The following is a 57671-nucleotide window of genomic DNA, read 5'->3' as shown; positions in this document are numbered from 1 at the left end:
TCGAGCATCGGCCACAGGGTGTCGCGAAACAGCAGCAAGCGCGCAGCAAACAGCACACTGAACAGGCCAAACAGCAGTACAGTCAGGCACCACAGGCCTTCGGCCAACAGCATTTGCCCGGGAAATGACAGCGGCATCTTCGCCACCACCTGGGCCAGCACGCCGGTGCCCATGGTCATGGCGAACCAGTTGGGCGTGAACTGGCGGACAAAGGCCAGCGGCTCATGCAAACGGGTAAAGGGACGCAACATCACGGCATTCCTCACAAACGATCGCGATTGGCGATCCATGACTGGGAGGTTAGGCACAGCCGTGCTATAGGTAAAATACATATAAAAGATACAAGGCATACCTTCTATTTATGAATCTGCATCACCTCAAGGTGTTCCTCGCCATCGCTCAGACCGGCAGCATCAGTGCCGGAGCCGCCCGCCTGTTTATCAGCCAACCAGCCGTGACCCGCGAAATCCGCGAGCTGGAAGCACGCCTGCGCCTGCCGCTGTTTGACCGACAAAGCCGGGGCGTGACCCTGACCGCCGCCGGGCAACGCCTGCTGCCCTATGCCGAGCGCATCTTCGCCCTGGAGCAAGCCGCCGAGCGCGACCTGCAGGCGTTTGCCAACCTCGACTGTGGCGAACTGCATTTGGGGGCTAGCGCCACCCTGGGCAGCTACCTGCTGCCGGCGCTGATCGCGGACTTTCATCAGCAGCATCCCGAATTGCACGTGAGCCTGCAGATCGACAACACCGCCGCCTGCCTGCAGCAACTGGAACGCAACACCATCACCCTGGCCTTTATCGAAGGCCCGTTCGACCCGGAACAGGTCAACCACCGCCACCTCGGCACTGACGCTTTGCTGCCCGTGGCCAGCCCCCGCCATCCACTGGCCCGGCAAACCAGTGTCAGCCCTGAAGAACTGGCCAGCGCGGCGCTGCTGATCCGCGAGCACGGCTCCGGCACCCGCGCCAGCCTTGAGCAGGCCTATCAGGCATTGGGGCTCACGCCACGGATCACCATGGCCTTGGGCAATAGCGAAGCCCTGAAACGCAGCCTGCTTGCCGGTCAGGCCGTGGCCTGGATTTCCGAGTTGGCCTTGCAGGATGAATTGCGCAGCGGGCAACTCTGCAGACTGCCCGTCAGCGGCCTGCCGATCAGCCGCGATCTGCATGCCGTCTGGCGGCGCGAACACAGCCTGAGCCCGGCGGCCGCCGCCCTGCTGGAACAAGTGACCAACGCCCTCACAGCCAGCAAGGGCAATATCAAAACTTTTTGATATTGCCCTTGCTGGATAAAAAGTGTCTGACTAGACTGCCCATCCTATGAATATGCGCGCGCCACACTTGGCCTTCGAGCCCGTTGATGCCCTCACCGCCCTGTGCAAGGCCGGCGGCGACGCACTGCGCCTGAACATCCTGCGCGCGCTGGCCAACGACTCGTTCGGCGTACTGGAGTTGGCGCAGATTTTTGCCACCGGCCAATCCGGCATCAGCCATCACCTCAAGGTGCTTGCCCAGGCCGGGTTGGTGGCCACACGCCGTGAAGGCAATGCAATCTTCTACCGCCGCGCCCTGGCCCAGAGCGAACAACTGGGCAGCCGCTTGCACGCCGCCTTGTTAGATGAAGTGGATCAATTGTCGCTGCCTGATGACGCGCAACAACGCATCGCCGCCGTGCACAGCCAACGCGCAGCGACCAGCCAGGCCTTTTTCGCCCGCAGCGCAGCCAGTTTCCAGGCCCAGCAAGACCTGATCGCCGGCCTGCCGCAGTACCGCGACAGCCTGCTGGCCCTGCTCGACTCACTGGGTTTTGCCCGCGACGCCAACGCCGTGGAAATCGGCCCCGGTGACGGCAGTTTTTTGCCCGCCTTGGCGCAGCGCTTCACCCACGTGCTGGCCCTGGACAACAGCACAGCGATGCTGGCGTTGGCGCAACAGCGCTGCCACAGCGACGGCCTGGACAATGTTCACCTGCTGTTGGCCGATGCCCTGCAGGATGACTACCCCGCCGCCGATTGCCTGGTACTGAACATGGTGCTGCACCATTTCGCCGCCCCGGCCGAAGCCCTCAAGCAACTGGCCCTGCGTGTGAAACCGGGCGGCAGCTTGCTGATTACCGAACTGTGCAGCCACAACCAAAGCTGGGCCCGCGAAGCCTGTGGCGATCTGTGGCTGGGCTTTGAGCAGGACGACTTGGCCCGCTGGGCCGCAGCAGCCGGGCTGGACAACGGCGAAAGCCTCTACGTGGGGCTGCGCAACGGCTTTCAAATTCAGGTGCGGCACTTTACCAAACCGTCGATAACTTACGGCCTCCGGGCTGCAACCACCGGTCACCAACAGGAACCTGCACGATGAGCGAATACGCCCTCTTTACCTCCGAGTCCGTCTCCGAAGGCCATCCCGACAAAATCGCCGACCAGATTTCCGACGCGGTGCTGGACGCCATCATCGCCAAGGACAAACACGCCCGCGTGGCCGTGGAAACCCTGGTCAAGACCGGTGTGGCCATCGTCGCCGGTGAAGTCACCACCAGCGCCTGGGTCGACCTCGAGCAGATCGTCCGTGACGTCATCTGTGACATCGGCTACACCAGCAGCGACGTGGGTTTCGACGGTGCCACCTGCGGCGTGCTGAACATCATTGGCAAGCAGTCCCCGGACATCAACCAGGGCGTTGACCGCGCCAAGCCGGAAGATCAGGGTGCAGGCGACCAGGGCCTGATGTTCGGCTACGCCAGCAACGAAACCGACGTGCTGATGCCGGCACCGATCTGCTTCAGCCACCGCCTGGTTGAGCGTCAGGCCGAGGCGCGTAAATCCGGCCTGCTGCCATGGCTGCGTCCGGATGCGAAATCGCAAGTCACCTGCCGCTACGAAAACGGCCAGGTGGTCGGTATCGACGCCGTGGTGCTGTCCACCCAGCACAACCCGGAAGTGAAGTACGAAGACCTGCGCGAAGGCGTGATGGAGCTGATCGTCAAGCACGTGCTGCCGGCTGAACTGCTGCACAAAGACACACAGTTCCACATCAACCCGACCGGCCAGTTCATCATCGGCGGCCCGGTGGGCGACTGCGGCCTGACCGGGCGCAAGATCATCGTCGACAGCTACGGCGGCATGGCCCGTCACGGTGGCGGTGCGTTCTCCGGTAAAGACCCATCCAAGGTTGACCGCTCGGCTGCCTACGCCGGTCGTTACGTGGCCAAGAACATCGTGGCTGCCGGCCTGGCTGAGCGTTGCGAAATCCAGGTGTCCTACGCCATCGGCGTAGCCCAACCGACCTCGATCTCGATCAACACCTTCGGCACCAACACAGTGGCGGACGACGTGATCATCAAGCTGGTGCGCGAAGTCTTCGACCTGCGCCCCTACGCCATCACCAAAATGCTCGACCTGCTGCACCCGATGTACCGGGACACCGCCGCCTACGGCCACTTCGGTCGCACCCCTGCGCAGAAGACGGTCGGCGACGACAGCTTCACCACCTTCACCTGGGAAAAAACCGACAAGGCCGCCGACCTGCGCGCCGCTGCCGGCCTGTAAGCCCAACGCGATACCTGAAGCCCCGCCCTGTGCGGGGCTTTTTCTTGCCAGCGAAACGAGAAAATCCGTCTAGGCTGAATGGGCGATCTGCCGAGCAAGGATGCTCACGATGAACACCCACATTGCCTGTCTACTGCTGCTCAGCACCCCCTTATGGGCCGCCTGCCCCGACTGGCCCGCCAGCCGCGCCGAACGCGAACTCATGGCCCTGAGCCAACAGCTGACCGAGTGGGACGATGCCTACCATCGCCAGGGGCAAAGCCCGGTCGCCGACGAGCTGTATGACCAGGCCAGCAGCACCCTGCAGCACTGGCGCAGCTGCTTCCCCGAGACCCGCAGCGCGACGGTTAACCCACTGGCCAGTAGCGCCGGCCCGCAACCGCACCCCGTGGCCCACACCGGCCTGCGTAAGCTACTGGACAAGCGTGCAGTCGCGCGCTGGATGGCTAACCGGGAAGAGCTGTGGGTTCAACCAAAGGTCGATGGCGTGGCCGTCAGCCTGGTGTATCAGCAGGGGCGCCTGCAGCAGCTAATCAGCCGCGGCGATGGCCGCCAGGGGCAGGACTGGACCCACCTGGCCCACCAGCTACCGGCGATTCCTGCTGAGTTACCCTCGGCGCTGAACCTCACCCTGCAAGGCGAGTTGTACTGGCGCATGCCGGCACATATCCAGCATAAACAGGGCAGCCAGGGCGCGCGCAGCAAGGTGGCAGGCCTAATGAATCGGCAAGCACTGAGCGACGAGGATGCCGCGGGCATCGGCCTGTTTGTCTGGGATTGGCCCGATGGCCCAGCCAGCATGCTAGAGCGCCTGCAACAGCTGAGTGCGCTGGGTTTCACCGACAGCGCCACGTTCAGCAAGCCCCTTCGCAGCGTGGCCGACGCCAGCCACTGGCGCGAGCAGTGGTACCGTAACGCCCTGCCCTTCGCCACCGATGGCGTTGTGCTGCGTCAGGGCCAGCGACCGCCTGCTGCACGCTGGCAAGCGGAGCCGCCACATTGGGCAGTGGCCTGGAAACACCCCGCCAGCCAGGCCCTGGCTGTGGTGCAAGCGGTGGACTTTCGTATCGGCCGCAGCGGTCGCATCACTCCGGTGCTGCGCGTGCAGCCGGTAAAGCTGAATGATCGGCACATCGAATACGTCAGTGCCAACTCCCTGCAACGCTGGCAGGCACTGGACATTCGCCCTGGTGATCAGGTGGTGATTCGCCTCTCCGGGCTGACCATCCCGGTACTCGACAGCGTGCTCTGGCAAACCCAGGAACGCGCCGTCCTGCAGGTGCCGGATGCGCGCGCCTACCACGCCCTGAGCTGCTGGCAGGCCAGCGCCGGCTGCGCCAGCCAGTTCCGTGCACGCCTGGCCTGGCTCAGCGGCAAGCAGGGTTTAGCCCTGCCGGGGGTCGGCCCCGGCACATGGGAAAAGCTGCTGCAGGCGGGAATGATCAACGGCCTGCTCGACTGGCTGGATCTGTCCACCGAGCAGTTGAGTCGCGTACCCGGCCTCGGGGCACGCAGCGCAGCGACCTTGCAGCAGAGTTTTCAATTGGCCCGTCAACGTCCGCAGCAAGCCTGGCTCCGCGCCCTCGGGGTTCCGTCTCAGGTGCCATTAAACGCGGACTGGGACAGTTTGGCGCGGCGTAGCACCGCCGACTGGCAGCGCCAGCCCGGCATCGGCCCGCAACGCGCGGCTCAGCTAGAAGCCTTCTTCCGACACCCTGAGGTTCGGGCGCTGCAGGCACATTTACGAGCCGCGCAGCTTGCCGGACTCTAGAGGCGTCTCAGAACGCGCGAAACTCTTCATGGCAGGCTTTACAGCTGTCTTCAACACGCTGCATCGGCGCGACCAGCGCGTCGGGCTTTAAAGGCTTTGCCGCCGTCGCGGCGACCAGCGCAGCGGTGCTGGTTTCCATGGTGCGAGCCAGTTCCTGAAAACGCGCCTGGCGCTGCCAGACATCATCCTTGGCACGGCTTTCCTCATCGTCATCACGCACCTGCGGAAAGTGCTGCCACGGCGTGCGGGTCAGCTGATCGAGCTTGGCAGCGCCTTCAACAAATGCCTGTTCCTTGAACGCCAATCGCCCGCGCAGCATGCCACCAAGATCTTCGCTGACCTTGAGCATCTGCTTGAAAATGCTCTGACGCTGGCCTTGCGGTGAATTGGGATCGACACCGCCGCAGCCACTCAGGGCCAGCGCCAGTACGACCAGAGACAGGGTTTTACGCTTCATAACACCTTCAATGCCAACAACCGGGTGGATAACGGGCGACAGTATCGCCACCCAGTACCCACCGGCCAAGCGTGGTGTTTTGCCGCACAGCGCAGAGGCTTCAGGCCGAAACGACAAACAGACTGATGATCAAGCCCATGTTGACGAACCACACCAGCGAACGCACCGGTGCCCAGTCCGCCAGGTAACAGATGAAATACAGCACGCGGCTGGCCACGAAGGCCATTGCCAGCTGATCGATCAGGGCTTGTTCGGCGCCACCGGCCAAGTGGGCAATGATCACCGCCGCCGAAAAGGCCGGGGTCACTTCAAAACTGTTGAGCTGCGCATTGTTCGCACGCCGCCCCAGGCCGGTCAGGCTGTTCAACAACGCCCGCGGATCATGGTTGTGTTTGGGGCTGAAACCACCGCTGACGGCTTTGGCAGTGGCAGTCGAGAGGTACGGCAGGAACAGTGCGATCAGGACACACCAGTAAGCAATTGTCATGGAACATCTCCATTGGAATGAGGTTATGAGCATGGTCGCGCTTACCCATCAGTGTCGATGGCATTCACGCAGAAAAAACCTGGCAAAAAAGTCAAGTGCCGCCACATTGACTCCGCGCACAGAGAAACTAATGTCTTTAGGGAACAACCAGGACGTTTGCCACTGGAGCTGCCATGCACGGTTTGTCCTCCGCCACTCCCCCACTTTCTCTGCGACTGCTTAGTCAAGCGTTGCCTTGGCTTCTGGTCGGCCTTCTGCTCTGGCTGTCGGTGCCGCTCTGGCTGTGCCTGTTGGTGGGTGCACTCGGCAGTTTGATCGCCACTGTGGCGTTTGAACGTCGTCAGACGGATGAAACAGATACAGCCGCAGACACCCCCGCACTGCCTCTTGATGAACTCAATGCCTTTGCCCAGTCACTGGACGCCCATGGGCATACGATGGTGAACGAGCTCAGTAAAGTGGACGGCCTGCTGCACAACGCCATCAGCGAAATATCGCAGTCGTTCATGAACTTGTCGCAGAACATCGAAACCCAGCACCAACTGAGCAACTCATTGATCGATCGTTACAGCGGTCAAAGTACAGAATCGGGTGAGGTCAACTTCAAGACCTTTGTCGAGATGACACAGAATACCTTGGGCTTCTTCGTTGAATCGACCATCGAAACCAGCCGCATTTCCATGCAACTGGTCGAGCGCATGGAGCAGATCACGGAAAAAATTGGCCTGATTTTGAAGTCATCCAGCGACATGGACTCCATCGCCAAGCAAACCAACCTGCTGGCGCTTAACGCCGCCATCGAGGCTGCAAGGGCCGGTGAAGCCGGACGCGGTTTTGCCGTGGTGGCCGATGAAGTACGCGCCCTGTCCAACCGTTCTACCGAGTTTTCCGAGGTCATTAACAACCACATCAGCGGTGTCTACGAAGACCTAAAAAAAGCCGAAGAGGCCGTCAGTCGACTTGCCGCCAAAGACATGTCTTTCGCCCTGAGTTCGAAGAAACAGGTCGAGAATATGCTGGGCAATCTGCACAGCCTCAACGGCCACACCCTGACAACTGTCACTGAGCTCGGTGAGCTATCGAAGTCTATCGGTGGCACGGTCAGTCAAGCCCTGACAGCCATGCAGTTTCAGGACATGTGCAGCCAATTGCTTGAGCTGATGCGCAAGTATTGCAACAAATTGGTGGTGTATTCCGCATCGGTAAGTGCTCTCTCTGCGAGCGAACCGGCGCAACAGTTGCCGGCGCTGCGTGCAGCCAACGAAGCGTTCAAAAAGCCTCCCCACAACCCTGTGGCCCAGTCTGATCTGGCTGCCGGCGGTATCGATCTTTTCTGAGACTCCGACATGACCAACGCAAGCACTGTGTCCCTGCATCCCGCCACACGTTTTGATTTCAATAGCTTTCGCGACTTTCGCAGAGACTATGAACTGGCCTTGGCCAGCCCGTCGGTGCGTGTGCTCATTGTTGATATGAAAAACGTGCAGTACATCGACTCCGCCGCACTGGGTATTTTGTTGCTGCTACGAGATCACGCCGTCAGTGCCAACAAAACGGTGGAGATTCACAACCTGCACGGTATCGCCAAAGAAGTACTGGAGATTGCCAACTTCCAAAAAATCTTCACCATACGATAGCCAGCCGTAATGCGCCCTCTGCATATCCTCGCCGTGGATGATGACGCCCTGATTGGCATCATCATCAACACCTTCACGCGCCAACTGGGTCATACCTGCCAGCTCAGCACCAGTGGCGAAGAAGCCCTCGACCTGTATGCCAAGCATGACTTCGACCTGGTGCTGATCGACAGGATGATGCCCGGCATGGATGGACTGCAAACCACCCAGCGCGTGCGGCAATTGCAAGAACACAGCGGCTGGCGCCCGATCATCATGCTGTCGGGTGCCAGCGATGTTGACGAGCAAGTGCTCGCGCTGAACTCCGGCTGTGATGACTTTCTCGCCAAACCGATCAACTTCAGTATTCTCGAAGCCAAGATCAATTCGTTTTGGCGTATCGCCGACATGCAGCAACAGATTGCGCGCAACCATGAGGAGTTGGTGCGCTATGCCAATCTGGAAGCGGAAGAGAAACGCATCAGCAGCTTCCTGATGGAGCGTCTGGTGCGCCGCGACATGCTGGAAAACCCCAACATTGAACACTACTTGCAGCCTGCACGGGTGGTTTCCGGTGACTTGCTTTTGGTATCGGCATCACGCACCAACGACCTCTACGTCATGCTGGCCGACGCCACAGGTCACGGGCTACCGGCGGCACTGAGCCTGATACCGTTGTCGCAAACCTTTTATGCCATGACGGCCAAGGGCTTTCAGCTCAGCTCCATCATGCATGAGCTCAACCAGCAACACCGCGCGCACAGCCCGTCCGATCGTTTCGTCGCTGCGATTGCCGCCTGCTATCGCCCCATGGATAACACCCTGGTGGTCTGGAACGGCGGGATTCCACCGGCCTTCCTGCTCAATGACGACGGGGAAATACTCTGCCGTTTCCGCTCGGCCAACCTGCCGTTAGGCATTGTCGACAACACGCTGTTCGACAGCTCGGTTGAAGTATTCAAACTACCCGACGAGCACACCCAACTGTTCATGTATTCCGACGGCCTGGTTGAAGCAGAAGACGCCACTGGCACTGCGTTCGGCAAAGCGCGACTGGAGCTGCTGCTGCAACAGCCCGCCAGTAGGCGTCTGGCACACTTGCAGGCATGCCTGTCCGCGCACCTGGGCACCCAGTCAGCCCATGATGATGTGTCCTACCTGCAACTGCTGTGTAAAGAACCCAGCAGCAGCCAGTTCGGCCAGAACCCCACTCTGCAAAAGGGTTCCGGCAATACGGATAACTGGAGCCTGCACCTGCAACTCAGCGCCCCGCAACTTAAACATCTGGATCTGGAACCACTGATCACCCACTTCTGCCAAACCCTGGGGCTCGAAGAGTCCCGACAAGGGGTGTTTGGCCTGATTCTACGCGAGTTGCTGTCTAACGCTCTGGATCACGGCCTGCTGGGTTTAACCTCCAGTCTCAAGCATGAAGCCAATGGCTTTGAACGTTACGTCCAACTGCGTAACGAGCGCCTGATGGCGCTGGATGATGGCGAAATTCAACTGGAGATCAATCAATCCAGCGATGCCTATACCAATCACCTGAGCATCAAAGTCAGCGACAGCGGCCCCGGTTTTGACGTTGCAAAACTGGAACAAACCGGCCTGCACAACGACCCGGAACGCTACCACGGACGTGGCCTTTTGCTCCTGCGCAAAATTTGTTCACACCTGGAGTTCAGGGGCAACGGCAACCATGTAATTGCTGAACTACACTGGCCTAACGAGGACGTGGCTGGCGCCACACACAGGACCTAGCCAAGGATTTGAGGGAGCAACTGTGCAATGGGAAAATCCATCCTGATTGTCGATGACTCAGCATCCATCCGCCAGATGCTGGCCTTTACCCTGCGCTCTGCCGGATATGAAGTAGACGAAGCGGTCGATGGTAAAGACGGTCTGGGCAAAGCCCAGCGCAAAGCCTACCAGTTGGTGTTCACCGACCAGAACATGCCCAACATGGACGGCCTGACACTGATCAAAAGTCTGCGCGGCCTGCCTAACTACCGCACCACACCGGTGTTGATGCTCACCACCGAGTCCAGTGACAGCATGAAACAACAGGGGCGCGCCGCCGGGGCGACCGGCTGGCTGGTAAAGCCGTTTGATCCGCCAAAGCTGCTGGAAGTGACCAAGAAGGTACTCCCCTAGGACGCAGTGACGCGCAGGCAGATCAAGATGAATGCTGGCATGGAGCAGTTTCTCGAGGTGTTTTTTGAAGAAGCCGAGGAGCACTTGGCCAATCTTGAACACCTGCTACTCACACTAGACCTCGCCTCGCCTGATCGTGAAGCGCTGGATGGCATCTTCCGCGCGGCGCATTCGATAAAAGGCTCCAGCGGCATGTTCGGTTTTGGCGACCTGACCGCTGTCACCCATGTGCTGGAAACCTTGCTGGACAAAATACGCAGTGGGCAAATCGCCCTACGGGTCGAGATGGTCGATGTATTTCTGCAAGCACGGGATGTATTGGGCCAATTGCTGGCCTGCCATAAGCACCCAGGCACCCACTCCAGCATCCCGACCGAGGACATCGTTGAACGCCTGCAAGCGCTTATCGACAACCCTTCGCCGGGCGCATCAGAGTCCACCGCAGAAAGTGCCTACGGTTTGTTTGAACACGAAACTGAGCAACCCGCCTCCGATGGCCTGTTTGAGGGCGACCCAACTTCCCACACAGGCGAAGACGCTTTCGGCTTCTTTGACGATCAACCCAGCGCCTCTCCAGCCCTTGCGCCCACCGAACCGAATGAAGCTTATGGGCTTTTCAATGAGGCCACGGCAACATCCAGCGAGGAGGCCTTCGGATTAGAAGCGCCCAGTCAAAACCAAACGCCCATCAACAGCCCTGCATCCGCAGACATTGCCCCAGCCGAGCGACGCGCCGGTGACCGCCGAAATACAGCCAATTCTGCTGCCGCGCCCTCACGTCCAGCGGGCGATGCGGAGTCCAGTTCCATTCGTGTCAGTGTTGAGAAGATCGACAGCCTGATCAATCAGGTGGGTGAGCTGGTCATCACCCAAGCCATGCTGGCTCAGTTGACGGCAGGCCTGGACCCGGCTGTTTTCGAGAAAATCAATCAGGCGCTCAGCCAGTTGGAGCACAACACCCGCGAGCTGCAAGAGTCGGTCATGTCGATCCGCATGTTACCGATCAGCTTCATCTTCAATCGCTTCCCACGGGTGGTGAGGGATACAGCCAGCAAACTGGGTAAAAAGGTCGAACTGATTCTGCAGGGCGAGCACACCGAACTGGACAAGGGTGTTATCGAAAAGCTCACCGACCCGCTGACCCATATCATCCGTAACAGTATTGATCACGGCATCGAACTACCGGCTGACCGCCTTGCTGCGGGCAAGCCGGAGCACGGTACGGTAAGGCTCTCCGCGTTCCATCAGGGCGGCCGCATCGTGGTGGAGATCAATGACGACGGCAAAGGCCTGGCGCGCGCGAAGATTTTGGCCAAGGCTCGTGAGAAAGGCATGCCGGTTCACGATGACATGCCCGACAGCGAAGTCTGGCAATTGATTTTTATGCCAGGCTTCTCCACGGCCGACGTCGTAACTGACCTATCGGGGCGCGGTGTCGGCATGGACGTTGTGCGCCGCAATATAAGTGCCATAGGCGGACGCATTGATGTCGAGTCCTATGCCGGTGTCGGAACGCGCATCACCATTCGCCTGCCCCTTACCTTAGCAATTCTCGATGGCATGATCGTCGCCGCCGGCGATGTCCACTACGTGATTCCGCTCACCTACATCATCGAATCACTGCAACCCAAGTACGACGATATTCGCAGCATGCGCGGCAGCGAGCGCACGGTTATTCGCGTACGCGGTGAATACCTGACGCTGCTCAGCTTGCACGCCCTACTCAAGCTGGAAGGTGAGCCGCCGCCACCCTGGCAGGCCATTGTCCTGATCCTCGAAGCCGAAGGGCGCAAGTTTGCCTTGCTGGTCGACGACCTCATCGGGCAACAGCAAGTAGTGATCAAAAGTCTGGAGCAGAACTTCCGCCGCATAGACGGAATTACCGGTGCCACCATCATGGGCGACGGCAGCGTTGCCCTCATCCTCGACGTCGACGCCTTGCCGCGTTTGGCTGGCCATGGAGAGCTAGCGTATGACCCCAACGAGTGAACACAGCACTGAGCGCGTCAACGAATTCCTCACCTTTACCCTGGGAGCCGAGGAATACGCCATAGACATCCTGAGGGTTCAGGAGATCCGCGGCTACGATCAGGTGACGACCATTGCCAACAGCCCAGCGTTTATCAAGGGCGTGATCAACCTGCGCGGCGCCATCGTGCCGATCGCGGATTTAAGAATTAAATTCAACCTGTCGTCGGTGACCTACGACCAGTTCACCGTGGTGATCATTCTCAATGTGTTCAACCGCATTGTCGGCGTCGTCGTCGATTCCGTTTCCGACGTACTGGCTCTGACTGCGGATGAAATCAAGCCGGCCCCTGAATTTGGCGCCGCATTCAACAGCGAGTACTTGCTGGGCTTGGCCACTGTGGCTGAGCGCATGCTGATACTGGTCGACATTGAGAAGCTGATGAGCAGCAGTGAACTGGCTTTGATGGATACCCCATCGTCCGAGTAAAGCGCTGACAACCGCAAGGAGCGTTCCCATGAACCTGAAGCAACTTTCAATGATCCAGCGGCTGTCGTTGTGTTTTGCCGCGTTGTTATCCCTGCTGGCCATTATCCTGGCGATCAGCCTGATCCAAATCAGTAAGCTGCACGGCAAAATCGACGATTTAGTGCACGAGAATTTTCCCAAAACCGTGCTGGCCAATAACGTCATCGACGAAACCAATGCCATTGCGCGGGCCGTCCGAACGATGCTTATCGCAGAGGATGATCAACGCCTGGTTGACTCACAGCGCAAGCAGATTGAAGAGGCCACGCTGGGTATCCAGAACGCCACGGACAAGCTCAATGCGGTGGCCAAAACCGCCGAAGAGCGCGAATACCTGGCCGCTCTTGGTCTGGGCATTAAGAACTTCAACAAACACGTGGAACGCTACCTGGAGTTGTATGACGACGGCAACCTGCAGGCGGCCCGCGAGTACCTTCTGAAAGACTTGCGAGAGGCGCAGCTTGAAACACAGGCGCAGACCAATCAGGTCATCGACATCCAAAACAAAGGTGTCGAAGACCTGGGCAAAATCGCCGAAAACCTGGCCGCCGACACCCGCACACTGCTGCTGAGTATCGGGTTCGCCGCGTTGCTGTTAGCCGTCTTACTCGCCGTCCTGCTGATTCGCAGTGTCAGACGTCAGCTCGGCGCAGACCCGCTGGAACTGGCACAGATCACCAACAGCATTGCGGCAGGACAGTTGCAACTGGAGATACCCGCCGCCTTGCCAGGCAGTGTGATGGATTCGCTCAAAGGCATGCTCGAATCCTTGCAGGCCTCTGCTGCTGCGGCGCAAAGCAACGCCCGCATCAAATCCGCACTGGATAATGTCAGCAGCAACGTGATGATTGCCGACAACGAACGCAACATCATCTACATGAACCGCACCGTGACAGCGATGATGCAGAACGTCGAAAGTGATCTTCGCAAGGTGCTGCCAACCTTTGAGGCCAAACGCCTGCTGGGTGGTTCTATTGATCAGTTTCATAAAAAACCCGAGCATCAAAAACACTTACTGGCGACCTTTACCAGCACGTTTAATACACAAATCGAGGTCGGGGGACGCACCTTCGCCCTGATCGCCAACCCGGTGTTCAGCGACAGCGGCGAACGCCTGGGCGCAGTGGTGGAGTGGAATGACCGCACCTTGGAGGTGGCGGTGGAACGCGAGGTTGCGGATCTGGTAAACGCCGCCGCAGACGGTGACTTTAGCCGCCGCCTGGAGCTGGGCAACAAGGCCGGTTTTCTGCTCAATCTGGCGACAGGCCTCAACCAGTTGGTGGAGACGGCAGACAGAGGGCTGCAGGATGTTGTGCGCATGCTCGGCGCTCTGGCTCAGGGCGATCTGACCCTACGCATTACTGATCAATACCAGGGCACCTTCGGCCAACTCAAAGACTTTTCCAATGAAACCGCTGTCAGCCTGTCACGCATGCTCGGGCAGATTCGCGAGAGCGCCGACACCATCTACACCGCGGCCAATGAAATCTCGGTCGGCAACACCGACCTGTCCTCGCGCACCGAGGAGCAGGCCTCAAGCCTGGAAGAAACAGCATCCAGCATGGAAGAGTTGACCAGCACGGTGAAACTCAATGCTGACAACGCCCGACAGGCCAATTCACTGGCCATGAACGCCTCTGAAGTGGCCAGCGATGGCGGCCAACTGGTTGAGCGCGTGGTGCAAACCATGTCTTCGATCAATGATTCGTCTCGCAAGATCTCCGACATCATTGGCGTGATTGACGGCATTGCCTTCCAGACCAACATCCTGGCCCTCAACGCTGCGGTGGAAGCCGCCCGTGCCGGCGAGCAGGGCCGTGGCTTCGCGGTGGTGGCTGCCGAGGTTCGCAACCTGGCACAACGTTCGGCAGCGGCCGCCAAAGAGATCAAAACGCTGATCTCCGACTCGGTGGACAAAGTGGAAACCGGCAACACGCTGGTGGCTCAAGCCGGCAAGACCATGACCGAGATCGTCACCGCGATCAAACGCGTTACCGACATCATGGCCGAAATTGCCGCAGCTTCCGCCGAGCAAAGCAGCGGCATTGAAGAAGTGAATGGCGCAGTCAGTCAAATGGATGAAATGACCCAGCAAAATGCCGCACTGGTTGAGCAGGCCGCGGCGGCAGCTGAATCATTGCTGGAACAGGCGACCTCCATGACCGAGACCGTGGCTATTTTCAAATTTGAGCACGCCCACCAGCGCCCAGCCCTCAGCGCGCCGCCGGCAGCCCCTAAAGCCTCCGCAAATCCGCCAACCCGCACAGCGCGCGCGCAACGTTCACTGCCACCGCGCGCAAACACCAACAACAGCGATGAGTGGGAGCAGTTTTAAACGACCCAGGCCAGGCATCACGCCAAAGCGATGCCTGCGCAGTCAGGTATGACGCACAGGGAACAGGGACATGAACGAGCCATTGCGCGAGTTTCACTACCGTACTGACGACTTTCAGAAAGTACGCGGCCTGCTTCACAAGCGCAGCGGCATCAGCCTGTCAGACAGTAAAAGCCAGATGGTGTACAGCCGCCTGGCAAGGCGTTTAAGACAGCTCGACCTGAACAGCTTCAGCGAATACTTCGGCTACCTGGAACAGCATGAAGATGAGTGGCAGGAGTTCGTCAATGCCCTGACCACCAACCTCACCTCCTTTTTCCGCGAAAACCATCATTTCGAGGCGCTGGCCAAACACTTGCGGTATTTGCCCAAACGCAGTGAGCCATTTCGCATCTGGTGTTCCGCTGCCAGCACAGGTGAAGAACCCTACTCACTGGCCATTACTGCCATGGAAGCCTTCGACAGCCTGACGCCTCCCGTGCAGATCCTCGCGTCCGACATCGACACCAACGTGCTAGACACGGCCCGGCAGGGGATCTATCCCATCAACCGCATCGACCCGCTGTCGGAGGGGCGGAAAAAGACCTTTTTTATGCGCGGAACCGGCAGCCAAGCCGGGCTGGTGAGGGTGCGCAGTGAACTGCGCGAGCTGATCGAGTTTCAGCAAATCAACTTGCTCGGCCAACAGTGGCCGATCAGACCCGGTCTGGACGTTATCTTCTGTCGCAACGTGATGATCTACTTTGACAAGCCGACGCAGCAGCACCTGCTGGGGCGGATGGTCAAACTGCTTCGCCCAGACGGCTTGTTCTTTGCCGGGCATTCGGAAAGCTTCGTCCATGCCACCCATTTGGTACGCCTGATCGGTCGTACCATCTACCGGCCGGTGACGCATGGAAGTGACCCGGCATGATGTTCGACTTCAACAGTGACTTGGCACCCGGCACTTATTTTGATACGCACTTTCAGATCGATGCGGTCAAAATCCTGCCCGGCGAGTACTACGTCACCCAACGCGACATTGTCATCGTCACGGTACTCGGCTCCTGTGTCTCGGTTTGTTTGCGTGACCGCTGCTCGGGCATAGGAGGCATGAATCACTTTATGTTGCCGGGCACGAGCGAAGAAGGTGGCCACCCTCTCTCGACTTCTGCGCGCTATGGCGTTTATGCCATAGAGATCCTGATTAACCACTTGCTGAAGCTGGGTGCCGAGCGACGACATTTCGAGGCCAAGGTGTTTGGCGGAGCCAGCGTATTACGCGGCTTTGGTAGTAACAATGTCGGTTCACGCAATGTCGAGTTTGTACTGGACTACCTGGCCACCGACGGCATTCCGGTGGTCGCAAAGGATCTGCTCGATAACTACCCGCGCAAGGTGTATTTCTTTCCCAGCACAGGCAAGGTGATGCTTAAAAAACTCAAGTCACTGCACAACACCACACTGCTTGACCGCGAAATGGAATACAGCCTACGCATCAAAAAAACCCCTGTCTGCGGCGAAATTGATCTCTTTTAGGAGTACTCATGCCGATCAAGGTTCTGGTTGTCGACGACTCTGCACTGATTCGCGCTGTGCTCAAGGAAATCATTCAGCAAGACCCCGAATTGCTGATGATTGGTCAGGCACCTGATGCCTTTGTCGCGCGCGACCTGGTCAAACAGTTCAACCCAGATGTGATTACCCTGGACATTGAAATGCCGCGCATGGATGGCTTGAGCTTTCTGGAAAAACTCATGCACGCGCGGCCAACCCCGGTGATCATGATTTCTTCGTTGACCGAAGGCGGCTCAGAGGCCACGTTTCGGGCCATGGAGTTGGGGGCGGTGGACTTTATCGCCAAGCCCAAACTCGGTATCCGCGAAGGCATGGAGGCGTATGCAGACGATATCCGCGACAAGATCAAAGCGGCCAGCCGCGCACGTCTGCACAAGCCTCGCGCGGCCGCAGAACCCGCCAGCAGCCGCGAGAAAGCCCCGTCATCCGCGCGGGCCCCAATCGTCGGCACCGAAAAAATCATTGCCATTGGTGCCTCAACCGGCGGCACAGAAGCGATCAAAGATGTGTTGCTCGACATGCCGGCTGATAGCCCAGGCATCGTGATCACACAGCACATGCCCCCCGGCTTTACCCGCACCTTCGCCGATCGTCTGAACAGACTCAGCCGTTTGCACGTGATTGAAGCCCAAGGCGGCGAACGCATTCTGCCGGGTCACGCCTTTGTGGCGCCGGGCGACCATCATTTGTTGGTTGAGCGCAGCGGTGCCAACTACGTGACGCGCCTGTCACAGGGCCCGCAGGTGCATCGCCATCGCCCTGCGGTGGACCCAATGTTTGAATCGGTGGCGCAATCGGCCGGCCGAAATGCCCTGGCGGTGCTGCTCACCGGCATGGGCAAGGACGGTGCACTGGGGCTCAAATGCATTCGCGAGGCAGGTGGCTACACCGCTGCGCAGGACGAAACCAGCAGTGTGGTCTATGGCATGCCGCGCGAGGCCATGCTGTTGGGCGCGGCCGAGGACATCCTGGCCTTGAGCAAAATGGCCGAGAACCTGATTCAGCAGGTCAAGTTGCGCGGCGGCGGCAACCGCGTATAGACCGCCCAACGGAAAGCCTTTGGCTAATCGCCCAGCATGGCTATAATCACATCCGCTTTACGCAACCGGCACCGCTCCGGTCGCTCCCGCCACCTGTCCGAGGGGCGCTGCAGCAAACTCTGGCTACCGGAGATTTGTCAGGCTCGGATGGGGCGTTAACCATACGCATCAACGGCGCCCATTCGCAGACAACGAATGGAGAGCTTTTTATGAGCGCCGCTTTTACCGATTACAAAATCGCCGACATTTCCCTGGCTGCCTGGGGCCGTCGCGAAACCATCATCGCCGAATCTGAAATGCCAGCCCTGATGGGTCTGCGCCGCAAATATGCGGGCGAACAGCCGCTGAAAGGCGCGAAGATCATCGGCTGCATCCACATGACCATCCAGACCGCCGTGCTGATCGAAACCTTGACTGCACTAGGTGCCGAAGTACGCTGGTCGTCATGCAACATCTTCTCGACTCAGGATCAGGCTGCTGCTGCCATCGCCGCTGCCGGTATCCCAGTATTCGCCTGGAAGGGCGAGACCGAAGAAGAGTACGAGTGGTGCATCGAACAGACCATCCTCAAGGACGGTAAGCCTTGGGATGCCAACATGATCCTCGACGACGGCGGCGACCTGACCGAGATCCTCCACAAGAAATACCCGCAGATGCTTGAGCGCATCCACGGCGTTACCGAAGAGACCACCACCGGCGTTCACCGCCTGCTGGACATGCTGGCCAAGGGCGAGCTGAAAATCCCGGCGATCAACGTCAACGACTCGGTGACCAAGAGCAAGAACGACAACAAGTACGGCTGCCGTCACAGCCTGAGCGACGCGATCAAACGCGGCACCGACCACCTGCTGTCCGGCAAGCAGGCGCTGGTCATCGGCTACGGCGACGTGGGCAAGGGCTCGGCACAGTCGCTGCGTCAGGAAGGCATGATCGTACGCGTGACCGAAGTGGACCCGATCTGCGCCATGCAGGCCTGCATGGACGGCTACGAAGTGGTTTCGCCGTTCAAAGGCGGCATCAACGATGGCACCGAGGCCAGCATCGACACCGCCCTGCTGAGCAAAATTGACCTGCTGGTGACCACCACCGGTAACGTCAATGTCTGCGACGCCAACATGCTCAAGGCCCTGAAAAAGCGCGCTGTGGTGTGCAACATCGGTCACTTCGACAACGAGATCGATACCGCTTTCATGCGCAAGAACTGGGCATGGGAAGAAGTGAAGCCACAAGTGCACAAGATCCACCGCACCGGCAGCGGCAGCTTCGACCCGCACAACGATGACTACCTGATCCTGCTGGCCGAAGGCCGTCTGGTGAACCTGGGCAACGCCACCGGCCACCCGAGCCGAATCATGGATGGCTCTTTCGCCAACCAGGTGCTGGCGCAGATCTTCCTGTTCGGCCAGAAGTACGCTGACCTGTCGCCCGCCCAGAAAGTCGAGCGTCTCACCGTGGAAGTGCTGCCCAAGAAGCTTGACGAAGAAGTGGCCCTGGAAATGGTCAAAGGCTTCGGCGGTGTGGTGACCCAACTGACCAGCAAGCAAGCCGAATACATCGGCGTGCCGCAGGAAGGCCCGTTCAAGCCACACGCTTATCGCTACTAATGCGTAGGGTGGATAAGCCTCTGGCTTATCCACCGTCGACTTCCCGCAAGGTTGATGGAACAACGCCCTCCACCTTACGTATCCAAGGCAAGACACCCTATGAGCCAAGAACGCCGTTACAGCTTCGAGTTCTTCCCCACCAAGACCGAAGCCGGGCACGAAAAACTGATGAACGTGGCACGCCAACTGGCCACCTACAAACCCGATTTCTTCTCCTGCACCTACGGTGCCGGTGGCTCCACCCGCGACCGTACACTCAATACCGTGTTGCAACTCGACGGCGAGATCAAGGTACCGGCTGCGCCGCACCTGTCCTGTGTGGGCGACAGCAAGGCCGAGCTGCGCGAGCTGCTGACCCTGTACAAGAACGCAGGGATCAAGCGCATTGTTGCGCTGCGTGGCGACCTGCCGTCGGGTATGGGCATGGCCAGCGGCGAGTTGCGTTATGCCAACGAGCTGGTCAGCTTTATCCGCGCAGAAACAGGTGATCACTTCCATATCGAAGTGGCCGCCTACCCGGAAATGCACCCGCAGGCACGCAACTTCGAAGATGACATCGCCAACTTCGTGCGCAAGGCCAAAGCCGGCGCGGACAGCGCGATTACCCAGTACTTCTTCAACGCCGACTGCTACTTCTACTTTGTCGACCGTGTGCGCAAGCTGGGCGTGGACATTCCGGTGGTGCCGGGCATCATGCCGATCACCAACTACAGCAAGCTGGCGCGCTTCTCCGACGCCTGCGGTGCGGAAATCCCGCGCTGGGTGCGCAAACAACTGGAAGCCTACGGTGACGACACCGACAGCATCCAGGCGTATGGCGAGCAGGTCATCACTGAAATGTGCGAGCGCCTGCTGCAAGGCGGCGCCCCAGGCCTGCACTTCTACAGCATGAACCAAGCTGAACCGAGCCTGGCGATCTGGAACAACCTCAAGCTGCCACGCTGAGGGGCGATACCGCGTCCATGGCCATTGCACGTGCCATGGACGTTATCCCGCGACACACCACAGTTTGTGACTTCCCCCAAGTCGGCTGCCTCAGACATATCCTGCTGTGACTCATCACCCACACCGACTTGACCTCAAGGTCAACCCTGCATAGCTTGAAGCTCAAGACCTCCATGGAGTTGCTCAATGGTCAGCAGAAAAACCATCAATGCCTCAGTCACCCCCAAAGGCAGCCTGGAAACCCTCTCGCAGCGTGAAGTGCAACAACTGCGCGAAACCGGTTCCGGCAGCGTCTATGCGCTGTTCCGCCAATGCGCCTTGGCCATCCTCAACACCGGATCGCACAGCGATAACGCCAAGACCATTCTGGAAGCCTACCCAGACTTCGAGATCAATATCCTGCAGCAAGACCGCGGCATCCGCCTGGAGCTGTTCAACGCCCCGGCGGATGCCTTTGTCGATGGCGAGATGATCGCCAGCACCCGCGAAATGCTGTTCAGCGCTCTACGCGACATCGTCTACACGCAGAGCGAACTGGAAAATCAGCGCATCGATTTTGGCAGCTCTCAAGGCATCACCGATTACGTCTTCCACCTGCTGCGCAACGCCCATACCCTGCGTGCCGGCGTCGAGCCGAAGATTGTGGTGTGCTGGGGCGGCCATTCGATCAGCACCGAAGAATACAAATACACCAAGAAAGTCGGCCACGAACTGGGCCTGCGCGGCCTGGATATCTGCACCGGCTGCGGCCCCGGCGTAATGAAGGGGCCGATGAAAGGCGCGACCATTTCCCACGCCAAACAGCGCAACGTGCACGGCCGCTACCTGGGCCTGACAGAGCCCGGGATCATCGCCGCCGAAGCGCCCAACCCAATCGTTAACGAGCTGGTGATCCTGCCGGACATCGAGAAACGCCTGGAGGCGTTCGTCCGCGTCGGACACGGCATCATCATCTTCCCCGGCGGCGCGGGCACGGCCGAGGAGCTGCTGTATTTCCTCGGCATCCTCATGCACCCGGATAACCAGAACATCCCCTTCCCGCTGATCATGACCGGGCCACGCAGCGCCGCCGCCTACCTGGAGCAGCTGCATGCCTTTATCGGCGCGACGTTGGGTGAAGCCGCCCAGCAGCGCTACCGCATCATCATCAACGACCCGGAGCAGGTCGCCCGGGAAATGGCCGCGGGGATCAAGGCGGTGAAACAGTTCCGCCGCGAACACAACGACGCCTTTCACTTCAACTGGCTGCTGAAAATCGACGAGAGCTTCCAGCACCCGTTCGAGCCGACCCACACCAACATGGCCAGTCTCAAGCTGACCCGCGCGCAACCGGTGCACGAACTGGCTGCCAACCTGCGGCGGGCGTTCTCCGGGATTGTCTCGGGCAACGTCAAAGACAAGGGCATCCGCCTGATCGAGCAACACGGACCTTATGAAATCAGCGGCGAGCGAGAAATCATGCTGCAGCTGGATCGACTGCTGCAGGCTTTCGTGGATCAGCACCGTATGAAACTGCCGGGTAACAGCGCCTATGTACCCTGCTACAAACTAGTCACCTGAGCCAATCGAAGCCCACAAGTCAGCCAAGTGCTGCAAAGATCCGCTACAGTGAATGCAGGCACCTGCATTCACTGTAGTGAGGTCACCCACCATGGGTAGATTGTATGCGCTGGTATTTCTGCTTTGCCTGAGTGGCATCAGCTACGCCCAACCCCTCAAGGTCTGCACCAATGAGTGGCCGCCCTATACCTTGCTGGAAGAGGGCCAAGTGCGCGGTATTGATGCCGACCTGCTGCATCTGGTGCTGACTAACCTAGGCATCAGCTACGACATCACCCTGGAGCCCTGGCGGCGCTGCTTGCGCAAAATGGCCGATGGCAAGCTGGATATTCTCCTCGACGCCTTTTACAGCGACGAGCGCGCCAAGACCATGATCTTCCCCAGCGAACCCATGGCCGAAAGTGCCATGGTTCTGTTTCATGCACGCGCTCGCCCTTACACCATTAATTCGGTGGATGACCTGACCGGCCTGCGTGTCGGCACAGAGCCTGGCTATGCCTACAGCCACGAAACCTTCGTCAAGGGCACACACTTTATTCGCGAAGACGCACCAACCCTGGATGCCAACGTCGGCAAATTGTTGCTGGGCCGCATCGACCTGGTGATCACCGATCGCGCCGTTGGCCTGTTCACGGCGAAAAACATGGGCGTGCAGGAGGACATTGCCTACAGCCCGCAACCGCTCTATAGCGACAGAGTGTATGCCGCCTTCAACCGCCGCCCAGCAGTGGCCGCGCTGGTACCCAGATTCGAGACAGAATTGCGCCGGGTTAAACAGACTCCTGAATACGCCGCCATCCTGCGCCGTTATCACCAAGATATACCCACGCAGACCGCCGAGCAGACCGACACTCGCGCAGACTAGCGGCTCTGTTATACTCGGGCCTTCCCGCCAGGCTTGCGCCCGGATGCTAGCCCCCAGAGGCCAGTAGTACCGGACGGGATCACGCCCCCCAAGCGTGATTCAAGCCAGGCAATACACCCCATAGGGCTGCGCCCTCACTAGACAGGATTACACATGTCCTTTGCCTCCCTCGGTCTCTCCGAGGCTTTAGTCCGTGCAGTAGAAGATGCCGGCTACACCCAACCCACTCCGGTGCAACAGCGGGCCATCCCCGCCGCGTTGCAAGGTCGCGACCTGATGGTGGCGGCCCAGACGGGTACAGGTAAGACGGGCGGTTTTGCCCTGCCGATTCTTGAGCGACTGTTCCCTAATGGTCACCCGGATCGCGAACAACGCCACGGCCCGAAGCAACCGCGCGTACTGGTGCTCACACCGACCCGCGAACTGGCCGCCCAAGTGCATGACAGCTTCAAGCTGTATGCCCGTGATTTGAAATTCGTCAGCGCCTGCATCTTCGGCGGCGTTGGCATGAACCCGCAGGTCCAGGCCCTGGCCAAGGGTGTCGACGTGCTAGTGGCCTGTCCTGGCCGACTGCTCGATCTGGCCAACCAGCGCGCCATCGACCTCTCCCACGTGGAAATCCTCGTACTCGACGAAGCCGACCGCATGCTCGACATGGGTTTTATCCATGATGTAAAGAAGGTCCTGGCCAAACTGCCCGCACAACGCCAGAACCTGCTGTTCTCGGCGACCTTCTCCAAGGACATCACCGACCTGGCCGGCAAGCTGCTGCACAACCCGGAACGCATCGAAGTGACGCCGCCCAATACCACGGTCGAGCGCATCGAACAACGCGTATTCCGCCTGCAGGCCAACCACAAGCGCGCACTACTCGCCCACCTGATCACCCAGGGCGCCTGGGAGCAGGTACTGGTCTTCACCCGCACCAAACACGGCGCCAACCGTTTGGCCGAATACCTGGACAAGCACGGCCTGCCGGCTGTAGCCATCCACGGCAACAAGAGCCAAAACGCCCGCACCAAAGCCCTGGCTGACTTCAAAGCGGGCAATGTACGCATTCTGGTGGCCACCGATATTGCCGCGCGCGGCCTGGATATCGACCAACTGCCGCACGTGGTCAACTTCGAGTTGCCCAACGTTGAAGAAGACTACGTGCACCGTATCGGCCGTACCGGACGTGCCGGCCGTAGCGGCGAAGCAATCTCGCTGGTCGCACCGGACGAAGAGAAGCTGCTCAAAGGCATCGAGCGCATGACCAAGCAGAAGATCCCGGATGGCGATCTGATGGGCTTCGATGCCAGCACCGTCGAGGCTGAGCGTCCGGAAGTGCACGAGCCGCAGAAGCCGCGCCAACCGCGCGGTGCCAAGCCGGAAGGCGAACGCCATGGCGGCGGGCGCAAAGATAAGGGCAAGGACAGCGGTCGCGACAACAACCGCAAGCCGCAGGGTGGCCGCTCGCAGCAGCCTCGCGGCTCGGCTCGCGCCGCTGCACCGGCCGTGCCTGCGTTGCCTCCGGACCGCGCGCCGGACGAGTTCCGCGACGATGAAATCGACAACTTCGGCAACCGGGCCGACTACGTAAGCCCGAACCAGAACAAGCAACAGAACCGTGGCCGGCGGACCGGCGCGCCTGCTTCCGGTCCGAGCGCCAGCAATGGAGTCGGTCAGGGCGCACGCCCAGCCAAACCGCCGCGTAGCAATAGCGGTGGCGCCAATGCTGGCGGTCAAGGCCGTCGTCAGGGTTCAGGCTCCGGCGGCCAGGGCGGTCAAGGTCGCAATGGCTCCGGCCGGGCGCGTCCGCCGCGCGACACCCGCACCACCTCGCTGAACCGCGATGAGCTGCCACGCCAGGAAGCTGCGGTTAAAAGTCCGCGCGACAAGCAGCCGCTGATCGTACACAAGGGCTCGCGCCTGGACCGTTTCCCGACGCCGGAGCAGCTCGACGAATTGGCCAGCGCCCGCCCACGCGGGGAAAAACCTGCCCTGCTGACGCGTAACCGCGAAGAGTCATAGTCAGCTAGCCGCACACAAAAACGCCGCCCATTGGGCGGCGTTTTTGTTGGCAGGTCTAAACAGGCGAGTCATGTACCGCCAGGCAGGCTTACTTGCGTACGCCTTCCACCGAGATGATCAGCTCAACGTCCTGAGAAGCTGGGCCCAGGTCTTTCTGGATGTCGAAGTCTTTCAGCTTCAACTTGGTGCTACCCTCGAAGCCAGCACGGTAGCCGCCCCATGGGTCCTTGCCTTCGCCAATGAACTTGGCGGCAATCACCACCGGCTTGGTCACGCCGTTGAGAGTGAGGTCGCCGGTAATGTCGGCAGTGCCTTCACCGGTGGATTTGACCGACGTTGACGCGAAGGTCGCCGTTGGGTGCTTGCTGACGTTGAGGAAATCACCGCTGCGGATGTGCTTGTCGCGCTCAGCGTGGTTGGTGTCGACGCTGGTGGTGTTCAGGGTGACATTGACCTTACTGTCCTGCGGCTTGGCGGCATCGAAGCTGAAGCTGCCATCGAAGTCCTTGAACGTACCGTACAACCAGCTGTAGCCCAGATGGCTGATCTTGAAATTGACGAAGGCGTGTTGGCCTTGCTTGTCAATGGCGTAATCAGCTGCCATCGCCTGACCAGCGCCGATCAATGCGCCACCAAGTGCAAGGGCTACGAGGGTTTTCTTTAACATGGGCATGCTCCTTGTGAGTGTTGGATGGGGTCAGTCCAGCCCCGGAAACAGTAAAAGAAACTAGCGACCGAACATCCGCGTAAGCGTACGGTCGCGATCAATAAAGTGGTGTTTCAGCGCAGCCAGGCCATGCACACCGGCGAAGATCACCAGCGCCCACGCCAGATATTCATGCACCAACCCGGCGACATCTTCCTGATCAGGAATGCTGGTCAGGCTGGCAGGTACTTCAAACAAGCCGAATACAGGGATGCCGCGACCGTCTGCCGTAGAAATCAGGTAGCCGGAAATCATCAGTACAAACAACCCCAGGTAGAGAAAGCTGTGACCCAGCTTGCTGGCCAGGCGGGTCATCCGCCCATGGTTCGGCAAACTCGCCGGCGGCGGACTAAACCAGCGCCACAGCACCCGCCCGAGCATCACCGCAAACAGCACCAGGCCGATACTTTTGTGCAGGTCCGGCGCGGTCTGACGCCAGCTGCTGTAGTAGTCCAGGCCGACCATCCAGTAACCCAGACCAAACAAGCCGAACACGGCCACCGCCACCAGCCAGTGCATAAAGATGCTGACCAGCCCGTAGTGAGAAGAACTATTGCGCCATTGCATTACACACTTTCCGGAGAGAAGGACTAGAACTGCGAGTGGGACAAGACTAGCAACAAACCTATCGACTAAAAGCGGAATTTTTCGCTTTGAAATATCGAGAAATACGATGTGTAGCCTTAATGCTTCCATTCAGCACGGTTAGTCTAGCGGCACACTGCAAAGTTCAGCGCACGGGCTACAGAAGGCAGAATAGAGCGGACCAACGGGCGACCCGAGTCATCGTTTAGGATTGTGCCGTCCATCCACGGCAATGCTTCTGATAGGCTTGGCGCAGATGATTGCGAGCCCAGGAAGACGTAGAGCGATGAGCCTGAATGACCAGTGGATGCAGCGTGACCTGAAGGTGCTCTGGCACCCCTGCACGCAAATGAAGGACCACGAACAACTGCCGCTGGTGCCAATCAAACGCGGCGAAGGCGTCTGGCTTGAGGACTTCGACGGCAAGCGCTACCTCGACGCCGTAAGCTCCTGGTGGGTGAATGTGTTTGGCCACGCCAACCCGCGGATCAATCAGCGCATCAAGGATCAGGTCGATCAGCTGGAGCACGTGATCCTCGCCGGTTTCAGCCATCAACCGGTGATCGAACTGTCCGAACGTTTGGTCAAAATAACGCCCGCCGGCCTGGACCGGGTGTTCTACGCTGACAACGGCTCATCCTGCATCGAAGTCGCACTGAAAATGAGCTTTCACTACTGGCTCAACGTCGGCAAACCGGCGAAGAAGCGCTTCGTCACCCTCTCCAACAGCTACCACGGCGAAACCATCGCGGCGATGTCGGTAGGCGATGTCGCGCTGTTTACCGACACCTACAAGACACTGTTGCTCGACACCATCAAGGTGCCCAGCCCGGATTGCTATCACCGCCCCGAGGGTATGAGCTGGGAAGCACACTCACGCAACATGTTCACCGCCATGGAACAGACCCTGGCCGAGCATGGCCATGAAGTCGCGGCGGTAATTGTCGAGCCGCTGGTCCAGGGCGCCGGCGGCATGCGCATGTACCACCCGATCTACCTCAAGCTGCTGCGCGAAGCCTGCGACCGCTATGGCGTGCACCTGATTCATGACGAGATTGCCGTCGGCTTCGGCCGCACCGGGACGATGTTCGCCTGTGAACAGGCCGGCATCCGCCCGGATTTCCTCTGCCTGTCCAAAGCACTCACCGGCGGCTATCTGCCACTGGCCGCCTGCCTGACCACCCACGAGGTGTACCAGGCGTTCTACGACGACTACTCGACCCTGCGCGCCTTCCTCCATTCGCACAGCTATACCGGCAATCCGCTGGCCTGCGCCGCCGCCCTGGCGACCCTGGATATCTTTGAGCAGGACAATGTGATTGAGGCCAACAAGGCGTTAGCCACGCGGATGGCCAGCGCCACTGCGCACCTGGCCGACCACCCGCATGTCGCCGAGGTACGCCAAACCGGTATGGCTCTGGCCATCGAGATGGTGCAGGACAAGGCCAGCAAAACCGCCTACCCCTGGCAGGAACGTCGCGGTCTCAAGGTGTTCCAGCATGCTCTGAAACGTGGTGCCTTGCTGCGACCACTGGGCAGCGTGGTGTATTTCCTGCCGCCGTACGTGATCACCCCCGGGCAGATCGACTTCCTCGCTGAAGTGGCCAGCGAAGGCATCGACATCGCCACCCGCAGTTCGGTCAGCGTGGCACAAGGCAATGCCAACTACCCGGGCTTTCGCGATCCGGGCTAAACACAACCGTAGGGTGGATGGCGCTTTACCCACCCACCACTGCTGCCGCCTGGTAGATGAAAAGAGCATCATCCACCCTACAGATCTCAATGCGCACGGCGCACCCTACAGCTAGAATTCGCGCCTTTACCCTAGGTTCACGTCTTATGCGCCTATCCCGTTTCTTTATCGATGCCCCCCTCTCCCTCGGCCAGCACGAATTGCCCGAAGCCCAGGCCCACTATATCGGCCGTGTGCTGCGGCATGCCGTAGGCGATGCGGTGCAATTGTTCGATGGCAGCGGCCAGGAATACCAGGGTGAGCTGATCGAGGTGGGCAAGAAAAGCGTGCGCGTCGAGTTACGCGAAGCCTTTGCCGGCCAGAGCGAATCACCCTTGCATGTTCATCTGGGCCAGGGCCTGTCACGTGGCGAGCGCATGGACTGGGCGATTCAGAAAGCCACCGAGCTGGGTGCCAATGAAATCAGCCTGATTGTCAGCGAGCGCTGTGAAGTGCGCCTCAAGGATGAACGCGCCGACAAGCGCATGGCGCACTGGCGCCAGGTGGCAATCAGCGCCTGTGAACAATGCGGCCGCTCGGTGCTGCCGATCATTCATCCGCCCATCAGCCTTGCAGACTGGCTGACGCAGGTATCGGCCGATCTCAAGCTGGTGCTGCACCCGGTCGCTGAACCCTGGGCCATTCACCCGCAGCCTCAATCGCTGGCCTTTCTGATCGGCCCGGAAGGCGGCCTGAGCGACAACGAAGTGAATCAGGCGAAAGCCCAGGGTTTCCATGCGGCCCGCCTCGGCCCACGGGTGCTGCGTACGGAGACCGCGCCGGTGGTGGCGTTAAGCGTCGCGCAACAGCTGTGGGGCGATTTCTAAGAGCCGTCCTACGATCTGCTGCGCGTCGGCCCTGCTGCGTTAAAAACCGGCTCGGAATGCTCATGTACAAAAGTACACTCCGCTTCCTCGCCGTTTTGGCCTTGCAGGACTCTCGCTCGCGAGAGCGTATAAAGGCTCTTAGCTCTAGTCATAAAAAAGCCCGCATATGCGGGCTTTTTGTTTGCCTTTCGGTCAGATCAAGCCGGCATCTGCCAGTTTTTGCTCCAGGCCGATCAGGTCCGGAATTTTCAGCACGGTTTCACCAAACTGCACCGCATCCAGCTCCAGCGGTGCCAGGGCAACATCGGCTCGTACCAACTCGTCACCAACCTTGATCGAACGCGGAATACCTTGCACCAGCACAGCAATAAACTTCACCGCCGGGCGACCGCCGAGGGCGTTGATCACCGCCACGCGCGAGCCGGGGCTAACGCTGACCTGGCCATCCGATGCCGCTTCGAACGACAGCAGCGGCAGGCGTAAATCGCGCCAGGCAATCTGCCCGAGGAACCAACTGGGCAGGCCTTCACTGACCTGTGGCGCGCGATAGGGAATCAGCTCGGCTACTGCGACGTTAGGCAGCAGCAGAGTACGGTCAGTCAGCGGCATTAACAGGCCGGTCAGGCTGTTGGCGCTGTTCTGGTTGGCGACGGCTTGGCTCATGAAAATTTCCTGTTCAGGGCTCAGCCCGGATTATCGGCACTGCTCGGCCAGGTGATTGACCAACGCCTCGGCCAGCTCACGCGGGTCACCGCTATGGCTGCTGTAACCACCTTCACGCAGGCTGTCCGGCATACTTGGACAGACGCAACTGTCGGCACGTTGAGTCCAGATCAAACCGCCCTGACGGCGTACATAGGCGGCAGCGGCACTGCCATCACTGCCCATGCCGCTGAAGGCAATTACCCCACTCATGGCAGCAAAATGCTGAGCCAGGTTGAGCATCATCTGGTCGATCGATGGACTGTAGGGTTCTGGCCAGCCGCGCTCGGAGATCTGCATCTGGCCGTCATCGCTGAAGCCAAGCTCATGGCTGATAGGCACAACCACCACTTCACCGCAACGCACCGCGTCGCCATGCCGCGCCGGATTCACATGCCACTGGCTGTGGCGGCCCACCGCTTGCGGCAGTGCACTCTCGAAACTCGCATCAATATGCTGGGCATAGACAAAGCCCACCGGCAGACCGCCCGGCAAGGCATCGAGAAAGGCTTTTACGGCAGCTGGGCCGCCCAGAGAGGCCGCCAGCAACCACACCTGGCGCGCCGGCTCACCGGCAACCAGCGGGGTGTCCGCCAGCGCAGCCGGCAGGTCCAGACGCGAAGGTCGTTGCGCTTCTGCCAACAAGGCTTCCAGGCTCGGACCAACAGCCTGCGATGGATCGCCGACCAGCTTTTTCAACTTACCGAACAGGCGGCGCTCCCAGCGCGGATAGTTTTCCGAATGGCGCTCCGGGGCGTGGCCTTCGCCAAACAGCACTGGGGCCGAGGCACTCTCCAGCAGGCTGTCGACCAGCGGCGAGTCTTCCGACTGCGCCAGGTCCACCAGCCACAGATCGGTTTCGCAGGCGCTCAGGGTGTCCTGGTCGAGGCGCGCCGGATCACTGTTCATCACCACCTGATAGCCGCTGCCAGTCAAGGCCTGCTGCAACACATGGCGCTGCAGGGAGGTGTCAGCGATCACCGCAATGCGGGCTGCAGTTTTCTCACTCATTGCGGTTTACCGGGTGGCGGCCCACCAATTGCTGGATGGTTTCAAGCAACAAGGACTCCTGATAAGGCTTACCGAGGTACTCATTGACACCGATGCTCATGGCTCGCTCACGGTGTTTCTCACCGGTACGCGAGGTGATCATGATGATCGGCAGGTCTTTCAGGCCTTCGTCGTGGCGCACCAGAGTGGCCACTTCGAAACCGTCCATACGTGGCATTTCGATGTCCAGCAGCATGATGTCGGGCTTGCGCTCCTGCAGCTGGGAAATGGCATCCACACCGTCCTTGGCCGTCAATACGTTCATGCCGTTTCGCTCCAGCAGGCGGCTGGTGACCTTGCGCACAGTGACCGAGTCGTCGACCACCATGACCAGGGTTGGGCGATCGGCCTCGATCTCGGCGGCGCTGGCTGATTGCTTGAGCTGACGCGGTTGCAACTGGGTCAGCAGATGCGCATGCAGCACTCGAATGGTCGCCAGCAGGTCAAGAATGACCACTACGCGGCCGTCACCGAGGATGGTTGCACCGGAAATTCCATGTACGCCAGCGAACTGCGGACCGAGGCTCTTCACCACGATTTCCCTCGAACCGGCCAGGGAGTCGACCTGCACGGCCACGGCGTGCTCCTTGGAGCGCACCAGAATCACCGGCAACGGCAGGCTCTGGCCCACCAGCTTGGGCTGTTGACCGTTATTCAGCAGGTCACCCAGGTAACGCAACTCATAGCTCTGCCCGGCGTACTCGAAGCGCGGCGCATCGGGGGCGTAATAGGCTTCCAATTCGTACGGCGACACCCGCACGATACCTTCGATGGTGTTCAGCGGAATGGCGTAGAGGTCTTCACCCGACAGCACCATCAGCGCACGGTTGACCGACACGGTGAATGGCAGGCGAATGGTGAAGGTGGTGCCGGTGCCGGGCAGCGACTCGATGCTCATCGAACCGCCCAGCTGTTTGACTTCAGAGTGAACCACGTCCATGCCGACGCCACGCCCGGAAATCTGCGTGACCTTCTCGGCGGTGGAGAAACCCGCTTCGAGAATAAATTGCAGCACTTCGTAGTCGGTCAGATCGGCATCAGCGTCCATCAAGCCGCGTTCGATGGCTTTGCGTTTCACCGCATCCAGACGAATACCACCACCGTCGTCGGCCAGGGTCAGGACGATATCGCCGCCCTCACGGCCCAGCGTCAAACGAATGGTACCCTGTTCCGGTTTACCGGCTGCCCGGCGAACGCCGGCAGCCTCAATACCATGGTCGACGGCATTACGCAGCATATGCTCCAGCGGCGCGACGATGCGTTCGAGAACCGTACGATCCATCTCCCCCTCGGCATTGCCGACGAGGAACTCGACCTGCTTGCCCAGCTCGCCGGAAATCTGCCGCACGATACGGCGCAGACGAGGTACCAGGCGGTCGAACGGCACCATGCGGGTGCGCATCAGACCTTCCTGCAGTTCAGAGTTGACCCGTGCCTGTTGCAGCAGCAGGGTTTCTGCATCGCGGTTACGCGCGGCCAGGGTTTCTTTCAGGTCGAGCAAGTCGGAGGCGGACTCGAAGAGTGCACGTGAAAGCTGCTGCAGCTGCGAGTGACGGTCCATTTCCAGTGGGTCGAAGTCCTCATAACCCACACGCTCGGCCTCAGCCTGGATACGGCTGAGGATCTGCGCCTGGGTTTCGGTGTCGAGGCGGCGCAACTGATCGCGTACACGGTCGATGGTGGCCTCCATCTCACTCAAGGTGAAACCGAAGTCACTGACCTGTTGCTCGACACGGCCGCGGAAAATCGAGGTCTCACCCGCCAGGTTGACCAGGCCTTCGAGCAACTCGGCCGGTACCTTGACCAGTTCCTGCGGCGCACGCCGCGACGCAGCTTCCTGCGCAGCTTCTTCAGCACGACGGACGAACGGCAGCACCTTGGCCACCAGCTCCTGCGCCGGCATCGTGCTGGCCGCCACAATCGGTGTGACCAACTCGGGCAGGCGTGCCTGCGGCTCGTCCGTTAGAGCCGCGCCAGGTGCAGTAATGCTATCGGCTACCAGGCTGTCATTCAGGCGCTGACGCAGGGCATCAAGCTCTTGTTGCAAGCCTTCGAACCCCGACTGCACGTCGACAAACAGGCTTTGCGGCCAAGGCGCGCCCTGAGCCTGCGCCTCGGTCAGGTGCTGCTCAAGGCTGTGGGTCAGGTCGCCCAGGCGTTTCTGCCCGGCCAGCCGAGCACCGCCTTTGAGGGTATGCAGGATACGCAGCATTTCATCGATGCTGCTGCCGTCTTCACGGTCTGCCTCCCAACGGCCGATGGCTTCCTCCATGGCCTCCAGCAGGTCGTCACCCTCTTCGAGGAAAATGTCGAGAATGTCTGATTCGGCGTCATCATCCTGCTCGGATTCGGCCGCCTTGAGAGCCACCGAAGACGGTATGCTCAACTGCTCGTTCGGGTTGGCGCGAAAGCGTTTGATGGTTTCGATCAACGCCTCGCCATTGGGTACTGCACGCTTGTCGCGCACCGCTTCAAGCATCTCGGCCAGGCTGTCGTGGCAACTTTGCAACAGAGTAAACAGGTCCTGACTGGCTCGCAGACGACCCTGACCAAGCCCTTCGTAGAGAAACTCCAGTTCGTGGGCCAGGTCACCAATTTCTCGAATCTCGGCCATCCGTGCACCACCCTTGAGGGTGTGCAGGTCGCGCTGCAGTGATTCCAGCTCCAGACTGTTGTCGACGTCATCCATCCAGCGCTGCAAGGCTGCACCGGCGCTGTCGATAATGTCGAAACCTTCCTCAAGGAAGATTTCCACCAGTTCAGGGTCACGTTCGTCGCCCAGCACCTGCGCCGCCGCCATGGTGGAAACCGGCTCTGGCTCTGGCTCTGGCTCTGGCTCTGGCTCTGGCTCTGCAAGCGGAGTGTCATGCCATTCGACCGGCACAGCCAACTCGGGCGCCAAAGGTTGCTCATCCAGCTCAATGGCTGGCAGCTCGAATGCCTCGATGTCTAACGACGGCTCGTCGACTACGTCGCTCTCAATGGCAACCGGTGCGGCCTCTGCCAGAATGCCGAAATCGATTTCTTCTTCGACGGCCGGCAACTCAGGCTGCTCAAGATCTAGAAAATCGACTGTTTCCAACTCAGGCAGGGCTTCGGCTTCGGCTTCGGCGGCAGGCTCGGGCACAATCGGGGTAACGGGTAAGCTTTGTCCGCCACTCTGACGGAAGCTGCGGATGGCCTCGATCAATTGTTCAGGCGAACGCATGACATCACGCGCCTGCAGTTGCTCCAGCAACTGCGCCAGTTGATCGTGGCTCTGCTGCAACAGCCCCGCCAGGGCAGGCGAGAAACTGTAGCGACGATCAACCAACCCCTCATAAAGGGACTCAAGTTCATGGGCAAGATCGCCAATCGGGCGAATCTCGGCCATGCGCGCGCCCCCCTTGAGCGTATGCAGATCACGCTGCAGGGACGACAGCGCTGCCTTGTTTTCCGGGTCAGCCAGCCAGCGCTCAAGCGCCTGCCCAGCGCTGTCGAGAATATCGACGGCTTCTTCAAGGAAGATCGCCACCATTTCCTCGTCCAGTGACTCATAGAGCGAAGCCGCTGCAGGTTCCTCGGCAGGATCAATCACCTCTGCGAGCGGGGCCGGCTGTTCTTCTTCAACAGAGACGTCAAACGTCTGCGCTGCCGGCTCTTGTGGCTCAGCCAGGCTGAGGCTTTCTAGGGCTGCCGTGGCGTCGGCCAGTTCAACGATCTCGATACCGGAGTCACCGTCGCGGGACAGCAGCGCCAAGGTATTGGGATCTAAAGCCTCATCCAGAAGACTACGCAGTGCCATGACGCGTTCAGGCGCCGCGCTGACCTGCAACGCAGCAGCGACCTGATCCATCATGCCGATCAGGGCTTCGTGAGCCTGCTCGGCTTCACTGAAGAAGCGCTCGCTGACGGCCAGACTGCCTTCTTCAACAGCGCCATAGAGGTCCAGCAGCGCTTCGCACAGCTCATCAATCTGTGGCAGATCAGCCATCTCGGCACCGCGGCCAAGGGTGGTCAGCTCCTCCAAAAGCGAGCTGAGTTCCTGCCGCTCGGAGGGGTGTTCGCGCCACTTGCGCAGCAGGTCTTCGGCGTCCAGCAGGATGTCCATGCCTTCGGCCAGGAAGATGCTGATCATCTGCGGGTCGCGCTTTTCACCTGGCTCGCTCTGACGACTGTTTTCTGCATGTTCCAGACGGTCGTTGTGCAGTTTCTGCACGCGCTCAAGAAACTCGCTGGCTCCCGGCAAAGCTGCCAATGGATGGGTTTCCAGCTGGTCAAGACCCAGGCGGAACAGCTTTTCAGCGCTACTCAGCAGTTCGGCTTCGGCCAAGTCCATCGGGATCAGGTTGGTCTTGAATTCCTTGACTAGTTTTTCCAGCGGCGAGGCGATTTCCGCCACCGGCTGAATGCCGGCCATCGAAGCACTGCCCTTGAGGGTGTGCAGAGCACGCTGCAGATCATCGGTAACCTGTTGCGGCAGTTCCTGGGCACAATCAGCGAGGAAACCCACTAGGGTATCCAGATGCATTTCCGCCTCGTTGCGGAAGATTTCCAGCAACTGCGGGTCCAGGCCATCCTGAGCGCAGTCTTCAACAACAGTGGCGACAACAGCTTCGGTGGTAGCAGCGGGGCTGCCCACGGGCTCAGCTACCAGCTCCACCGGGGCTTCAGGTTTTGGGAGGGTTCGACCTTTGGCCAGTGCATGCGCCGTCGCCGCCAGCAGGTCGACATCGTCGCGCTGCCGCTGAGCCTTGTTGGCAAATTCATCGACCAAGGCCGGCATCAGAGCGACCACGTCGGCGATTACCTGCTGCACCTCGGTACCCGGGGTGATGCTGCGGTCAAGCACACGGTTGAGCAGATTCTCAATTGCCCAGCCCAGCTCACCGATCACCAGCGCACGCACCATGCGACCGCTGCCCTTGAGGGTGTGGAAAGCACGGCGAATTTCGGCCAGAGCGTCCTTGTTGTCGGTATCGGCGCACCACTGCGGGAAGTACTCACCAATGGTTTCCAGCACTTCACCGACTTCTTCGATAAAGACTTCCAGCAATTCGTCATCGACCGGTTCTTCGTCGGCCGGCGGTGGCAGCAGGCTGGGCGGCACATCGTGAGCCGGTGGGTTGATCGCCTGCACCGGAGCGGCCATGACATCGGCCATCGACAGGGCTTTCTCGGCAACCGATTGCGTAGATTCTTCGTTCAGCGAAGCGCTGGGCAGCTCAATTTCGGGGAGCTCAAGGGCCGCAAACTCGGCTTCACCCCAGTTACTCGGACTGTCAGCGGCGTCCAGCTCCAGGCTATCGAACGCCAGTTCTTCAGTGGCTTGCGCTTGTTCCTGCGCGGTGTCCGGCAACGGCAGAGGCTCGGCCTCGACCAGATCACGACTGAAGTCGATCAGTTCAAGATCAGCCGCGACGCTATCAGCCGACCACTCGGACTCGCTGCGCGGAGCCTCAATCGCGGTTGACTCCAGATCCGCAAACTCGGCACTGAAATCATCAGCCAGCTCCAAACTCAGCGGTTCGTCGACGGTTTGCGGCGTTGGCTCGTCGACCACCTCAGGCTCGGCACTGAGTACTTCAAGATCATCCAGCGGGTCGGCCAATGGCGCGAAGGACTGCACTTGCGGCTCAACGCGGTCGAGAATCGAAGGTTTTTCCTTTAGCGGGTAACCCAGGCTTTCCAGGCTTTCTTCGGCCACATCGAGAATCAGATCGCCCTGGGCCGCATGATCCTCGGCCAGACGCTCAAGGTAATACTCGACGCTGGTGATGGCGTCCGCCAGAGTGTCGAGACTCTGCCAGTTTGGCACAGCCTTGCGCGCCAACAGCTGTTCCTGAATATAGCGGTTGCAGGCGTTGAGCAGGTCGGCGGCACGCTGCAGCGGAATCATCGCCAGACCGCCACGCACCTGGGTCAGCAGGTCGGGAACGCGGGCCAGATGCTCATGGTTCCACTGCGAGGCAATGAATTCGATGATCGCGTCTTTGGCCTGCTCGAGCCCATTGCGCGCCTCTTTGATAACCAGCTGGTGAATCTGTGCCACATCAGTGGTCGGCAAGTGGCTTTCCGCCCGGTGACCCTCTTGGGCAGGACCGACCATACCGGCCAGGGTGGCTTCGACATACAACAGCGCCCCAGCGACATCCATCAGAACCGCATCGCTCGGTTCGCCCTGGCCCTTGGCCAAGCCGTTGACTACATCAAGCTGGTCGACAATGACTTTGCGCGGCTGACCGAAACCCAGCACCGCGAGGGTGTCAGCAATCTGCTTGAGCGGTGCGGCCAGCGCGTCAAGATCCGTGACCTGAGTACGGTCGCTGCGCACAAACAGATCAAGGCTGTCTTTGACTCGCACCAACTCTTCGCACAACGCGGCAACCACCGAACGCATGGCATCACGATCCGGACCGGCCAGGCGGGCGCGCTCCTCGTCGACCACGTCATTGTCCGGCAGGGCATCGTCGAGTCGGTACTGCTCACGCAGGGTGCGCACACGCGGCGACTGCGCCGAAGACTTGGCCACATAGAACAGCAGGTTCTTGCTCAATTCATCAGGGGCAGACTGGTTAAGGCCATCGGCGCCCTGCTCAAGCAAGCGCTTGAGCTCTTTATCGACCTGACGCAGCAGGGTACGAATCGAGGACCCGTTGGCCACACTGCCGTTAGCCAGCCCTTCGACCACTCCCGAGGCGATCTGCCAGAGCGAACCCAGCGGCGAATCCTTGCACAGGTTTTCCAGGCGTGCGAACACCCGCGCCATGTAACCCAGGTTGGTGGGCAGATCCTGGTTGCGAATCACCCCAACCAGTGCCATCTGCAGCATCTGCCGCAGTTTGCGCAACAGTACCGGTAAATCAGCAGTGCGCAACTGGTCAATCGACTCGTTAGGCAGTGCCGGGGTACGCCCGGACATATCCGGGGCGAACAGGCTGGTTTCCGAAAGCAGTTTTTCCCCACGCGCAGCGCGCAGGTCATTGAGCAGAGGCAGCACGACCATCGGCAGGTCGCGGCGGGCAGTCTGGATACGATCAAGGTACACCGGCAGCTGCAGAATCGACTGCATCAGCACTTCCAGGGCTTCGCCCTGGTTGGTCACGCGGCCGTCAATCAGCGCGCCGGCCAGCTGCTCCATTTCCTCAGCCAGCAGCGCTGCGCCGAAAAACTCGACCATCTGCAGGGTGCCCAGCACCTGATGCACATAGGTCTGGCAGAAACGCATGCGCGTAGCGTCCTGGGGGTTCTCGACGAACGCCTCCAGCGCCTGACGCGCCTGCTTCAGGGTTTCCGCGATCTCGCCCTTAACCCATTCCAGGGCGACATAATCGTGCCGATCACCCATAGCCACTCCACTCATAAACTTGGCTCTTCTGCCTTAGCCCTTGCGGGTAAACGCCAGCACTCGCTCGTCGGCTACCGGGAGCAACTCCGGATGCTGCCAACCTGCTACTTCGCCCACTCCCACCACCAGCAACCCCCCAGGCACCAGGCGCTCGGCCAGGCGGTTGAGGATCTCGCGGCGGCGCCAGCGACGAAAATAGATCAACAAGTTCTGACAGAAAATAACGTCCATTCCGGACATCGGTGCCTTGGCCAGTTCCAGCACATTGAGCCGGGCGCAACACACGCGCGCGGCCAGATTCGGCACCACTTTGAAACGTCCATCGTCCTGGGCCAGAAAATAGCGCTGGCACAGATCGGCATCCAACTGCTCCAGACGGCGCGCACCATATTGACCATCGCGCGCCTTGCTCAGGGCATTCAGGCTGATGTCAGTGCCTGTTACCCCGAAATGATCCGGGTGTTCACTTTCACGCAACACTTCAGCCGCGCTGATGGCCAGCGAATAAGGCTCTTCGCCGCTGGCACAGCCAACACTCCAAAGCTCCCATGGCTGCGTCACGCCCTGCTGCAAACGCTCACGCAAATAGCTTTCGAGCACTTCAAAGGAAGGACGATGACGAAAGAAACGGGTTTCCTGCACAGTCAGCCGATCCAGCAGGGTCGACCATTCCACCGCACCGCGAGGACCATCAGTGACTTGCCGGTAATACGTGGCGTAGTCCATAACGCCCAGCTCGCGCATACGCGCACTCAGATTGGTCTGCAAAAACGCCCGTCGCCGTTCATTGAGAACGACCCCGGTACGCTCCTCAAGCAGCGTCTGCCAGTCACGAAACTCCGTGGCTGTCATGTCCGCCAGAGGCTGCAAGGCCCAGACGCCTGACTGCATGTCGTGCCCCTCGCTCACGGCCATAGTCCTTGTGCGACAGGCCTTTCAGCCTGCCGCGCAGCACCTGATTACGCCTGTTCCCCACCCGGCAAGGTAAAGCCAGACACCGACTTACGCATCTCACTGGCCATCTTGGCCAGGTTACCAATGCTCTTGGCGGTGGCAGTGGTACCGGAGGAGGTTTGCGAGGTGATCTCCTGGATCACGTTCATGGTGTTTGAAATATGGCCCGCCGAAGAGGCCTGCTGACGAGCAGCGTTGGAGATGTTCTGAATCAGGGCCGCGAGGGTCTTGGATACCTTCTCGATCTCTTCCAGTGCCACCCCGGCATCCTGCGCCAGTCGCGCACCGCGTACCACTTCAGACGTCGTTTGCTCCATCGAGATAACAGCTTCGTTGGTGTCGGTCTGAATCGTTTTAACCAGCGCTTCAATCTGCTTGGTTGCCGCAGAGGAACGTTCTGCGAGACGTTGTACTTCGTCCGCTACCACGGCGAAGCCTCGACCCGCGTCACCCGCCATGGAGGCCTGGATCGCGGCGTTCAGTGCGAGGATGTTGGTCTGGTCAGCAATGTCGTTAATCAGGCTAACGATGTCACCGATCTCCTGGGACGATTCACCGAGGCGTTTAATACGCTTAGAGGTGTCCTGGATCTGCTCACGGATGTTATCCATCCCGGTGATGGTGTTGTGTACGACTTCGTTACCCTTGTTGGCGATGGCTACGGAACGCTCCGCTACCGCCGAGGATTCCGAGGCGTTCGCCGATACCTGGTCAATCGATACGGCCATTTCGTTGATCGCCGCCGAGGCACCGGCAATCTCCTGAGCCTGGTGCTCTGACGCTTCGGCCAGGTGCATCGCCGTGGCCTGGGTTTCCTGGGCAGCACCGGCTACCTGAACGGCGGTCAGGTTGATCGTGGCTACCAGGTCGCGCAGCTGGTCGATGGAGTAGTTGATGGAGTCAGCGATGGCACCGGTGAAGTCCTCGGTTACCGTCGCAGCCACAGTCAAGTCACCATCTGCGAGGTCGGCGATTTCGTCGAGCAGTCGCAGAATCGCCGCCTGGTTACGTTCGTTCTTCTCAGCCGTGGAGGCCAGGCGACGGTTGGTTTCGCGCACCATCACCAGACCGATGAGGATGATCGAACCCAGCGCCAGGGCGCCCAACACATAACCAAACAGGGTGTTGATGGCGCGACCGGTGGCCAGGTCATCAAAGCCAACAGCCAGGCCAGAAGCCTTGTCCAGCAGGGTCTGCGAAACGCTGAAGATCACGTTCGCCGACTCACGCACTTGGAACAGCTCCGGCGAGGTTTCGAGAATCTCGTCCACAGAACCGGATACGAATTCGAACAATTCGGAAATTTCTGCCAGACGTTCGAGAGCTTCCTCGTCAGTCACCTTGGAAATTTCCATGGCGGCGTTGCCTTCCAGCATCGCGGCCAGTACGCGGCCGAACAGGCTGGCATCGCGACCAAACATGTCAGCGGCCTGTACCGAGTCCTGGTCACCGGCCAGCACCTTGTTCACCGAACCCAGAATACGTTCTGCCAGCAGTGATTGACGCTGGGCAACCGACACCTGGGCAGCCGGTGCACCACTCTCCAGCAGGATGTCGACCACTTCCTCGTACTCGACCTGCAATTGCGGAATGGTCTCAGCCAAGGTGGCCGCTACCTGGTGCAGCGACAGTACGGTCTGCTCGTTCGCCAGAATGGCGTCGGTGTTCTGCCGCAGGGTATCCCAATCCTGCTGCACCACGGCCATCTGCGCCTGCAGTGAATCAGGTGCCGCCGGCAGACCAGTGGCTTCGTTACCGTCAGTCAGGTAACCCCAACGCGCCTGGAAATCGTTGCGCGCATCGCGCAGCAAACCGAAGGCCTCAGCCTTACCGGCTGCCGCTTCCGTGGAGTTCTTCGCAATACGCTGGGATAGAACACGCAGTTCACCGGCGTGACCGATGTATTCCGTGTCGTAGTTGGATTGGGTGTTGATGTAGGCGAAGTTGGCGAACAACAACACGATCGACACGATCAGGACAATAAACAGCCCTGCGATCAATGTGCTACTGCGCGCACCTGCTAACAAATTACTTGCATTTAGTTTTTTCATTTACTGGCCCCCGCCTGGACCGACCGCACTACGGTTCCCATGTAACGCCAAAAGGCCGGCAATGCCGACCCCACCGATAAACTGTTAATACGCCACGTCGAGAAAACCCGGGTTCTGGGCCAGCGCGTGTGGGCTGAACACCAACCAGGGCTGTTCACGTTGAAAGACTCCGTGGATAAAGGGTGCTATGGACGCCTCGAGCGGCGGCAGCTGCTCGGAGAATGTATCCACAGGAAAATGCTGCATGCCGAATACTTCATCAACCGTCAGGCCGGCAAAGACTTCCTGATGATCAACCACCAGCACACGGCGTTTCTTGCGCAACGGCGACAGTTCATTGCCGAAGAACCCACACAGATCCATAACAGGCAGCAGGCGACCACGCACGTTGGCCACGCCCTTGACCCAGCTTTTTACGCCAGGCAACAAGGTATGCCGCGGCTCATGCAATACCTCGCCAACCTCCCCCATCGGCGCGACGAAAAAACGCTCGCCCATGCGAAAGCCGATACCGCTCCAGGTCTGCACCACCGCTTGCTGCGAAGGCAAGCCAGCAGCAAGCGAGCGACAGAGCCTGTCGATGTCCTGAAGAGTCTGAAAAGGTGTTTGCGCGTCCGACATGCCAGCTGCGGCCTTATTCTTTTTAAATTGCGGACAAACCAGTTATTAGCCGGCCAATACCGCATTCAAGGTTTTAACCAGGGTTTCTTCATCAACTGGCTTAGTCAGGTAATCCTTCGCGCCCTGGCGTTTACCCCAGACCTTGTCGGTTTCCTGATCCTTAGTGGTGACGATGATCACCGGGATATGGCTGGTGTCAGCATCCTTGGTCAGCTGACGGGTAGCCTGGAAGCCATTCAGGCCAGGCATGACGATGTCCATCAGCACGGCGTCGGGCTTTTCCTGGCGCGCCAGAGCGACGCCGTCAGCACCATTCTCCGCTTTTAGTACCTGATGACCGTGCTTTTCCAGCATGGCGGTCAGTTTGTACATTTCAGTCGGCGAGTCATCAACAATCAGAATTCGAGCCATGGTGTTTCCCAATACTTTAAAAAGGCGCTCAGCTATGCAGCCAGGCGTCAGGACGCTTGTTCAACCGGCGTAAAGTCAGGTACGTGAGCCTTGATCGCACCGAGCAGCTCTTCTTTGCTGAAGGGCTTGGTCAGATATTGATCAGAGCCAACAATGCGTCCCTTGGCTTTATCAAACAGGCCATCCTTTGAGGACAGCATGATCACCGGAGTGGATTTGAAAGCGCTGTTGTTCTTAATCAAGGCACAGGTTTGATAGCCATCAAGTCGCGGCATCATGATGTCGACAAAAATGATGTTCGGATGGGTATCGGCGATCTTTGCCAAAGCATCGAAACCGTCAACTGCGGTAATTACATCGCAGCCCACCTTTTTCAGCAGGGTTTCCGCGGTACGACGAATCGTTTTCGAATCGTCGATCACCATCACCCTCAAACCCTCGGAATGCTGTTCCATGTTTGCCCTACCATCGCCTCGGTGAGTCGTTATTCTTGCGTTATATCAGTGCGCCTGAAGCCCTGTCACCGATGGGCTATAACCCAATCGTCGGGCCTTTTTAGCACACTCTCCAGATGCAATCTATAAGCCGCACAGGGCCAAGGTTTTTCCTTGACCACCCGACCTGCCAGCGCCACCCTGACGCCACATTACAGTCGCAGCTCACCTAAAACGCTGCCATTTTTACGGAGAACACCACCATGAGCATCCGCCTTGGCATTGTCATGGACCCCATCGCCCAGATCAGCTTCAAGAAGGACAGCTCCCTGGCCATGTTGCTGGCCGCACAAGCACGCGGCTGGTCACTCTTCTATATGGAGCAGAAAGATCTTTACCAGAACCGAGGCCAAGCCCGCGCCCGGCTATCAGAGCTTAGCGTATTCAACGACCCCCAGCGCTGGTTTGAACTCGGCGCCGCACAGGACATCGCCCTGAGCGAACTGGACGTGATCCTGATGCGCAAGGATCCGCCCTTCGACAACGAGTTCGTCTACTCAACCTACCTGCTGGAACAAGCCGAACAGGACGGGGTGCTGGTGGTCAACCGCCCACAAAGCCTGCGCGATTGCAATGAAAAGTACTTTGCCACCCAGTTCAGCCAATACACACCGCCGACCGTGGTCAGCCGCAGGGCCGACATTCTGCGCGAGTTTGCCAAAGAGCAGCGTGACATCATTCTCAAACCCCTCGATGGGATGGGCGGATCGATGATATTTCGTCACCGCGAAGGCGACCCCAACCTTTCCGTGATTCTCGAGACCCTGACCAACCACGGCCAGCAGCAGATCATGGCCCAGGGTTACCTGCCGGCGATCAAGGATGGCGACAAGCGTATTTTGATGATTGACGGCGAGCCAGTGCCCTACTGCCTGGCACGCATCCCGGCTGCCGGCGAAACCCGGGGCAACCTCGCCGCCGGCGGGCGTGGCGAAGCCCGACCGCTGACCGAGCGCGACCGTGAAATCGCTGCCGCCGTCGGCCCGACGCTGCGCGAGAAAGGCCTGCTGTTTGTCGGCCTGGACGTCATCGGCGAGCACCTGACCGAGATCAACGTGACCAGCCCGACCTGCATCCGCGAGATCGACGCCGCCTTCGATACCCGCATCGGCGAACGCCTGATGGACAAGATTGCCGAGAAGCTCAATGCGCGCAGTGCTTCATAGACTTTTCCATGCGCCCTCGGCAGACTGCGCGGCAACCTGAGCAGACCCGACATGCGATGAACGCAGCAGCCCAATTCCCTGAACTTTCCAGCGCCGGCGTACAGCCGGCTGACCGTCTGGGCTTTACCCTGTTTCTCGCAGCAGTGCTGCATGCCGCACTGATCCTCGGCCTGGGCTTTACCCTGGCCGAGCCGAGCCAAATCAGCAAAACCCTGGAAATCACCCTGTCCACCTTCAAGAGCGAGGAAAAGCCCAAAGAGGCCGATTTTCTCGCCCAGGACAACCAGCAAGGCAGTGGCACCCTGGAACACAAGGCGGCGCCGAAGACCACCGAACAGGCGCTCTTCCAGGACAGCGAAGTCAACCGCGTCACCCCGCCCGCCTCGCCGCAACAGCCAGCAGTACGCCAGGAAGCACCGAAAGCCGCCGTCGCCACGCGCACCCCACAGCCGCAGAAAACTCCGGTGAAGCGCGAAGAAGCCAAACCCACACCGCAAGCCCGGCCCGCACCGGTGTTCGACAGCGCACAACTGTCGTCGGAAATCGCCAGCCTGGAGGCTGAACTGGCCCAGGAAGTTCAGCAATACGCTAAACGCCCGAAGATCCACCGCCTCAACGCCGCCTCGACCATGCGCGACAAAGGCGCCTGGTATAAGGATGAGTGGCGCAAGAAGGTCGAGCGGGTCGGCAACCTTAACTATCCAGATGAAGCGCGCCGCCAGGGCATCTACGGCAGTCTGCGCCTGCTGGTGTCGATCAACCGTGACGGCACCCTGTACGAAGTGCAGGTGCTGGAATCCTCCGGCCAGCGCACGCTCGACCAAGCCGCCCTGCGCATCGTGCGCCTGGCCGCGCCGTTCGCCCCGTTCACTGGTGACCTGGCCGATGTCGACCGCCTGGAAATCATCCGCACCTGGCGTTTCGAACGCGGCGACCGCCTGTCGAGTAACTGAATCTGCGCGCGGCGCTTGAGGCTTGCTGCTTGAAGCTCCAAACTAACGCCATGAAAGACGCCAGCCCCAGCTACCTCAAGCACCACTTCCTGATTGCCATGCCGCACATGGCCGATCCGCATTTTGCGCAGACCGTCACCTACCTGATTGACCACAACGAACACGGGGCCATGGGCCTGGTGATCAACAAGCCCAACGGACTCAATCTGGCTGACGTACTCGAGCAACTGCGTCCGGATGACGAGCCGCCCGTACTCTGCCAAAGCTTGCCGATCTTTACCGGCGGCCCGGTGCAGACCGATCGTGGCTTTGTCCTGCACCCCAGCGGGCCTCAGTTTCAGGCCACCCTGGAGCTGGGCGAACTGGGTCTGTCGACCTCTCAAGACGTGCTGTTCGCCATCGCCGATGGCACTGGGCCGGAGAAATACCTGATCACCCTCGGTTATGCCGGCTGGGAGGCTGGACAGCTGGAAGCTGAACTGGCTGACAACGCTTGGCTGACCTGCCCGGCCGACCACGCCATCCTCTTCGACCTACCCTTTGACCAACGCCTGAACGCTGCAGCCTCGCGCCTGGGCGTCAACCTCAGCCTGCTCACCTCACAAGCCGGGCACGCCTGATGGCCGAGGCGAATACAAAACCGCTGCGCCTGCTGCTGGGCTTTGACTATGGCACCAAGCAGATCGGCGTCGCGGTCGGTCAGGTGATCACCGGCCAGGCCCGTGAACTGTGCATCCTCAAAGCACAGAACGGCGTGCCGGACTGGCAAAAGGTCGAAGCGCTGATCAAAGAGTGGCAGCCGGACGCCATCGTCGTTGGCCTGCCGCTAAACATGGACGGCACGAAAAGCGAGATGAGCGAGCGCGCGGAAAAATTCGCCCGCCGCCTAAACGGCCGCTTCAACTTGCCCGTACACACCCACGACGAACGCCTGACCACTTACGAGGCCAAGGGCCAGCGCTTGCAGCACGGGCAAACCGGCGGCTACCGCGAACGCCCGGTCGATGCCCTGGCCGCTGCACTCTTGTTGCAGGGCTGGCTAGAAGAACATTGTTTGGGCTAACCCCCGCTAAGACTGCATCTGGAGTGTTGCCATGAGCTTACCCAACCCGGCCGAACTGCTACCGCAAATGGCCGACGCCCTGACCCGCCACCTGAACCAACGGCAAATCAGTGCGCCGCGCTTTATCGGCATCCGCACCGGCGGCGTCTGGGTGGCCCAGGCCTTGCTCGAAACCCTCGGCCGCCAGGACGCGCTGGGCATTCTCGATGTGTCCTTCTACCGTGATGACTTCACCCAGAATGGCCTGCACCCGCAGGTGCAACCATCCGAGCTGCCGTTCGAGATCGAAGGCCAGCATCTGGTGCTGATCGACGATGTACTGATGAGCGGCCGCACCATCCGCGCCGCACTCAATGAGCTGTTCGATTATGGCCGCCCAGCCAGCGTGACCCTGGTCAGCCTGCTGGATCTCAATGCCCGCGAGTTGCCGATTCGTCCGGATGTGGTCGGCGCCACACTGTCACTGCCGGCGGATCAGCGGGTAAAATTGACCGGTCCCACACCGCTGACCCTCGAATTCCAGACGCTTGCCCACTGAGACTCGCCCCATGACGACCCTAGCCAAGCGCTCGCTGCAGCTCAATGACCAAGGCCAACTGCGCCATTTTCTGTCCCTCGACGGCCTGTCCCGTGAGCTGTTGACGGAAATCCTCGACACCGCCGATTCCTTCCTCGAAGTCGGCGCACGCGCGGTCAAGAAAGTCCCACTGCTGCGCGGCAAAACGGTGTGCAACGTGTTCTTCGAGAACTCCACGCGCACGCGTACCACCTTCGAACTGGCCGCCCAGCGCCTGTCAGCGGACGTCATCACGCTCAACGTTTCGACCAGTTCCACGAGTAAAGGCGAGACGCTGTTCGACACCCTGCGCAACCTGGAAGCCATGGCCGCCGACATCTTTGTCGTGCGCCATGCGGACTCCGGTGCCGCGCATTTTATTGCCGAGCATGTGTGCCCGAATCTGGCCATCATCAACGGCGGCGACGGCCGTCACGCCCACCCCACCCAGGGCATGCTCGACATGCTGACCATTCGCCGGCACAAAGGCGGCTTCGAGAATCTCTCGGTGGCCATCGTCGGCGACATCCTGCATTCGCGGGTGGCGCGCTCGAACATGCTGGCGCTGAAAACCCTGGGCTGCCCGGATATTCGCGTGATCGCACCGAAAACCCTGCTGCCGGTTGGCATCGAGCAATATGGCGTGACGGTTTACAGCGACATGAATGAAGGGCTCAAGGACGTCGATGTCGTGATCATGCTGCGCTTGCAGCGCGAGCGCATGACCGGCGGCCTGCTGCCCAGCGAGGGCGAGTTCTACCGCCTGTTCGGCCTCACCGAACAACGCCTTAAATTGGCCAAACCGGACGCTCTGGTCATGCACCCGGGCCCGATCAACCGCGGCGTGGAAATCGAATCGGCGGTGGCCGATGGCCCGCAGTCGGTGATTCTCAATCAAGTCACTTACGGCATTGCCATCCGCATGGCGGTGCTGTCCATGGCCATGAGCGGGCAAACCGCGCAGCGCCAGCTCAATCAAGATGCCGAGGAGCAGAACTGATGCGTATCCGTATCCTCGCCGCCCGCGTAATCGACCCGGCCAGCGGTCTTGATCAGCAAACGGACCTGTACATTGAACGCGGCAAAGTGGTCGCCATCGGCCAGGCACCCGCCGGCTTTGTCGCCGAGCAGAGCATCGACGCCCAAGGCTTGGTCGCCACGCCAGGGCTGGTCGATCTTAACGTCGCCCTGCGCGAACCGGGCTACAGCCGCAAAGGCAGCATCGCAACGGAAACTCTGGCCGCAGCCGCCGGCGGCGTCACCAGCCTGTGCTGCCCGCCCTTCACCAAGCCCGTTCTGGATACGCCAGCGGTGGCTGAGCTGATTCTCGACCGCGCCCGCGAAGCCGGGCACACCAAAGTGTTCCCGATTGGCGCATTGAGCAAAGGCCTGGAAGGCGAGCAACTGGCAGAGCTGGTAGCCCTGCGCGACGCGGGCTGCGTGGCCTTCGGCAACGGCCTGGACAGTTTCCGCAATAACCGCACCCTGCGCCGCGCCTTGGAATACGCGGCCACCTTTGACCTGACGGTGATCTTCCATTCTCAGGATCACGACCTGGCTGAAGGCGGCCTCGCCCATGAAGGGGCCACCGCGAGCTTCCTCGGCCTGCCGGGTATTCCGGAAACTGCAGAGACAGTGGCACTGGCTCGCGACCTGTTGCTGGTTGAGCAAACCGGCGTACGCGCGCACTTCAGCCAACTGACCAGCGCTCGCGGCGCACAACTGATCGCCGACGCCCAAGCCCGAGGCCTGCCGGTCACCGCCGATGTGGCGCTGTATCAACTGATCCTCACCGATGAGGCACTGAGCGACTTCTCCAGCCTGTACCACGTGCAGCCACCGCTGCGCACAGTCGCTGACCGAGACGGCCTGCGCGCTGCCGTGAAAAGCGGTGTAATCAGCGCCATCGCCAGCCATCACCAGCCGCATGAACGCGACGCCAAACTCGCCCCATTCGGGGCCACCGAACCTGGCATCAGCAGCGTGCAACTGCTCCTGCCCTTGGCCATGAGCCTGGTGCAGGACGGCCTGCTTGACCTGCCCACACTGCTCGCACGCCTCAGCAGTGGCCCCGCACAGGCGCTACGTCTGCCGACGGGTAGCCTGCGTGTGGGCGCAGCGGCCGATGTGCTGCTGTTTGATCCGCAGGCTTCAAGCGTGGCCGGTGAAACCTGGTATTCAAAAGGAGACAACTGCCCGTTCATCGGTCATTGCCTGCCGGGTGCCGTGCGCTACACCTTGGTAGACGGCCGTATCAGCTATCAAGCCTGAAAGCTGACGGGTAGGACCCCGTGGGAGGCGCTTTAGCGGCGAGCGTTTAACAGCGTTTTGCGGCTAAAGCCCCTCCCACGACACGGCAAAACTTGCGAAAACATACGCGTTTGGTCAGCCGCTCAAGCGCGCTCAGCGTTCTTGATTGATACCTGATTATTCAGCGTCCAGAAGTCATACAGCACGCCGATCAGGAACAAGCCACCGGTAAACAGGTACAGGATGCCGGTGATCCACTTGCCCTGATACATGCGGTGCACGCCGAAAATGCCGAGAAAGGTCAGCAGAATCCAGGCCACGTTGTAATCGGTGTCACCGGCGGTAAAGCGCAGATCGGCTTCGCGGTCCATGGCCGGGATCAGAAACAGGTCAACAATCCAGCCAATAAACAGCAAGCCCAAGGTGAAGAACCAAATGGTTCCGGTCACCGGTTTGCCGTAATAAAAACGGTGCGCGCCGAGAAAGCCAAAAATCCACAGCAAGTAGCCGATGACTTTGCTGTGCGTGTCCTGTCGCTGCATGGAATTGCCTCCCCTATTGATATGACGGTTGGACGCCACACTCTACGCAAGGTTCGCCGCAGGAGGAAATTCGGCCGCCCCATCCCCTTGAAGGTGCTTGCCGGTTGCCAGATACTGTATGCATAACCAGTCAATGCAGGCCGTATCATGCAACTGATCGAAAAGCTCACCGTGCTGGCCGATGCCGCCAAGTACGATGCCTCCTGCGCCAGCAGTGGCGCGCCCAACCGCAGCTCCAAGGGCAAGAGCGGCATCGGCTCGACCAACGGCATGGGCATCTGCCACAGCTTCACCCCGGACGGGCGCTGTGTGGCCTTGCTGAAAATCCTGCTGACCAATTTCTGCCTGTATGACTGCCAGTACTGCGTCAACCGCCGCTCCAGCGACGTGCCGCGCGCGCGTTTTACACCCGAAGAAGTGGTGACCCTGACCCTCGACTTCTACAAGCGCAATTGCATCAGCGGCCTGTTTCTCAGCTCGGGGATCATCCGCTCGGCCGATTACACCATGGAGCAGCTGATCCGCGTGGCCAAACTGCTGCGCGAGGAACATGAATTTCGCGGCTACATCCACCTCAAAACCATCCCCGATGCCGACCCGCTGCTGATTGCTGAAGCCGGTCGTTACGCCGATCGCCTCAGCGTGAACATCGAACTGCCCACTGAAAGCAGCCTGATCCGTCTGGCCCCGGAAAAGCAGGTGCGCACCATCAAGCAGGCCATGCATTCCATCCACCAAGGCGAGAGCGAAGCGCGCGCGGAAACACGCGCGCCACGCTTCGCCCCGGCTGGGCAAAGCACGCAAATGATCATTGGTGCCGATGCCACCGACGACAGCACCATCCTGCACACCGCCGCCTCGCTCTACGGCAATTACCGCTTGCGTCGGGTCTATTACTCCGCGTTCAGCCCGATTCCGCAGAGCCCGAATACCGTGCCGTTCGAAGCCCCGCCGCTGCTGCGTGAACACCGGCTGTATCAGGCTGATTTCCTTTTGCGCGGTTATGGCTTCGAGGTGGGCGAGTTGCTCAAGGGCCCCGGCAATCTGGCCCTGGACATTGACCCGAAACTGGCCTGGGCACTGAACAACCGCGAGCATTTCCCGGTCGACCTCAATCGCGCCGAACCGGCCATGATCGCCCGCGTGCCCGGTATCGGCGTGCTCAGCGCCAAACGGCTGGTGGCCTTACGCCGGGAAAAGCGCATCCGCTTCGATGACCTCACACGCCTGCGCTGCGCCTTGGAAAAGGCCAAGCCCTTTATCGTCACCCAGGACTATCGCCCCCTGCAGGCCAGCCGCGAATCCCTGCTGCTGCGCCAGCAACTGAGCGAAACCCCTGCACAAATGGCGCTGTGGTGATGCACAGCGCGCAATTCGACGGCAGCTTTGCCGGCTGGCGTGAGGTCGCTAGAAGCCTGTTACAGCAAGGCGTGCCGCCACATCAGATCACCTGGCTGGCTGACGGAGCCAGCCGCGGTCTGTTCGACCACACGCCATCACCCAGCAATCCACCCGCAGCAAAACCAGCACTGCGCATCCCCAAGCAGCTACTGGAACTGCTGCAGAATGCGGCCTATTTTCGCGTCGAGGATCGCTGGAGCCTGCTCTATCGGATTCTCTGGCGCGTCGCCCAGGGTGATCACGCCGCCATGCTGCCGGGGGATATTGACGGCAGCCAGCTGCACAAACGACTCAAGGCGATACGCCGCGAGGCCCATCACCTGCATGCCTTCTTACGCTTTCATCCACGCCCGGAAAACGCCGAAGGGCCACAACTGGTGGCCTGGCACGAACCGGCCCATGACATCCTCGCCAGTGCCAGCAGACACTTTGCCGAACGCCTAGGGCGAAACACATGGCTTATTGCCACGCCGGATGACGGCGTCTACTGGGACGGCCAGCACTTGCACTACCAACGACCGTGCCCAAGTGAATGGCAGCGCCTGGCGCAAGCGCCCGAGGACAAGGGAGAAGCACTGTGGCTGGCCTATTACGGCAGCACCTTCAACCCAGCGCGGCTGAACCGCAGTGCCCTGGAAACCAGCATGCCCGTGCGCTTCTGGAAAAATCTGCCGGAAGGCACGCTGATTCCACAATTGATGAGCCAGGCCCGCGCCGGCGCGCAACGCGATGGCCAGGCCGAAGCCGTAGCGCGCCAGGGCGGCAAACGCATTCGCCACCCCAGCACGCAACCACCCGCACTCAGCGAAAGCGGCGACCCGGCTCTTCGTCGCTGATTTCCAGCGACAGACCCTGGGCCATGCTGCTCAGGTGATCACCATCGGTTTCCGAACCGAGCTTGATCATCAGGCGCAGGTCGTTGGCCGAGTCGGCGTACAGCAGCGCATCTTCATAGGTGATCTCACCCTGGCTGTAGAGGTTGTACAGCGCCTGGTCGAAGGTCTGCATGCCCTGCTCGGTGGAGCGTTTCATCAGTGACTTGAGCTCATGCACCTCACCCTTGCGGATCAGGTCAGCCGCCAGCGGGGTATTGATCAGCACCTCAATCACCGCACGGCGGCCCTTGCCATCCGGGGTTGGAATCAGTTGCTGCGCGACGATGGCCTTGAGGTTGAGCGACAGGTCCATCCACACCTGGTTCTGCCGATCGGAGGGGAAGAAGTTGATGATGCGGTCCAGCGCCTGGTTGGCGTTGTTGGCGTGCAGGGTAGCCAGACACAAGTGACCGGTTTCGGCGAAGGCCACGGCATGGTCCATGGTTTCGCGGGTACGCACCTCACCGATAAGAATCACATCAGGCGCCTGGCGCAGGGTGTTCTTCAGTGCCACCTCGAAGGACTCGGTGTCGATGCCCACCTCACGCTGAGTGACGATGCAGCTCTGGTGCTGGTGGATGTACTCGATCGGGTCTTCGATGGAAATGATGTGGCCGCTGCTGTTCTTGTTGCGGTAGCCAATCATTGCGGCCAGCGAGGTCGACTTACCGGTACCGGTCGCGCCGACAAACAGCACCAGGCCGCGCTTGGTCAGGGCCAGCTTCTTGAGGATTTCCGGCAGTTTCAGCTCGTCCAGCGTCGGGATGTTGGTCTCGATGCGACGCAGCACCATGCCGGCAAGGTTGCGCTGGTAAAACGCACTGACGCGGAAACGGCCAACGCCGCGGGCACTGATGGCGAAGTTGCACTCGTGGTTCTCGGTAAAGTCACGGCGCTGCTGTTCGTTCATCACAGCGTGCACGGTTTCGCGGGTCTGCTCCGGCGACATGGGCGTCTTGGTGATCGGCATGATCTTGCCGTTGACCTTCATCGACGGTGGCACGCCCGCAGTAATAAACAGGTCAGAGCCGCCCTTTTCAACCATCAGGCGCAGCAGTTTTTCGAATTCCATCGTTGTTCGCCCATGTGCATCACGCGGTTATGCAAAGGCCAGCGGCAGGCGCGTGAATTGCCGCTGGTGTGGACCCGGTGGCGGAACCACCTGAGTGTTGTCGGTCTAGAAGTTTTCCGGAGTTTTGGCTTTTTCCCGCGCGGCTTCGCGCGTGACGATACCTTTGGACACTAGGGTTTTCAGGCAGGAATCGAGCGTCTGCATACCCAGAGAACCACCGGTCTGGATCGCCGAGTACATCTGCGCCACCTTGTCCTCGCGGATCAGGTTACGGATGGCCGGGGTGCCGATCATGATTTCATGGGCCGCCACGCGACCACCGCCGATTTTCTTCAGCAGGGTTTGCGAGATCACCGACTGCAATGACTCAGACAGCATGGAACGCACCATGGACTTCTCTTCAGCCGGGAAAACGTCAACCACACGGTCGATGGTTTTGGCCGCCGAGGTGGTGTGCAGGGTGCCAAACACCAGGTGACCGGTTTCTGCGGCAGTCAGCGCCAGGCGGATGGTTTCCAGGTCACGCATCTCGCCGACCAGGATAATGTCCGGGTCTTCCCGCAGCGCCGAGCGCAGGGCTTCGGAGAAGCCCAGGGTGTCACGGTGCACTTCGCGCTGGTTGACCAGGCACTTCTTCGACTCGTGCACGAACTCGATTGGGTCTTCGACGGTGAGAATGTGGTGGTACTTGTTGCTGTTGATGTAGTCGAGCATCGCCGCCAAGGTGGTCGACTTGCCCGAACCGGTTGGCCCGGTGACCAGCACCAGGCCGCGCGGCACATCGGAAATCTTGCGGAAGATCTCGCCCATGCCGAGGTCTTCCATGCTCAGTACTTTCGAGGGAATGGTCCGAAATACCGCGCCAGAACCGCGGTTCTGGTTGAAGGCGTTAACCCGGAAACGCGCAACACCCGGCACTTCAAAGGAGAAATCGGTTTCGAGGAACTCCTCAAAATCCTTGCGCTGCTTATCGTTCATGATGTCGTAGATCAGTGCGTGGACCTGTTTGTGGTCCAGCCCAGGCAGATTGATCCGGCGAACATCACCGTCAACCCGAATCATCGGAGGCAAGCCAGCGGAGAGATGCAGGTCCGATGCACCTTGCTTGGCACTGAAGGCCAGCAATTCAGTGATATCCATGGGACTCCCTAATGACAGACAAGCAGGTAGAATGCCGCGAAACCCAGGCGGCGGGCGCAAGTAATGTCCACGATAGCAGAGAATATTGCAAAGGTCGGAGCGCGTATCCGTGAGGCGGCGCAAGCCTCGCAGCGCGATTATGCGGCTGTCGGCCTGCTCGCGGTAAGCAAAACCAAACCTGCTGCGGCGATCCGTGAAGCCTTTGCTGCCGGCGTGCCGGACTTCGGCGAGAATTACCTGCAGGAAGCCTTGGAAAAGCAGACCGAACTGAGCGATCTGCCGCTGACCTGGCACTTTATCGGCCCGATTCAATCGAACAAAACCAAGCCGATCGCCGAGCACTTCGCCTGGGTGCATTCGGTGGATCGCCTGAAAATCGCCCAACGCCTGTCTGATCAGCGTCCGATAGGCATGCCGCCCTTGAATATCTGCCTGCAGGTGAATGTCAGCGGTGAGGCCAGCAAATCGGGCTGTCACCCGGACGAGTTAACGGCGCTGGCACACGCGGTTACACAACTGCCCAACCTGCGGCTGCGTGGATTGATGACAATCCCCGAGCCCACCGATGACCCCAGCGAGCAACGTGCCGCCTTCGCCCGCTTGCGCGAACTGCAACACGACCTGAACCTGGGCCTCGACAGCCTGTCCATGGGCATGAGCCATGATCTGGAAGCGGCGATCGCCGAAGGCGCAACCTGGGTGCGCATCGGTACCGCCTTGTTCGGCGCGCGCGACTACAGCAGCCACTGATTGAGTTTGCCTTCAGCCTTATTAAGGAAGCCCGTTATGACCACTCCCCGCATTGCCTTTATCGGTGCCGGCAATATGGCTGCCAGCCTGATCGGCGGCCTGCGTGCCCAGGGCATCGGCGCCGACGCCATTCGCGCCAGCGACTGCGGTGCCGAACAACGCAGCAAGATCAGCGCTGAGTTCGGCATTACCACGTTCGAGGCCAACGCCGAAGCCATCCAGGGCGCAGACGTAATCGTGCTGTCGGTCAAGCCGCAGGTGATGAAGGCGGTCTGCCTGGACCTCGCCGCGCACATCGGCGCACAGCAGTTGGTGGTGTCGATTGCGGCCGGAATCAGCTGCGCCAGCCTGGAAAACTGGCTCGGCCCGCGCGCGATTGTACGCTGCATGCCCAACACGCCGGCGTTGCTGCGCCAGGGCGTCAGCGGCCTGTATGCCAATGCGCAGGTTTCACCGGCCCAGCGCCAGCAGGCCGAACAGCTGCTCAGCGCCGTTGGCCTGGCGCTGTGGCTGGATCAGGAAGCGCAGATCGATGCCGTCACCGCCGTATCCGGCAGTGGTCCGGCGTATTTCTTCCTGCTGATCGAAGCCATGACCGCCGCAGGCGAGAAACTCGGCCTGCCGCGCGAGACCGCCGCCCAGCTGACATTGCACACTGCACTCGGCGCGGCCCGGATGGCCGTGGCCAGCGATGTCGAGGCCAGTGAACTGCGCCGCCGGGTCACCTCACCGGCCGGCACCACCGAAGCCGCAATCAAGACCTTCCAGGCCAATGGCTTCGAAGCCCTGGTCGAGAAAGCCCTGAACGCCGCCGCCCACCGCTCTGCCGAGCTGGCCGAACAACTGGGTCAATAAAGGAGCCACCATGATCGGACTCGACAACGCCGCTGTTTATATCCTGCAGACCATTGGCAGCCTGTACCTGCTGATTGTGTTGCTGCGCTTTATCCTGCAACTGGTGCGGGCAGACTTCTACAACCCGCTTAGCCAGTTCATCGTACGCGCCACCCACCCGCTGCTGAAACCGCTGCGCAAGGTGATTCCGAGCGTCGCCGGGCTTGATCTGGCCTCGCTGGTGCTGGCCATCCTGGTGCAGTTGGTGCTGATGGCATTAACCCTGATGCTGCTCGGTTATGGCGTGGATAACCCGCTGCAGCTGCTGGTGTGGTCGATTGTTGGCGTCACCGCGCTGTTCCTCAAGGTGTTCTTCTTCGCTCTGATCATCAGCGTGATCCTCTCCTGGGTCGCCCAGGGCAGCCATAACCCCACCGCCATGCTGATCAATCAGATCTGCGAACCGTTGCTGTCGCCGATCCGCCGTTTGCTGCCGAGCATGGGCGGGCTGGACCTGTCGCCGATCGTCGCATTCCTGATTCTCAACCTGATCGACATGCTGGTGATCCGCAATCTGGCGATCATGACCGGGATGTACAAAGGCCTCAGCCTGGCGATCTGAGCCAAGCACCGATGAGCCATTTTCGCTGGGACGGCGCCGACCTGATCCTCGACTGCCACCTGCAGCCCAAGGCGAGCAAGGATGAGTTCGCCGGGCTGCACGGTGATCGGCTGAAAATCCGCCTCACCGCGCCCCCCCGTAGACGGCAAAGCCAATGCGCTGCTGCTGGCCTTCCTGGCCTGCGCATTGGCCGTCAGCAAAAGCCAGGTCAGCCTGGAAAGCGGCCAGCAAAGCCGGCAAAAACGCGTGCGCATCAAACAGCCGCAACGACTTCCGCCGGAGCTGGAACTGACCACTCAGTCACCCTGACTGACCATAAGGCGGGCGTGCGACGACATGCAATTGACGCCATAGCTGTGGCCCGCATAATGCCAATCGAGTCAATCCACGAACGTCGTGGATCTGGCTTAATTTCACAGGCTTTAAAGCGTCATCTGCCGCGTCGACTCGCTAAGCGGCAACATGCAATGTGTGCCCGACTTGACTTGGGTGCCGTATAGCCCCAGTCGCCCCACAATGGATGCGCCAACCGGAGGAAAGCCAGGATGAGCATGGAACGTCTCAGTCAGCAGGTGGATGCGTACGTCGCCTGGAAGCGCGAGCTGATGCGTGAGATCACACGCTATCGCAGTTGGCTCATGACCAACCGGCTGAACTCCGAGGCCGTGGAGGCCAAGCTTGAGCGCGCACTGAAGCTGCTGCGTACCGACCACATTACCCTGGCCTTTGTCGGCGAGTTCTCGCGTGGCAAGACCGAGCTGATCAACAGCCTGTTCTTCTCGTCCTACGGCCAGCGTATGCTGCCGTCCCAGGCGGGGCGCACCACCATGTGCCCCACCGAGCTGTTCTTCGACCCCCGTTCGGAACGCTCCTATATCCGCCTGCTGCCCATTGAAACCCGTGTCGCCGAAGCCAGCGTGGCGCAGTTCAAGCGCATTCCCCGACATTGGGTGAATATCCCGCTGGACCTCAGTGACCCGGACAACATGGTGCAGGCCTTCAATCAGGTCGCCCGAACCAAGCCCATGCCCGTGGAGCAGGCGATCGCCCTGGGCTTTCACCCAGACATGCTGGAAAGCACCAGCAAACCCGGCGAAGTGCTGGTGCCGGCCTGGCGTCACGCCATGGTCAACTTCGACCACCCGCTGCTGCGTCAGGGCTTACGCATTCTTGATACGCCTGGTTTGAATGCCCTCGGCAGCGAGCCGGAGCTGACCCTGTCGATGCTGCCCAGCGCCCAGGCGATCATCTTCCTGCTGTCCGCCGACACCGGCGTGACCGCCAGCGACATGGCCGTGTGGCAGCAGCATATCCGCCAGCTTGACGAAGACACCCAGACCAGCCTGTTCGCCGTGCTGAACAAGATCGACGTGCTCTGGGATGACCTGGCCGGCGAAGCCTTTGTGCAAAACGCCATCCGCCAGATCCAGACCAGCACCGCGCGCCAGCTCGGCATCCGCGTCGAGGACGTACTGCCGCTGTCGGCTAAGCAGGCGATGCTGGCCAAGGTGCGCAAGGACACCGAGCTGTTGGCCCGCAGCCAGATGAGCAACCTGGAAAACCTGCTCTGCGAGCGCATCATTGCGCAGAAAGAACGCCTGCTCGAGGACCGCGTGGTCAATCAGGTGCTGAAGCTGCTGCAGAACAGCCAGCATGTACTCAACCTGCGCCTGGAAAAGGTCAACGAACAACAGGCTCTGCTGAGCAATCACCAGCACGACAATGGCCAGATGCTGTTCGAGTTGACCGCCAAGACCAAGGAAGACCACAGCCAGCACCACAAACGCCTGCTGGGCCTGAAAACCAACCAGCGCCTGCTTAAGCGTCAGGGCGATCTGCTGCGCCACGCCTCACGCAGCGAACGCCTGGACGAACACCTGAACAAGGTGCGCAAGAACCTCACCGGCAGCTGGACCACCTTGGGTATCAACCAGGCCATCCTGCATTTCTTTCGCAGCATAGAGCAGGACCTGCACAACCTAGCGCAGGAAGCCGAGATGGCCAACAAGATGATCGCGGCCATCTACCGTCGGCACAACGAAGAGAACCCGCTGCACGGCGTCGACGCACCGCAGTTCAACGTCAACCGCTACCTGCGTGAACTCAAGCAGCAGCAGACCAAGGCCGACCAGTTCCGCCTGCAGCTGAAAACCCTGCTGACTGAACAGCGCAGCCTGACCAAACGCTTCTTCGCCACCCTGGTGCAGGAAGTGATCGGCCTGCATCAGCGCATGCGCCAGGAAACCGAGCAGTGGGCCAACGATGCGCTGATGCCGCTGATGCAGCACACCCTGGAGCACAAGCAACTGCTGGAGACCCACATGCTGCGGCTCAAGGCCCTGGCCCAGGAGACTCAGCAGGCGCGCCAGCGCGGCCAGCAACTGGCACGCTACAGCGGCGAACTGGAACAGCAACTGGCGCAAGCCAACGACATGCTGCGCACCCTGCGCCGACCTGCACCTGTGCAGCGCCAAGGTAAGGTAGTCAATCTGCCAGGGGCCGCACGCCCACACAGCATCGGCGAATAGCCCCTTCTTATCAGCACTAC

50 protein-coding genes, 2 pseudogenes and 1 riboswitch (1 of these 53 cut by a window edge) are annotated in these 57671 nt (G+C 60.2%); of the genes and pseudogenes, 36 read left to right on the top strand and 16 right to left on the bottom strand.

Features of this window, described 5'->3' with window-relative positions; all coding sequences use genetic code 11:
- Window positions 1–251, bottom strand: partial view of a TDT family transporter gene (locus tag DBR00_RS04740; RefSeq protein ID WP_108485922.1) — the beginning only. It extends 874 nt beyond the left edge of the window; only the first 251 of its 1125 coding nucleotides appear in the window; it begins with the start codon at window positions 249–251; the stop codon falls past the left edge of the window.
- A 110-nt stretch (window positions 252–361) separates the two neighbouring features.
- Here DBR00_RS04740 and DBR00_RS04735 point away from each other — a divergent pair, with 110 nt between their 5' ends.
- From DBR00_RS04735 to ligB, 4 genes are all read left to right on the top strand, one after another.
- Entirely contained in the window at window positions 362–1273 is a 912-nt protein-coding gene (locus tag DBR00_RS04735; protein WP_108485923.1) for a LysR family transcriptional regulator, read from the top strand.
- A gap of 46 nt (window positions 1274–1319) precedes the next feature.
- Window positions 1320–2351 carry a metalloregulator ArsR/SmtB family transcription factor gene (locus tag DBR00_RS04730; RefSeq protein WP_108485924.1) on the top strand — a complete coding sequence of 344 codons (1032 nt, stop codon included), beginning with the start codon at window positions 1320–1322 and terminating at the stop codon, window positions 2349–2351.
- Window positions 2348–3538, top strand: coding sequence for a methionine adenosyltransferase (metK, locus tag DBR00_RS04725; RefSeq protein ID WP_108485925.1), 1191 nt, complete (start codon window positions 2348–2350; stop codon window positions 3536–3538). The genes DBR00_RS04730 and metK overlap by 4 nt, the downstream gene beginning before the upstream one ends.
- Window positions 3539–3647: 109 nt before the next feature.
- On the top strand, window positions 3648–5309 hold the full coding sequence (gene ligB, locus DBR00_RS04720; protein WP_256582918.1) for an NAD-dependent DNA ligase LigB: 1662 nt from the start codon (window positions 3648–3650) through the stop codon (window positions 5307–5309).
- A 7-nt stretch (window positions 5310–5316) separates the two neighbouring features.
- Here ligB and DBR00_RS04715 read toward each other — a convergent pair whose 3' ends face one another.
- Window positions 5317–5766 carry a cytochrome c gene (locus tag DBR00_RS04715; protein WP_108485927.1) on the bottom strand — a complete coding sequence of 150 codons (450 nt, stop codon included), beginning with the start codon at window positions 5764–5766 and terminating at the stop codon, window positions 5317–5319.
- Window positions 5767–5866: 100 nt separating this feature from the next.
- Window positions 5867–6253 (bottom strand): MAPEG family protein, encoded by a 387-nt coding sequence (locus DBR00_RS04710; protein WP_108485928.1) that lies wholly within the window; start codon window positions 6251–6253, stop codon window positions 5867–5869.
- A 173-nt stretch (window positions 6254–6426) separates the two neighbouring features.
- Here DBR00_RS04710 and DBR00_RS20760 point away from each other — a divergent pair, with 173 nt between their 5' ends.
- From DBR00_RS20760 to DBR00_RS04630, 16 genes and pseudogenes are all read left to right on the top strand, one after another.
- Window positions 6427–7590 carry a methyl-accepting chemotaxis protein gene (locus DBR00_RS20760; protein ID WP_108485929.1) on the top strand — a complete coding sequence of 388 codons (1164 nt, stop codon included), beginning with the start codon at window positions 6427–6429 and terminating at the stop codon, window positions 7588–7590.
- Window positions 7591–7599: 9 nt separating this feature from the next.
- Complete coding sequence (locus DBR00_RS04700) at window positions 7600–7890, top strand: STAS domain-containing protein (RefSeq protein WP_108485930.1); 291 nt, start codon at window positions 7600–7602, stop codon at window positions 7888–7890.
- A gap of 9 nt (window positions 7891–7899) precedes the next feature.
- Window positions 7900–9630 carry a fused response regulator/phosphatase gene (locus DBR00_RS04695; protein ID WP_108485931.1) on the top strand — a complete coding sequence of 577 codons (1731 nt, stop codon included), beginning with the start codon at window positions 7900–7902 and terminating at the stop codon, window positions 9628–9630.
- A 27-nt stretch (window positions 9631–9657) separates the two neighbouring features.
- Window positions 9658–10023: a response regulator gene (locus DBR00_RS04690; protein ID WP_108485932.1), complete on the top strand. Its 366-nt coding sequence runs from the start codon at window positions 9658–9660 to the stop codon at window positions 10021–10023.
- 27 nt (window positions 10024–10050) lie between these two features.
- On the top strand, window positions 10051–12012 hold the full coding sequence (locus tag DBR00_RS04685; RefSeq protein ID WP_108485933.1) for a chemotaxis protein CheA: 1962 nt from the start codon (window positions 10051–10053) through the stop codon (window positions 12010–12012).
- Entirely contained in the window at window positions 11996–12481 is a 486-nt protein-coding gene (locus DBR00_RS04680; RefSeq protein WP_108485934.1) for a chemotaxis protein CheW, read from the top strand. Before DBR00_RS04685 ends, DBR00_RS04680 begins: the two co-directional genes overlap by 17 nt.
- A gap of 28 nt (window positions 12482–12509) precedes the next feature.
- A pseudogene (locus DBR00_RS20895) lies at window positions 12510–13001 on the top strand (MCP four helix bundle domain-containing protein); the annotation flags it as partial.
- A gap of 183 nt (window positions 13002–13184) precedes the next feature.
- The gene (locus tag DBR00_RS04675; RefSeq protein ID WP_371920632.1) at window positions 13185–14855 is read left to right on the top strand and encodes a methyl-accepting chemotaxis protein; all 1671 of its coding nucleotides are present in this window, start codon (window positions 13185–13187) and stop codon (window positions 14853–14855) included.
- A 70-nt stretch (window positions 14856–14925) separates the two neighbouring features.
- Window positions 14926–15768 carry a CheR family methyltransferase gene (locus DBR00_RS04670; protein WP_108485936.1) on the top strand — a complete coding sequence of 281 codons (843 nt, stop codon included), beginning with the start codon at window positions 14926–14928 and terminating at the stop codon, window positions 15766–15768.
- On the top strand, window positions 15765–16373 hold the full coding sequence (gene cheD, locus DBR00_RS04665; RefSeq protein WP_108485937.1) for a chemoreceptor glutamine deamidase CheD: 609 nt from the start codon (window positions 15765–15767) through the stop codon (window positions 16371–16373). The genes DBR00_RS04670 and cheD overlap by 4 nt, the downstream gene beginning before the upstream one ends.
- Before the next feature lie 8 nt (window positions 16374–16381).
- Window positions 16382–17452: a chemotaxis response regulator protein-glutamate methylesterase gene (locus DBR00_RS04660; protein ID WP_108485938.1), complete on the top strand. Its 1071-nt coding sequence runs from the start codon at window positions 16382–16384 to the stop codon at window positions 17450–17452.
- Between the two features lie 93 nt (window positions 17453–17545).
- Window positions 17546–17639, top strand: a riboswitch (S-adenosyl-L-homocysteine riboswitch).
- Between the two features lie 22 nt (window positions 17640–17661).
- Window positions 17662–19056 (top strand): adenosylhomocysteinase, encoded by a 1395-nt coding sequence (gene ahcY, locus DBR00_RS04655; protein ID WP_108485939.1) that lies wholly within the window; start codon window positions 17662–17664, stop codon window positions 19054–19056.
- A gap of 99 nt (window positions 19057–19155) precedes the next feature.
- Window positions 19156–20001: a methylenetetrahydrofolate reductase [NAD(P)H] gene (gene metF, locus DBR00_RS04650; protein WP_108485940.1), complete on the top strand. Its 846-nt coding sequence runs from the start codon at window positions 19156–19158 to the stop codon at window positions 19999–20001.
- A gap of 186 nt (window positions 20002–20187) precedes the next feature.
- A complete protein-coding gene (ppnN, locus tag DBR00_RS04640; protein ID WP_108485942.1) occupies window positions 20188–21561 on the top strand; it encodes a nucleotide 5'-monophosphate nucleosidase PpnN in 1374 nt (457 codons plus the stop codon).
- Between the two features lie 91 nt (window positions 21562–21652).
- Entirely contained in the window at window positions 21653–22426 is a 774-nt protein-coding gene (locus DBR00_RS04635; protein WP_158271544.1) for an ABC transporter substrate-binding protein, read from the top strand.
- A gap of 153 nt (window positions 22427–22579) precedes the next feature.
- Complete coding sequence (locus tag DBR00_RS04630) at window positions 22580–24439, top strand: DEAD/DEAH box helicase (protein WP_108485944.1); 1860 nt, start codon at window positions 22580–22582, stop codon at window positions 24437–24439.
- Between the two features lie 88 nt (window positions 24440–24527).
- Here the strand turns inward: DBR00_RS04630 and DBR00_RS04625 are convergent, their stop codons facing one another.
- Both DBR00_RS04625 and DBR00_RS04620 read right to left on the bottom strand, forming a co-directional pair.
- Window positions 24528–25106, bottom strand: a complete 579-nt coding sequence (locus DBR00_RS04625) for a YceI family protein (RefSeq protein ID WP_090250063.1) — start codon at window positions 25104–25106, stop codon at window positions 24528–24530.
- Window positions 25107–25166: 60 nt separating this feature from the next.
- A complete protein-coding gene (locus DBR00_RS04620; RefSeq protein WP_108485945.1) occupies window positions 25167–25712 on the bottom strand; it encodes a cytochrome b in 546 nt (181 codons plus the stop codon).
- A gap of 304 nt (window positions 25713–26016) precedes the next feature.
- Between DBR00_RS04620 and DBR00_RS04615 the strand changes: the two genes are divergently transcribed.
- Together DBR00_RS04615 and DBR00_RS04610 are read left to right on the top strand one after the other, a co-directional pair.
- Window positions 26017–27423, top strand: a complete 1407-nt coding sequence (locus DBR00_RS04615) for an adenosylmethionine--8-amino-7-oxononanoate transaminase (protein ID WP_108485946.1) — start codon at window positions 26017–26019, stop codon at window positions 27421–27423.
- Between the two features lie 146 nt (window positions 27424–27569).
- Complete coding sequence (locus DBR00_RS04610) at window positions 27570–28289, top strand: 16S rRNA (uracil(1498)-N(3))-methyltransferase (RefSeq protein WP_108485947.1); 720 nt, start codon at window positions 27570–27572, stop codon at window positions 28287–28289.
- A gap of 192 nt (window positions 28290–28481) precedes the next feature.
- Here the strand turns inward: DBR00_RS04610 and DBR00_RS04605 are convergent, their stop codons facing one another.
- The 8 genes from DBR00_RS04605 to pilG all read right to left on the bottom strand — a co-directional run bounded on the left by DBR00_RS04605 (window position 28482) and on the right by pilG (window position 41860).
- Window positions 28482–28952, bottom strand: a complete 471-nt coding sequence (locus DBR00_RS04605) for a chemotaxis protein CheW (RefSeq protein WP_108485948.1) — start codon at window positions 28950–28952, stop codon at window positions 28482–28484.
- Window positions 28953–28982: 30 nt separating this feature from the next.
- Complete coding sequence (locus DBR00_RS04600; RefSeq protein ID WP_108485949.1) at window positions 28983–30002, bottom strand: chemotaxis protein CheB; 1020 nt, start codon at window positions 30000–30002, stop codon at window positions 28983–28985.
- Entirely contained in the window at window positions 29995–37368 is a 7374-nt protein-coding gene (locus DBR00_RS04595) for an Hpt domain-containing protein (RefSeq protein WP_108485950.1), read from the bottom strand. Before DBR00_RS04595 ends, DBR00_RS04600 begins: the two co-directional genes overlap by 8 nt.
- A 33-nt stretch (window positions 37369–37401) precedes the next feature.
- On the bottom strand, window positions 37402–38259 hold the full coding sequence (locus tag DBR00_RS04590; RefSeq protein ID WP_108485955.1) for a protein-glutamate O-methyltransferase: 858 nt from the start codon (window positions 38257–38259) through the stop codon (window positions 37402–37404).
- A 68-nt stretch (window positions 38260–38327) separates the two neighbouring features.
- A complete protein-coding gene (locus tag DBR00_RS04585) occupies window positions 38328–40373 on the bottom strand; it encodes a methyl-accepting chemotaxis protein (protein WP_108485951.1) in 2046 nt (681 codons plus the stop codon).
- Between the two features lie 84 nt (window positions 40374–40457).
- Window positions 40458–40994 carry a chemotaxis protein CheW gene (locus DBR00_RS04580; protein WP_090250084.1) on the bottom strand — a complete coding sequence of 179 codons (537 nt, stop codon included), beginning with the start codon at window positions 40992–40994 and terminating at the stop codon, window positions 40458–40460.
- Window positions 40995–41039: 45 nt separating this feature from the next.
- Window positions 41040–41405 (bottom strand): twitching motility response regulator PilH, encoded by a 366-nt coding sequence (gene pilH, locus DBR00_RS04575; RefSeq protein WP_108485952.1) that lies wholly within the window; start codon window positions 41403–41405, stop codon window positions 41040–41042.
- Between the two features lie 47 nt (window positions 41406–41452).
- Complete coding sequence (gene pilG / locus DBR00_RS04570) at window positions 41453–41860, bottom strand: twitching motility response regulator PilG (RefSeq protein WP_108485953.1); 408 nt, start codon at window positions 41858–41860, stop codon at window positions 41453–41455.
- A gap of 242 nt (window positions 41861–42102) precedes the next feature.
- On the opposite strand from pilG, the gene gshB reads away from it, so the two are divergent.
- Genes gshB through DBR00_RS04535 form a run of 7 tightly spaced genes read left to right on the top strand, consistent with a single transcriptional unit; the run spans window position 42103 to window position 47908 of the window.
- Window positions 42103–43065, top strand: a complete 963-nt coding sequence (gene gshB / locus DBR00_RS04565; RefSeq protein WP_108538021.1) for a glutathione synthase — start codon at window positions 42103–42105, stop codon at window positions 43063–43065.
- Between the two features lie 56 nt (window positions 43066–43121).
- Window positions 43122–44018 (top strand): energy transducer TonB, encoded by an 897-nt coding sequence (locus tag DBR00_RS04560; RefSeq protein ID WP_108489872.1) that lies wholly within the window; start codon window positions 43122–43124, stop codon window positions 44016–44018.
- 50 nt (window positions 44019–44068) lie between these two features.
- Window positions 44069–44638: a YqgE/AlgH family protein gene (locus DBR00_RS04555; RefSeq protein WP_108489871.1), complete on the top strand. Its 570-nt coding sequence runs from the start codon at window positions 44069–44071 to the stop codon at window positions 44636–44638.
- The gene (ruvX, locus tag DBR00_RS04550) at window positions 44638–45081 is read left to right on the top strand and encodes a Holliday junction resolvase RuvX (protein ID WP_108489870.1); all 444 of its coding nucleotides are present in this window, start codon (window positions 44638–44640) and stop codon (window positions 45079–45081) included. The genes DBR00_RS04555 and ruvX overlap by 1 nt, the downstream gene beginning before the upstream one ends.
- Before the next feature lie 31 nt (window positions 45082–45112).
- Window positions 45113–45619 carry a bifunctional pyr operon transcriptional regulator/uracil phosphoribosyltransferase PyrR gene (gene pyrR, locus DBR00_RS04545; protein ID WP_108489869.1) on the top strand — a complete coding sequence of 169 codons (507 nt, stop codon included), beginning with the start codon at window positions 45113–45115 and terminating at the stop codon, window positions 45617–45619.
- Between the two features lie 10 nt (window positions 45620–45629).
- Window positions 45630–46637 carry an aspartate carbamoyltransferase catalytic subunit gene (locus DBR00_RS04540; RefSeq protein ID WP_108489868.1) on the top strand — a complete coding sequence of 336 codons (1008 nt, stop codon included), beginning with the start codon at window positions 45630–45632 and terminating at the stop codon, window positions 46635–46637.
- Complete coding sequence (locus DBR00_RS04535) at window positions 46637–47908, top strand: dihydroorotase (RefSeq protein ID WP_108489867.1); 1272 nt, start codon at window positions 46637–46639, stop codon at window positions 47906–47908. Before DBR00_RS04540 ends, DBR00_RS04535 begins: the two co-directional genes overlap by 1 nt.
- Before the next feature lie 122 nt (window positions 47909–48030).
- Here DBR00_RS04535 and DBR00_RS04530 read toward each other — a convergent pair whose 3' ends face one another.
- Complete coding sequence (locus DBR00_RS04530; RefSeq protein ID WP_108489866.1) at window positions 48031–48429, bottom strand: TM2 domain-containing protein; 399 nt, start codon at window positions 48427–48429, stop codon at window positions 48031–48033.
- A 147-nt stretch (window positions 48430–48576) separates the two neighbouring features.
- Between DBR00_RS04530 and DBR00_RS04525 the strand changes: the two genes are divergently transcribed.
- Entirely contained in the window at window positions 48577–49788 is a 1212-nt protein-coding gene (locus tag DBR00_RS04525; protein ID WP_108538020.1) for a putative DNA modification/repair radical SAM protein, read from the top strand.
- The gene (locus tag DBR00_RS04520; protein ID WP_108487798.1) at window positions 49788–50666 is read left to right on the top strand and encodes a TIGR03915 family putative DNA repair protein; all 879 of its coding nucleotides are present in this window, start codon (window positions 49788–49790) and stop codon (window positions 50664–50666) included. The genes DBR00_RS04525 and DBR00_RS04520 overlap by 1 nt, the downstream gene beginning before the upstream one ends.
- On the opposite strand, the gene DBR00_RS04515 is transcribed toward DBR00_RS04520, so the two are convergent.
- Together DBR00_RS04515 and DBR00_RS04510 are read right to left on the bottom strand one after the other, a co-directional pair.
- Entirely contained in the window at window positions 50632–51777 is a 1146-nt protein-coding gene (locus DBR00_RS04515) for a PilT/PilU family type 4a pilus ATPase (protein ID WP_108487799.1), read from the bottom strand. The two genes, DBR00_RS04520 and DBR00_RS04515, sit on opposite strands and share 35 nt — an antisense overlap.
- A gap of 105 nt (window positions 51778–51882) precedes the next feature.
- On the bottom strand, window positions 51883–52917 hold the full coding sequence (locus DBR00_RS04510) for a type IV pilus twitching motility protein PilT (protein WP_108487800.1): 1035 nt from the start codon (window positions 52915–52917) through the stop codon (window positions 51883–51885).
- Between the two features lie 63 nt (window positions 52918–52980).
- On the opposite strand from DBR00_RS04510, the gene DBR00_RS04505 reads away from it, so the two are divergent.
- The 5 genes and pseudogenes from DBR00_RS04505 to DBR00_RS04485 all read left to right on the top strand — a co-directional run bounded on the left by DBR00_RS04505 (window position 52981) and on the right by DBR00_RS04485 (window position 57651).
- On the top strand, window positions 52981–53667 hold the full coding sequence (locus DBR00_RS04505; RefSeq protein WP_108487801.1) for a YggS family pyridoxal phosphate-dependent enzyme: 687 nt from the start codon (window positions 52981–52983) through the stop codon (window positions 53665–53667).
- Window positions 53668–53703: 36 nt separating this feature from the next.
- Complete coding sequence (proC, locus tag DBR00_RS04500; RefSeq protein ID WP_108487802.1) at window positions 53704–54522, top strand: pyrroline-5-carboxylate reductase; 819 nt, start codon at window positions 53704–53706, stop codon at window positions 54520–54522.
- A 10-nt stretch (window positions 54523–54532) separates the two neighbouring features.
- On the top strand, window positions 54533–55123 hold the full coding sequence (locus DBR00_RS04495) for a YggT family protein (RefSeq protein ID WP_108487803.1): 591 nt from the start codon (window positions 54533–54535) through the stop codon (window positions 55121–55123).
- A gap of 11 nt (window positions 55124–55134) precedes the next feature.
- Window positions 55135–55432, top strand: a pseudogene (locus DBR00_RS04490) (DUF167 family protein).
- A 236-nt stretch (window positions 55433–55668) separates the two neighbouring features.
- Entirely contained in the window at window positions 55669–57651 is a 1983-nt protein-coding gene (locus DBR00_RS04485) for a dynamin-like GTPase family protein (RefSeq protein ID WP_108487804.1), read from the top strand.
- Window positions 57652–57671 lie beyond the last annotated feature (20 nt).

The organism is Pseudomonas sp. HMWF032 (assembly GCF_003060885.1).
Taxonomy (GTDB): Bacteria; Pseudomonadota; Gammaproteobacteria; order Pseudomonadales; family Pseudomonadaceae; genus Aquipseudomonas.
The sequence above is the reverse complement of the archived record's forward strand: the minus strand, read 5'-3'. Positions and strand labels throughout refer to the sequence as shown.

Bases quoted from the DNA above. Each gene is read 5' to 3' on its own strand.
- DBR00_RS04735 (WP_108485923.1), top strand. From the start codon at position 362: ATGAATCTGCATCACCTCAAGGTGTTCCTCGCCATCGCTCAGACCGGC.
- DBR00_RS04730 (WP_108485924.1), top strand. From the start codon at position 1,320: ATGAATATGCGCGCGCCACACTTGGCCTTCGAGCCCGTTGATGCCCTC.
- metK (WP_108485925.1), top strand. From the start codon at position 2,348: ATGAGCGAATACGCCCTCTTTACCTCCGAGTCCGTCTCCGAAGGCCAT.
- ligB (WP_256582918.1), top strand. From the start codon at position 3,648: ATGAACACCCACATTGCCTGTCTACTGCTGCTCAGCACCCCCTTATGG.
- DBR00_RS04715 (WP_108485927.1), bottom strand. From the start codon at position 5,766: ATGAAGCGTAAAACCCTGTCTCTGGTCGTACTGGCGCTGGCCCTGAGT.
- DBR00_RS04710 (WP_108485928.1), bottom strand. From the start codon at position 6,253: ATGACAATTGCTTACTGGTGTGTCCTGATCGCACTGTTCCTGCCGTAC.
- DBR00_RS20760 (WP_108485929.1), top strand. From the start codon at position 6,427: ATGCACGGTTTGTCCTCCGCCACTCCCCCACTTTCTCTGCGACTGCTT.
- DBR00_RS04700 (WP_108485930.1), top strand. From the start codon at position 7,600: ATGACCAACGCAAGCACTGTGTCCCTGCATCCCGCCACACGTTTTGAT.
- DBR00_RS04695 (WP_108485931.1), top strand. From the start codon at position 7,900: ATGCGCCCTCTGCATATCCTCGCCGTGGATGATGACGCCCTGATTGGC.
- DBR00_RS04690 (WP_108485932.1), top strand. From the start codon at position 9,658: ATGGGAAAATCCATCCTGATTGTCGATGACTCAGCATCCATCCGCCAG.
- DBR00_RS04685 (WP_108485933.1), top strand. From the start codon at position 10,051: ATGAATGCTGGCATGGAGCAGTTTCTCGAGGTGTTTTTTGAAGAAGCC.
- DBR00_RS04680 (WP_108485934.1), top strand. From the start codon at position 11,996: ATGACCCCAACGAGTGAACACAGCACTGAGCGCGTCAACGAATTCCTC.
- DBR00_RS04670 (WP_108485936.1), top strand. From the start codon at position 14,926: ATGAACGAGCCATTGCGCGAGTTTCACTACCGTACTGACGACTTTCAG.
- cheD (WP_108485937.1), top strand. From the start codon at position 15,765: ATGATGTTCGACTTCAACAGTGACTTGGCACCCGGCACTTATTTTGAT.
- DBR00_RS04660 (WP_108485938.1), top strand. From the start codon at position 16,382: ATGCCGATCAAGGTTCTGGTTGTCGACGACTCTGCACTGATTCGCGCT.
- ahcY (WP_108485939.1), top strand. From the start codon at position 17,662: ATGAGCGCCGCTTTTACCGATTACAAAATCGCCGACATTTCCCTGGCT.
- metF (WP_108485940.1), top strand. From the start codon at position 19,156: ATGAGCCAAGAACGCCGTTACAGCTTCGAGTTCTTCCCCACCAAGACC.
- ppnN (WP_108485942.1), top strand. From the start codon at position 20,188: ATGGTCAGCAGAAAAACCATCAATGCCTCAGTCACCCCCAAAGGCAGC.
- DBR00_RS04635 (WP_158271544.1), top strand. From the start codon at position 21,653: ATGGGTAGATTGTATGCGCTGGTATTTCTGCTTTGCCTGAGTGGCATC.
- DBR00_RS04630 (WP_108485944.1), top strand. From the start codon at position 22,580: ATGTCCTTTGCCTCCCTCGGTCTCTCCGAGGCTTTAGTCCGTGCAGTA.
- DBR00_RS04625 (WP_090250063.1), bottom strand. From the start codon at position 25,106: ATGTTAAAGAAAACCCTCGTAGCCCTTGCACTTGGTGGCGCATTGATC.
- DBR00_RS04620 (WP_108485945.1), bottom strand. From the start codon at position 25,712: ATGCAATGGCGCAATAGTTCTTCTCACTACGGGCTGGTCAGCATCTTT.
- DBR00_RS04615 (WP_108485946.1), top strand. From the start codon at position 26,017: ATGAGCCTGAATGACCAGTGGATGCAGCGTGACCTGAAGGTGCTCTGG.
- DBR00_RS04610 (WP_108485947.1), top strand. From the start codon at position 27,570: ATGCGCCTATCCCGTTTCTTTATCGATGCCCCCCTCTCCCTCGGCCAG.
- DBR00_RS04605 (WP_108485948.1), bottom strand. From the start codon at position 28,952: ATGAGCCAAGCCGTCGCCAACCAGAACAGCGCCAACAGCCTGACCGGC.
- DBR00_RS04600 (WP_108485949.1), bottom strand. From the start codon at position 30,002: ATGAGTGAGAAAACTGCAGCCCGCATTGCGGTGATCGCTGACACCTCC.
- DBR00_RS04595 (WP_108485950.1), bottom strand. From the start codon at position 37,368: ATGGGTGATCGGCACGATTATGTCGCCCTGGAATGGGTTAAGGGCGAG.
- DBR00_RS04590 (WP_108485955.1), bottom strand. From the start codon at position 38,259: ATGCAGTCAGGCGTCTGGGCCTTGCAGCCTCTGGCGGACATGACAGCC.
- DBR00_RS04585 (WP_108485951.1), bottom strand. From the start codon at position 40,373: ATGAAAAAACTAAATGCAAGTAATTTGTTAGCAGGTGCGCGCAGTAGC.
- DBR00_RS04580 (WP_090250084.1), bottom strand. From the start codon at position 40,994: ATGTCGGACGCGCAAACACCTTTTCAGACTCTTCAGGACATCGACAGG.
- pilH (WP_108485952.1), bottom strand. From the start codon at position 41,405: ATGGCTCGAATTCTGATTGTTGATGACTCGCCGACTGAAATGTACAAA.
- pilG (WP_108485953.1), bottom strand. From the start codon at position 41,860: ATGGAACAGCATTCCGAGGGTTTGAGGGTGATGGTGATCGACGATTCG.
- gshB (WP_108538021.1), top strand. From the start codon at position 42,103: ATGAGCATCCGCCTTGGCATTGTCATGGACCCCATCGCCCAGATCAGC.
- DBR00_RS04560 (WP_108489872.1), top strand. From the start codon at position 43,122: ATGAACGCAGCAGCCCAATTCCCTGAACTTTCCAGCGCCGGCGTACAG.
- DBR00_RS04555 (WP_108489871.1), top strand. From the start codon at position 44,069: ATGAAAGACGCCAGCCCCAGCTACCTCAAGCACCACTTCCTGATTGCC.
- ruvX (WP_108489870.1), top strand. From the start codon at position 44,638: ATGGCCGAGGCGAATACAAAACCGCTGCGCCTGCTGCTGGGCTTTGAC.
- pyrR (WP_108489869.1), top strand. From the start codon at position 45,113: ATGAGCTTACCCAACCCGGCCGAACTGCTACCGCAAATGGCCGACGCC.
- DBR00_RS04540 (WP_108489868.1), top strand. From the start codon at position 45,630: ATGACGACCCTAGCCAAGCGCTCGCTGCAGCTCAATGACCAAGGCCAA.
- DBR00_RS04535 (WP_108489867.1), top strand. From the start codon at position 46,637: ATGCGTATCCGTATCCTCGCCGCCCGCGTAATCGACCCGGCCAGCGGT.
- DBR00_RS04530 (WP_108489866.1), bottom strand. From the start codon at position 48,429: ATGCAGCGACAGGACACGCACAGCAAAGTCATCGGCTACTTGCTGTGG.
- DBR00_RS04525 (WP_108538020.1), top strand. From the start codon at position 48,577: ATGCAACTGATCGAAAAGCTCACCGTGCTGGCCGATGCCGCCAAGTAC.
- DBR00_RS04520 (WP_108487798.1), top strand. From the start codon at position 49,788: ATGCACAGCGCGCAATTCGACGGCAGCTTTGCCGGCTGGCGTGAGGTC.
- DBR00_RS04515 (WP_108487799.1), bottom strand. From the start codon at position 51,777: ATGGAATTCGAAAAACTGCTGCGCCTGATGGTTGAAAAGGGCGGCTCT.
- DBR00_RS04510 (WP_108487800.1), bottom strand. From the start codon at position 52,917: ATGGATATCACTGAATTGCTGGCCTTCAGTGCCAAGCAAGGTGCATCG.
- DBR00_RS04505 (WP_108487801.1), top strand. From the start codon at position 52,981: ATGTCCACGATAGCAGAGAATATTGCAAAGGTCGGAGCGCGTATCCGT.
- proC (WP_108487802.1), top strand. From the start codon at position 53,704: ATGACCACTCCCCGCATTGCCTTTATCGGTGCCGGCAATATGGCTGCC.
- DBR00_RS04495 (WP_108487803.1), top strand. From the start codon at position 54,533: ATGATCGGACTCGACAACGCCGCTGTTTATATCCTGCAGACCATTGGC.
- DBR00_RS04485 (WP_108487804.1), top strand. From the start codon at position 55,669: ATGAGCATGGAACGTCTCAGTCAGCAGGTGGATGCGTACGTCGCCTGG.